The organism is Lysinibacillus sp. UBA6686, from assembly GCF_002455205.1.
GTDB classification, from domain to species: domain Bacteria; phylum Bacillota; class Bacilli; order Bacillales_A; family Planococcaceae; genus Lysinibacillus; species Lysinibacillus pakistanensis.
The window spans coordinates 57,672-114,551 of the sequence record NZ_DKJS01000046.1 but is presented as its reverse complement, the minus strand read 5'-3'; the positions used below and the strand labels follow the sequence as shown (position 1 = coordinate 114,551).

Below are 56,880 nucleotides of genomic sequence, written 5' to 3'. Positions count from 1 at the left end.
TCGTAAAAACAGGAGGAAAAAGATGGGGATTTTTGAATGTGCAATTATTGGTGGAGGATCAGCAGGATTAAATGCAGCATTATTGTTAGGTAGAGCGAATCGATCAGTCGCATTGTTCGATATAAAGAATGACCACCTTTCATTCGAGCATCAAGAGAGTATTTCAAGAAATGGGAATGCGGCCATTGAATTCATGCAAGCAGCAAAAGAGAAATTAAAACAATATCCAACTATTCATTCCATCGTCAGTCAACATGTTAGGGCTATTAAACAATCTGACAATAAGCTTTTTAAAATTTATACAGAAGATGGCCAGAGCTTTCTTGCTGAGAAACTCCTTTTGACAGATGGTACTGAAATACAGACAGATATCCCGAATATTAATCAATATTACAATAAAAGTATTTTCACTTCACCATATGGCTATGGCTGGGAATTAAAGGATAAAAAAATGATTTATATAAATGAAACAGGTGCTGTTGCACAAACTGCTAAAATAATTTTTAATTTTTCAAATGATTTAGTCGTAGCAACAAATGGGTATGAAATAAAAGAAAATGAAAAAAGGGAATTAGAAAATAAAGGAATAAATGTGATTGCTAATAAGATTAAAGAAATGAAGGGGCATAATGGGGTACTGAATAGTGTCGTCTTTCAAAATGGGTTAGAAATTGAGCGGGAAGCAGGTTTTATTACTCCATCCTCTTATGCAACAAATATCATTGGTGAAGGATTTTCTTGTGATTTAGATGAACAAGGGTTAATCGTTGTTGATCATTTCGGAAGAACATCAGAAAAAAATGTGTATGCAGCCGGTGACGCTGCACAGCCTGCACCAACAGAAATCGTGCTTTCCGAAGCAACGGGAATTCAAGTGGCAATAACAATTAATTCAGATATTTCAATTGAAAAGTTTTAAATCTTATAGCCTTACTTAGGATGTGTTCGATGTGATAAAGATACCAATGGTGCAAACAATCATAAATATCTTCTTTCCCCATGAGCAAAATCCTTTATTCTTACCGTCATTTGATTGAGGCAAGTTTGAAATGACGATTGCTTCACGGCATAAAGGTTACCTCGAAGCGAAATAAAATCATTACCAGTAATATTAAAATGTATACAAAATGTCTGCTTTTCATTAAGGCAGACATTTTGTATGGAAATTCTTAGGAAAATGATATTAGCATTTAAGAACGCAATCTCAAGAAGCTCGAATTTGTCATGAACAAGAAGAAATACAAATTACTCTTTTTTAGCTACTGTGAAGAATCATTCTAATATAAATTTAAAAATTTTAACAACTGCATACTGCGTATTTTATAAGGATTCTTTGGTTTGCGTGTATTAAAGAATCTTTTTTTGCCATTAAGCCGTGGTAATCCCTTTCGGTCATAGTTGACAGAATAGAAGTGGTAAGATTAAAATTTTAAATAATTAAATAATTTATGAACATAAAATATTTAATTATTTAAAATGTTGGAGGGTATTTATGTTAGTAGAAAGAATGAAGAATATTTTTCAAACATTAGATCAGATAAACTATGCCTTACTGAATCATTATGAAGAAGTACTTGAATATAAGTTAACGCCAAAGCAAGCGTTGATTATGGAGCATATTCATGTTCATGGAATTTTAACAGTGAATGAATTGGCCGAAAAGATGAATATGTCAGCTAGTGCAATTAGTCAATTATTGTCTAAATTAGAGAACGGGCATTTTATTGAGCGAACAATTAATTCTGAATCCAGACGTAAAATTGATGTAACACTTGGCTCTAAAGGCGTAGAGCTTTATAACCTATTTGAAGAAGTGGATAAACAGGTCGTGTCAAAATACTATTCTAAGTTAGATGATGAAGTAATCGATCAATTTGAGTATGTAGTGAACAAGATTTATGAGGTGATAGTAGAAGAACAAAACAAAGTTAGGGGGGAGTAGCTTTTATGAATTGGGTGTACATGATTATTGTATTTATTATCTGCATACCTGGTATTTATTTTATGTATCAATCAGAAAAAATTTATCTTAAAGAAGATGATATAACGGATCGGCAACGATTAATAATCCATGTTCTTACAGCCATTATTTTTTCAATGATGGGTGCTTTTATTGTGCCTAAGATTGAGGTAGTACAGCAAATCGAAGCTATGAAGATTATTAAATATGGTTTCGGTTTAGGAATTATTTGTTCTATTGGTCACTTACTATTCTACTATATGTACTTTGTACCAAATTTAACAAGAGAAGAATATGGTAAAATTGAAACTTATTATGCCAATGCAGGTATATTAAGTCGTGTATTTTATGGGGGAATTATAGAGGAAGTCATATTTCGATGGAGTTTACTTAGCTTGTTTTTTTGGTTATGTCAATTAATGAATTTAAACAATGTAACTAGCGAATGGTTAGCTATTGCTATTTCAAGTATTTTATTTGCACTCATCCATTTACCATCTATAAAACTTGTTGCTAGCAGGCCCAAAAAATCCATGTATGTGTATGCTATTATCGGGAATATTTGGGTTGGTATTTTCGCAGGAGTAGCTTTTGTTTATGGAAGTTTATTAGCAGCTATAATAGTCCATATGCTTTTCCATTTACTATGGTGGCCCATTCAAACTCGTGAAAATGCTAAACTACCATGATCTAACTTAAAGATCATTATCACTAAAATATCCGTTTCACAAGTAAGAAATATTGACGAAACTTTCTATGAGAGAAAAAGTATAGGAAATTGATTACAAGGACTGGGAAGCAAGGTTCATCAACTAAAGTAGAGATCCCATTAAAGAAGGCTTTAATCATCATTAGACCTGATAAATAACTCAAAGGGTCACACGGAGGCTAGGGACCCTTTGTAAATATTAGAAAGGAAAGGTTAATTTCTTGAATTTTATTCATTCTAAGACGCTAACTGCTATTATTAATAAGCTTTTACAAAACTAGTACCAATAATAATTAGAAGAATGAAAAGAACAACAATTAGTGCAAATCCTGCACCAGAACCATAACCATTGCCATATCCTTGAGACATAATAACTTCCCCCCTTCCTATATTTCTATAATATGAACAGTTGATAAAATGAACTGCGATAATTATCTACTAAATAAATATATAAATTAATAGCTTCATCAAGAGGTCTAATGAAAAAAGGTCACTCTTGTAAAAGTGACCTTGTCATGAGGTGGAGTAAAGCTAGATACCCTTTTACTCACTATTTAATTCTAAAGCAACGGAGACTTTTTAGATAAAATACATGAAAGGCTTTTTAAATTAATACATGAAAGATGCCCCGACAATAATCAGAAGAATAAATAAAACAACAATTAGGACGAATGATGAGCCGTTATAACCGCTGCTGCCGCCATAATAGCAATTGTTATTTATGCCTCCTACATTACCATAGTATCCCATAAAGTATCCCTCCTTTTAAATCTATAATATGTTGGGTTGTAGAAATTACAGAGGTATTCATCCAATAAAAAAGGATTGTTTTTTTTGCTGAATGGTCTGTTTTCAAGGGAATATTGTGGTGGTTTTTTATTATGGGACTGTAATGCATTTAAAAAAGACAATGGGCGAGAGAGAACCTCAGACCCATTGTATGTAAGGATAGATGTAAGAGTGAATTACAGTAATTGTAAAGGGGATACTAAGAAAATGCACGCACTAACTTTTTGAATGTTACCAGTCAAAGAAGTAACTAAACTATGAAAACAAATGCTCCTATCAGGTCAGTTTTCGGTCATTTAGTTTACTTTTTCATTTTCTGGCTCTAAATGAATAAGGATATTGGCATTCTGAAAGATATTTTTAATCCTATCTTCTATACGATCGCAGAGATCATGTACTGTTTCAATGCTATTTTGCGATTCTACTACTAAATGAAAATCGATATATTCCTCAGCACCCGATCGTCTTGTTCTAAAATCATGGTACTCAATATATTCATCCTTAAATGTTTCAATGATTTGTATAATTTTCCCTTCTTCTTCATTTGACAATCTTGCATCCAATAGCGGAGGAAATGCTTCTTTCATCATTTTAAAAGCCTCTATCATAATAAAACAAGCTAATACAATACCAATAATCGGGTCTAAAATATACCAACCAGTTAAATGAACAATTAATAAACTCAAGGCCACGCCTAATGAAGTATAGACATCTGTAAGTAAATGAAGTGCATTCGATTTCATTGCTACCGAATTAGTATTTTTAGCAGTTCTATACACAATTCTTGATACAAAAATATTAATTATAGCGCCCAACACCATGACAATTATACCTAAAAGTGGAAGCTTTATTGGAGTAGGTTCAATAATTTTATGAATACATTCATAAATAATCCAAATTCCTGCAACAAAAATTAAAAGTGTTTCAATTGTTCCAGAAATATTTTCAACCTTACCATGTCCGTATGGGTGGTCTTTATCAGCTGGTTTATTGGATATTCTGACAGAGAAAAAAGCAATTAATGAAGCAAGCAAATCTAGAAAAGAATGGATTGCCTCTGATAAAATTGCTACCGATCCTGTGAATAAACCTACAATAATTTTTAAAATAACAATAGCAGAATTACTAATAACTGATAAAAAAGCGATTTTTGAAGAATTCACATTGAAATACCTCCTAATGAATATGAATTTATGATAACAGTCATACTCCGTGTGGGTCTATAGCAACGTTTTTTCCCAATATCTATTAATTAACGCAAATGAAAAAATGTTGGACTAGACAAAGTTTTTTTGAATAACAATAGTACCCATAAACCATGGTCTCAAAATAGTAAGAACAGTGCTGAGGTTTAAAGCTTTAAATTGATAAAATATCAACAAAATTAAAATGGTTGAAATGGATCCCTTTAAATGCATCAGAAGCCTTATGTACCATATTAGAAATTTAATTGTGAGAAGATAGTTTAAGACCAACTCGATATAAAAATTCAACTATTCAAACTGCCACCAAACATAAGAGTATAAGACAAAATAATGCACCGAACGGGAGGAATGGATAAAACTTCTAAAACTAAAGAACTCTTAAAAATTTCTTTCAAAATAACTAGTTTCAACCACCACAGATAATATTTGTTGCTATATGTTAAAATGGAGGTGATTTGATTGTTACAGTTTATTTTCCTAAATGGAGGAATAGGTTGAATGAAAAGAAACATTGGAATTTTGCTAATAATTGTCTCGATTATGTGGGTACTTCACACATTTTCAAAAAATTTTATGGTTGATCCTACTTTTGAAAAATTTATTTCTAAAAAGGATTCACTTCTTGCTGATGAATCACTATGGATATTCATGATACGACTTCATATTTTGCTAGCTATTATTTCGTTGCTTACTGGTCCATTAGGGGTTATGAAAAAAATTCGAATTAAATCTATGACATTCCACCGTTGGAATGGTCGATTCTATGTATTATCCATTATCTTGAATTTCATTCCTGGTCTCTATGTTTCATTTTTTGCCACTGGTGGATGGCTCAGTACAATAGGATTCCTTATTTTAAATAGTTTATGGCTTGCAACGACATGCCTTGGCTATTGGTATATTAAGAAACAAAAAGTAACTTTACATAGTCAATGGATGATTCGAAGTTTCTTCCTTACCTTTTCGAACATGTTGATTTATATCATTGTCGCCATTACATATAACTTAATTAATATGCCCTATGAAATTTCCTATATCATAGCAGTCTGGTTATGCTGGATGATTAATCTTCTAGTAGCGGAGATAATTATTAGGAAGAAAATATGCTTATAAGCATTAGTAAATGTAGCTAAATTAAACGGAGTAGATTTATGCACCTAAGCTATTTCTGTGACAGTGAAATCTGTTCATGGAGATGGCTTTTTTAACTTTGTTTGAAAAAATTCAGTTTCCTTTCATTTTTGACGCCTACAATGAAGACAAAGGGAGGAATTGATAATGAAGAAACTAAGTTTAGTAATCGTACTAATTGCCGCAAGCTTTACTACAAATGGTATCGTCGTACATGCAGATGATCACAAACATGAAGATAAAAAATATGAGAAGTATAAAGACTATGACGATGACGATGATGACGATTATGAGTACGAATACGAGTACGATGATGATGAGAATGAAGGTGAAACTTATTATTTTCAAGATGCAGTAAGTGAAAAAGGGACCTGGAATATTTGGACTCGAACTGTTACCGCAGATAAAGAAATATTACCTTTCACAAACTCTCAAAATGTTACTTTCAAGTTAGACGGAACAAATAAGGTATTGAACGTTTTTGTTATACCTAAAGATGGAGAATTTTTTGTACCTGGAAAAGCAATAGCACAGGTTTTAGGAGCAAAAGCAACCTTTTATCAAGCAAGTAAAATATTAGATATCCAAGATCAAACTAATGAGTTAATTTTTCGTGCTGGAACAAATGTAGCCTATGATAACAACGTTAAAACACCTATTCCTGCACAAGCATTTTATGTAAATGAAGAATTGTATGTACCGATTAGTACAATCACGAATGGTTTAGGCTATATAGCTGAATGGCAAGAAAGCACTCAAACATTTATTGGTCATTCAATTACAAAATAGGAGGGTAGAATTATGAAAGATCCAAAAAAGGCAAAATGGGTTTTAGGTGCATCAGGGATACTTTTATCTGCAGCATTACTAACTCAAATAAACAGCCCAACACAGGCTGAAACTTCACGCTCAAACAATATACAAAATTTAGATCAGGAAAATATGACAGAAAGAGAACAAGAGCTCGTGCAACTTGATTGGACAAATTTTGAAATTACAAGTCAAGCAGCTGTCAAAAGTGAACGAAAAACGAAAAGAACTTAATGGAGTTGGTTGTGTGGAGACACTAGCTTTGCAAATAATGAATACGGAATTTTATATTGCTATGCCAAAAGGTATGCACGACACGTGGAAAGACAAAGCAGAGAAATGGCTGCAATACGTAGCAAAAGAATGGTCACGGTTTCGACCAAACAATGAATTATCGCAATTAAATGATTTAAAAATTGGAGAAACGTTGTGCATAAACTCTATGTTATATGATTGTCTTGTACAAGCAGATAACTATTTCGAGCTTACGCAAGGTTTATTTTCTCCATACCTTAAAATGCAAATGGAACAGCATGGCTATCATGTATCCTTCCCATTTATAGCAACTCCAAGTACTACCTATCAAAACAAATCGCTGGTTGCGAGAAAACCATTCCAATTTCTAGGGAACCAGCAAGTTATGAAAGTAGCAGAACAGGAAATTGATTTGGGTGGATTTGCTAAAGGATATGCCATAGAAAAATTGGCTAATTGGTTGAAGGAAGAAATATCGGCTGATTTTGGTCTAATTGATGGGGGCGGGGATATGCAAATGTGGTCTGCAGGAGAAAAAACTTGGACAATCGGTGTTGCAGATGCCTTGGATATTGATAAGGAAATTAGTTCGATTAAAATGAAAACAGGTGCTATTGCTACATCAAATCGAGTTTACCGAAGCTGGGTGCAGGGGACAACAAAGAAACATCATTTGTTGAATGGACAAACGGGTGAAGTTGTAGAGACAAATGTATTACAAGCTTCTGTTGTAACAACCTCATTATGTGATGCAGAGGTTGGTGCAAAACTTTGCTTTCTATTGGAAGAAGCTGAGTTGCAACAATGGTTTGAGAAAAATTGTATGAAAAGTGCACGCTTTATTGTAAAAGAGGGGCACACAGCTACTTGGAGGATGACAGGAGTGAACTAAATGCTTACAAGTACATGGGATTGGATTCGTTTATTAGGGTTTTTAGCGTATTTTTATTTTACTGTTTCTATTATCTTTGGCTTGTTGAGAAAATCACCGTTTGTAAAATCACATAAAAATTTAATTTATCATATACATCAAAATGCAGGGTGGTTAGGGTTAATCACGGTAATAGGGCATATGTTTGTGCTAATAATAGATCACTATGAGCCATATCGTTTAGGGGAGATTTTATTTCCTTTTACCGCTAACTATCAACCTTTCTCATCGGCTCTTGGGACAATAGCATTCTATTTATTTTTAATCGTAATTCTGACATCAGATGTATGGATTCGAACGATGAATCGCTCTATATGGAAAAAAATTCACTTTCTTGTGTTACCAGCATGGGCTTTATCACTTGCCCATGGGGTGCTTATTGGGACTGATTCAGAAAACCCTGTAATTCTTTTGTTTTATTTAATCTCTGCTGGGCTTACACTGTCGATTTTGATAGCAAGAACAGTAGGTCAATTGACGAAAAAGGTAGACGTTTCAACGTCACATCATAAATAAAAAAGCATCAGCTTATCTTCTAGAAAAAGAGATAAGCTGATGTAAATATGTCACAAAGGGAATTCGATATGGAATGTAGTGCCTTTACCAAATTGACTTGTTGCATATATTTTTCCATTATGCTGCTCAACGATTGCCTTTGCTATGGCTAGTCCTAAACCAGTGCCATTTCGTTGACGAGCAGCATCACTTCGATAAAATCGTTCAAACACNNAAAGGTAGTTCCTGTTCCGACATACCTATACCACTATCCGCAACTGTAATTTTTACAATGTCTTGATTTTTTAAGAGCGTAAGTGTTATTTTTCCGCTATTTGTATATCTAATGGCGTTGTCTAATAAGATATAAAGCAACTCTTGTATTTTTGAAGCATCGCCAAGGAGCTGTATGTTTTCTTGAATGTCAGTTGAAAATTGTATATCAGCCGGCATAATCCTTTGAAATTTTACACTCACTTTTTCAAGTAAGCTAGATAATGGTATGAATTCTTTGGTAGAAGAAACCTGCTGTTGGTCGTGCCTTGCTAAGAAGAGTAGTTTATCGATTAGCTCTTTCATTATTTCTGTCTCATCTTTTAAATCCGCAATTAATTCCTTCCCTAGAGGGCTTAAATGCTCAGCTTCTTCTGCCTCTAAAATTTCAAGTGAACTATAAAAAATACTGAGTGGTGTTCGTAATTCATGAGATGCATCAGATACAAACTTTTTTTGCTTATTGAAGGACCATTGAATCGGTATCATTGCTTTACCAGCTAAATAATAGCTCAGTAGCCCAATTAAGACCGTGGAAATACAAGTTAATACTATTAGTAAATATCTTACATTTTGGAAAAAGTGCTGCTGTGACGTCACAGATTTACCAACGATAATATAGCCAACTACCTCATCGTTGCTGAAAATTGGCTTTTTTTCAAGTAAAAAATGCTCCTCCTGCCACTCAAAATGTTTCACAAGGTTAGCGCTTGGACTGCTATTCTTGAAGACCTTTTCAATCTGCTGCTTTAAGCCCTTATAGGATTCATCACCATGGACAAACAGACCATCCTTTGTGTAAATATAGTAAAAAAAATTACGATTTGGATCATAGCTTAACATTTTTTTGTTTGCATGAACATGCTCAAAAAAATCATGTTCCTGCTTTACATAAAAGTCCTCTAATTCTTTCATTTGTTGATTTTCCATAAGTTTAACGAGTGAAAAATAAAGAACAATAACAAAAAGTGAAAATAATAGAAAATAAAGCGTTGCATTTATATAAGCTAATTTTTTTCTCGTTGTCTGAAACATTAATTATCCCTCAATTTATAGCCAATACCTCTTACATTCTGAATATGTGATTTGGATTGACCATCATCAATTTTTTTTCGAACAAGTTTGACTAATGCGTCCAAGGAATTATTCGAAACATCATAATCATAGCCCCAAATATAAATACAAATTTGTTCTCTTGTTAGTATACGCCCCTTATTCATAAATAAATATTCTAAAAGTAAGAATTCATTTTTAGTTAGGTCAATCACTTTATTATTGTACAAAAACACACGGGAATCTACATGTAGTTGTAAATGGTCAATTTGGATGACCTGTTCAATGACTTTATCTTTTCTTCGGAGCAATGCTCGAACTCTTGCTAATAGTTCCTCCATTTTAAATGGTTTTACGATGTAATCATCTGCACCGCTATCAAGACCTTTAATGATATCATCGGTATCATCCTTTGCAGTCAGCATTAAAATACTGCCATTAAACCCAGTGTTTCGCAACTGTTGACAAACTTCAATTCCACTTAGTTTTGGCATCATCCAGTCTAAAATAACAAGATCAAATATCTCAGTATGAGTATGGTCTAGTGCGTCCTGCCCATTCTCTGCTTCTGTAACATGATGAAATTCCTTTTTTAATATATATACAATATTTCTTCTAAGCCTTGCATCATCTTCTGCTACTAATATTTTCAAGGTTGTTTCCTCCCACTTGTGCTTTTTAGCTAAAACTATACGTTTGAAAAATGACATGAAACTGAAAAATTCGCTAATTTGTATTCCATACTTCGATGAGAGTTGAAGCTTTTCCTATCTATAATGTTCTTAAATATAAAAAAGGAGGAACATCAATGAATATTTATAAATTTATTGCATTATTAGTCCTAACTACATTTTTAATGGGATCTTCCTTTGCCATTGTTAAGTTAGGCTTGCCTTATTCATCGCCATTACTATTAGCTGCACTCCGATTTCTACTAGCAGGGGCAATAATGGCTGTTATTGTAATAGCTTTCAGGAGGCCTCATCCAACCTCAAAAGGTAGTTGGTTAAAGATTTTACTAATCGGGGCGTGTCAAACAGCAGGTGTTATGGGCTGTATTTTTTTAAGTTTGCGCACGATTACAGCAAGTGAATCCTCCATCCTAACGTTTACAAACCCTTTACTCGTTGTGATATTTGCCACTCTTTTTACAAATGTACGTTACCGGACATATCAATGGTGTGGTGTTGTGCTAGGATTAATTGGCGTAATGATTACAATGGGGGCACAGGTTACCATTCAAATCGGTCTTATTTTTGGTATTTTATCTGCAGTTTTTTGGGCAGTGGCAACATTGCTAGCTAAAAAATGGGGTGTTTTATTTGATACCTGGGTTTTATCAGCCTATCAAATGCTTTTTGGTGGTTTCATTCTATTACTAGCCAGTTTCTTGCTTGAGCAACCATTTTTAATTGTGAATCAGACTTCTATCTTTATTTTGTTATGGTTAAGTATTTTCTCATCGATTGTTCAATTTGCTGGCTGGTATTATCTTCTACAAAATAGTGATCCTGGCAAAACGAGTGCTTTTTTATTTTTAGCCCCTTTTTTTGGAGTATTAACAGGCTGGGCACTGTTAGATGATCCCCTTAAGCCTTCATTAGTAGTAGGAGGTGTCTTTATTATTGCTGGAATCTATTTAGTAAATCGTAATTTTTCTGCAAAAGATAAGAAAAATCTCCGCGAAGAGATGGTAGACGATAAAAGTCTAGTCTAGGTTATATCCATGTTAAAAACTTCTTTAAAGCCGGCTCGACCTTTTTCAGTGACTTTAATAGCTCGGATGGATGGGATACGCGTAATCCATTCCAGGTTGAATAAATGTGTCAGCAGTCCGTGACCGAGCGCTCCACCAAGATGATATCGCCGTTCGCTCCAATCTAAGCAGGCATGAGAAAATGAACGACGCATTTTTTTTAATTCATCTAAATTCAGACCGAAATCCGCAAAAAATTGTACACCTTCAGCTGTAATGACAAACTGTTTTTGGTCTAGCTCTAAATAACTAGCTTTAAGCAATGATTCTGTTAATTGCACACCTAATTTACCAGCTAAATGGTCGTAACAGGTTCTAGCATCCTGTAGAACTTTCATTTGACTGGATTGCTTTAATGTACGCACTTCAGGTGGCGGAGACATTGCTAGGAAGGATTCCAGTAATTGTGCAATGTCTTCACCTGCTAGCCGAAAATATCGATGACGACCTTGCTTTTCTACATTGACAAGCTTGCCATCCACTAACTTAGCGAGATGAAAGCTAGCTGTTTGAGGTTTAATGGCGGCCATATATGCTAATTCACTAGCTGTATGGAAGCGGCCATCCATCATACTAGCAAGCATTGTGGCTCTTGAGGTTTCACCTAGAAGGGAAGCAATTTCAGCAATGTTTGGATTAATACCCATTTGTCACAATCCTTTCTTAATCGATGTTTTATTTTCGTAACAGTATTTATCGTTTACAATAATACATATAGAGAGGGGAGTAAATACATGGAGACGTATTATGCGGTAATTTTTACATCACAAAGAACGGAAAAGGATGAAGCGGGCTATGCTAAGATGGCAGAGGCCATGGATAGCCTAGCACAAAAGCAACCAGGCTTTATTCGTGTAGAAGGTGTTAGAGATGCCGAAGGGAAGGGAATGACGGTATCCTATTGGGAAACGTTAGAGGCTATTCAAGCGTGGAAGGAAAATGCCAAGCACTTAGTTGCACAGCAATTTGGGAAAGAGAATTGGTATACACACTATCAAGTGGAAATTTGTCAGGTCATGAAAGAATATTCTTTCACCAAATAATGAACCTTTTATAAAGGGAGTTGCTATATGACTACGTTTATTTTAGAAGAATGGCACGAACAACGGAAAAATTTCAATGCATCTGATCCAGCTAGTATAAATCAAATGCATGAATTTAAAGAACAGGTGAAACTTGAAGAGCAAACAGAGGGAAATGTAAGAATACTCGTTGAAATCTACTGTTTACTTAGAATGTACCCTGAGGCATATAAGCTTTTTACCACAGTAATGGATTTAGAGAATAAGAAAGATCGAAAGAAATATGGATCCCTAAAATATTATATGGATAATCCAAATTATAGTAAGCCTTTGTATCCTTGTAAAATAAGAGAGGGTGAAACAAAAACGGCAATACCAAAGTTTAAATATCTACCATCCCCACTACAATCTAAAATTTTTAAAGCACAGAAAATTGTTACATGTGATTGCTGTAAGAAGGAAGTAGATGTTTATTATACTGGAGGTATTTATGCCATTGAAAGGGCTGAGTATCTTTGTCCAACATGTATACATAGTGGTGCAGCCGCTAGAAAATACGATGGTTCTTTCCAGGAGGATCTCATAAATGATGAGAATGTTGTAAATCCAAATTATACTGACGAAGTCATGTATAGAACACCAGGATATGTTAGCTGGCAAGGCAATAATTGGGTGGCTCATTGCTCGGATTATTGTGCCTTTATTGGCTATGTCGGTTGGCGTGAATTATTGGAGCGAGGCATTACAGAGCAATTTGAAAATTTTACTGCTTTTTCTACAATAGAGTTATCCGAATCATTAGTGAATAATGGTCATCATCAAGGGTATTTATTTCAATGCTTAGAATGTGGTCATTATGTTCTGTATTCTGATTTTAGTTAAATGGATGCAGTGGAAAATCTGTTGAACAAAGGAGGAAAATATTTGACCGATTTTTTTCAACGATACAATAATTCGATTTAACAGAAGACTCCCGCCTCTACAGATGGTGAGATGAATGCAGTTTTGGTTTTTTCAGTGGATGTCCAAACAATTACTGAATGAAGATAAAAGGCGTCTACTAAGTTAATCACTTAGTGGACGTTTTCAATCTAATTGCTATTCATATCACAAAATGATATATTGTTTTGTGATATATCATTTTGTGATATATTGGAGGTGTAGATATTGAAATCTTTAGAGCATTTAACAGACTCGGTTTTTTATATTATGGCAGCATTAACCGAGCCTCGTCATGGCTACGCTGTTATGAGCTTAATAGAGGAAAAGACAAAGGGAACATTTATCGTTGGACCAGCATCCCTATATACCATTATCAAAAAACTAATAGCTGAGAAATTAATTCAAATTCATGATGACACAGATTCTCGTCGCAAGGTCTATATCTTAACTCGTAAAGGCCGTGACATATTACTTCAAGATATAGAAAGAAGAAAGGGTATGATTTATATGGCAGAGCAGGGATTACAAAGGGGGCATATTTAGTGTTAAAGAGGAGCTATATGGCATCAAATGGTTTAGCTTTTTTTGAGGAGCTCGATATGAAGAAATTAAGTAAAAAGGCTGCAAAGGGTTGGCATTTAAAAAGATTTCGATTTGCTGGCTATGAGCTCGAGAAGGGTGAAGCAGAAGACGTTATTTATAATATTGATTACCGTACATTACCTGTAGATGAAAAAGATGAATATTTTGAGCTATTTGCATTTGGTGGGTGGACACATGTTTGTTCAAGCGCAGATATGCATATTTTTAAGGCGACACCAGGAACTACCCCTATCTATAGTGATGCTGAGTCTGCAATCGATAAATTAGCCCGTCTAGCAAAGCCTGTTAATATCGTGGCATCTATTATGCTAGTAATCTCAATGATTCTGTGGATATGGATGTCAGTGTCGTCAGGAACACTTCAACACATTGCACAGCAAGGATTTGCCTGTTCTCTTATTATCACAGTTCCAGCGTTGATGACTTCTGGTGGGGTTTACTATCATATGTGGAAGAGTATGCGAGTGAACAGCTGAATGATTAGTTGTTCTTTTATCTTTATTCAGCAAATGTTTTTGTGTCGAAAGTATAGCGGCAGCTACAATTTTGCTAAGGCGAAATTGATATTTTGTTGAAAACTATTGAGACTAAGAAATTAAGATGTCATAGTTACTATAATAAGCGCTTCTTAACTCATATCCTATGATGTTAGTGTAATGGAGGAATGAAAAATGTCAATTGAACAATTAGGTGAATGGTTACAGTCCTCAAAAAAGACAGTTGTTTTAACAGGGGCTGGTATGTCAACAGAAAGTGGTATACCAGATTTTCGTTCAGTATCAGGATGGTGGCAAAATATTGATCCTCGTACAGTAGCCACTACTGAGGCATTGGCACAAAATTATACATTATTTCATGAATTTTATAAAATGCGCATTGAACATTTAGAAAATGTAGCACCACATGAGGGTCATAAAATACTTGCGGATTGGGAAAAGCGTGGCATTGTATCTTTAGTGATGACTCAAAATGTAGATGGGTTTCATCAATTGGCAGGAAGTCAGAAGGTGGAAGAATTACATGGTTCGATTCGCTCGATTCGCTGTCACCGCTGTCAGCAAGCCGCTTCAATGAACTGTTTTTTGAATAAGGAGAGCTGCAGACATTGTAATGGAAAATTACGGCCAAATGTTGTACTTTTTGGTGAAAGTTTACCTCAAGAGAGCTGGCACAGATCGATGGAGGCTATTCAATCAGCAGAGCTTGTACTTGTCATTGGTACCAGCCTTGAAGTGTATCCTGTGAATCAGCTCCCCACGATGACAAAAGGGAAAACTGTCTATATCAATTTAGATATCACACAGCATACAGTACCGTTTGATTTAATTATCGAAGGGAAAACAAAGGAAGTGTTGCAACAAGTGCAAATTTAAAAGAGGGCGCCTAGAAATCGACAGGCGCCTAAAACATTTGTGGTAAAAACTCCTTCATAAATCGTTGATTTTTACGTAACCATATTTTCAAAACCATTCGATGTGTAAGCAGTCTTTGTCTTTTATGAGGTCTTGCTTTTGCTTCTATTAAGCTTCGCAGTAGAATACTTGTTTCTGTTGCAAATAATTGTGGATCAACAAGAACATCAAGCTTATAATCGATTAGCTGTGCTGCCTGAACTTTGGCGAGTAACTTCGAAAAGAGGCTATTCATTTCCTGAAAATTTTCTTCTAACTCTAAGTCGATTAAGGTATATAATGTTTGTTCAATTTCAGTTTCAAGTATTTGTAAATCGTATGTTGAAGGTATCAAAAAATCACCCCTTTCTTATACCATATAAAATCCAAGTGTCGCACAAAGTATTCCAAGCAAAATGGATGAACTCATATAAATAATCGCATGGCTCCATTTCTTCTGTTCAACGAGTTGTAGTGATTCAAAGCCAAATGTTGAAAAGGTTGTATAGGCCCCTAAGAAACCAATTCCAATAAAATGCCATAGCCAATCGCTTAGATGTAACGCAAACAAAACTCCAAGTGCGAAAGAACCTGTTATATTGATGAAAAATGTTGCCCATGGATATGTATGAACTATCCATTTCCCTAAATAAAATCTAGTCAATGCACCTAAAAATCCGCCGATACCAATAAGAATCATTCGATACGCCCCTTTGCCAGCTTATGTCCTAGCCATGCACAAATTAATCCACCAACAACACTTATGAGACAATAAAGTAGGGCTTGTATCCATTGATGATCTTGTAGAAGTAATAGAGTCTCTAAGGAAAATGTCGAAAAGGTTGTAAAGGCACCAAAAAAACCTGTCCCAATGCCTAATACGATGGGGAAACGCTTTGGAAAAGCAGTAAAAAGCCATGCTAAAAAGAAGCAACCTATTATGTTAATACAAAGTGTTGTAACTGGAAAACCACCTGTATTGGGAAAAAGTAGGCTAAGATTATAACGACTGACGGCCCCTAAAAATCCCCCAATTCCCACTGCTAAAAATGATTTCAAAGTTAGTCGCTCCTTAATTTTATCTTGTACAAGCAGTCACCAGGTTGTCTCAAGGGACTCCGCGATTTAAAATTCACATTCTATAAAGATTTTATCATGAGATATCATTTATGGAAATTTTAGATGCCCTACTTCCATTAAAAAATACTAATATAACAATATAATTATAGTGGAAATAGTTTTGATATTACTGGAGAATGAATTATCTGATTTTTCTAAATACGAAGGATCGAAATAGAATTATATTTATCATTATTTAATAGAATATAAAAAATGATGGGAGGTTTTCTATGAAAAAAACAATAATATTATTTGCATTACTGTTAGCGACGATGGTTGTTTTGATTGCATGCAACAATTCAGAGGAAAAGGAAGCAGCCATAGAGAAGGCTGTAGGATCACTTGTTATTACTGGGGATACGGTGACTGAGCAAGGCGGATGTGTACTAGCCAGCCGATTTTCGCCGGGAGATAAAATTATTTTCCGGAACAATGTATTAGATGGATTAACAAATGAGCAAGTAAAGGATGCAAAGGTGCAAGTACACCTATCTACAGGAGAAACACTTGATATGAAATATGGTAAGCATGGTGACGATAATTTTTGGGTAGTAGCCTATCCTGTAACAAAAGATACTCCAACTGGTACACTTGATTATTCAGTTACAGCAGAATATAAAGAGCAAAAAGGAGAATTTAAGCCTTTTAATGTTGCTCCCTCTTTATTAACGATTGTGTCTGAAGACGTTGCACAGGTACCAAAAGAAGAGCCAGTTTCCGCTGAGGCAGATGCATCTGCTGTCGAAATAAATCAAAACGTTGCTATAATTGCTAAAAATTTTGAGTTCAATGGTCCAAATGGAGAAAAAGCTTTCTATGTAAAAGCAGGAGAGGAAGTAATACTTTCACTAAAATCTGAGGAAGGTATGCATGGTATTACTGTTGAGGGATTAAATGTTAATTTAGAGAAGGATGGCACTGTGAAATTTATACCTGAAAAAGCTGGAGAATTTAATATGATGTGTAGTGTTTTTTGTGGTGCAGGTCACAGTGATATGACAGCAAAACTAGTCGTTGTTCAATAAGGGGGTTTTTATGAAGCACATATTAAAAATGCCTTTGCTCTTCATGCTTGTATTATTAACTAGTTTAACCTTAATAGCTTGTTCAAATAAAGGGGAGCAAGCCCATAATGAACAGCAAAATTCATTACCTATAGTAGATGCCAAAAAACAAGAAACAGCTCAGAAAAAATTACTAAACAATATTTCCTTATCAAAAGTCCGAGGGTTTGTCCGAGATGAAATTACATTTAATGTCGATCAGTTAAAGGCAGATCAACCAGTTGAATTAGTATGGAATACTGTCGAGGGAGAATATCTTATTGAGGATTTGTATACAGTTGTTGGTCCAAAGTTTACGGAAAAAGAAATAATTTTACAGCAAGGTACCGCGGATTCAGCAGGAAAATGGTCTGGCAAGTTTAATGTACCTGAAGGTTTTGGCGGGGATTTTACATTATGGGTCAAACAGGAAGGGGAAAAAGTCGGCCAAATTGGTTATACCGTTGATCCATCGTTTGTCATGGAGCCGAAATCCGGTCCTGTAGGTACAGAAATTAAGATTAAAATGGAAGGCCTTGGTTGGAGCACATATATGCGCAATTGGCAATTAACCTATGATAATAAATATACAGGGCTCATTACAGGAATTTCAACAAATGGCACAGCAGAGGCGAAAATTCGTGCTGCTGGCTCTGTAGGTGATCATGCCATTCGTCTTCGTACAGGATACTTAGGAATGCAATATATAAATTATTTACAGTCACCATATCCAGACAAACCAGCACCAGATTTCATATTTACAATTACTGATGGGGTTGCACCATCTATTGCTAATCATATTGAAGAAGCACCAGTGGCTGCATCAGGCGGTGTTGACATGCCAAAATTGCAGCAGGATGAGGGTGTTAAGGTGAAGCTAACTAAAAATGAAGGGATAGTAGGCGAACCTGTAACACTGACATCCTCTGGTTTACCTAAGGACACCGAAATAAAGCTTATTTGGAATACAATGAAAGGAAGCAGAGTAAGCGGTAAAGGCTTTGGGGAGGAAACAGCATTACTAGAAAAAGTTAAAACGGATGAAAACGGGCAATTAAAATATGATTTTACAGTCCCTGATGATTTAGGAGGCATACCCCATCGCCTCGATTTAGTGGCAGAAGATCAAGTTTATGGGCAAGCCTATTTACGAGTTTTACCTTCTATCGTTGAATTCTCTCCAAAATCAGGTCCTGTTGGTACAAAAATTTCCATTACTATAAAGGGCGGTGGCTGGACTGAGTTTGATAATGCCTATTATTTAACGTATGACAATGCATATACAGGTTATTTATGTGCCTTTAATAGCCAAGGAAATTTAACTTTTGATGTCATTGCAACAGGCGATATTGGATATCATTTAATTGATTTATATCCTGGTATTTATAAGCAGCAGGAAAAGGAGACCGATATGACCTTGATTCCACAATTAACCTATTCCACAGATCATCCTGGTTCTGCAATGCCCGCTATTCGATTAGCTTTTGAAATCACAAAATAGTAATTCATTGCTTTAAAGCGCTAATTATTTCTTGGAAAACGTAAAAAATAACAGGAAGATAGTTGACAAATATTTCTATAGTGTGATAATCTTCAAGAACACTATAACAAATCAAGTAAAGGAGGGCATGACAATGTATAATTTAACAGTATCATTTCAAAACACATTTGCATACATTGTCCATGCCTAACTTTTTTCTATTGCAGTAAAAGGCATGGTTTACACTTTGCCTTTTATAAGAGACACATGCTCTTTTTGGGAGATGTGTCTTTTTTGTTGTGTAAAAAGTTGTAGTGATAACACAAAAAGGAGTGTAGATAGTATGCGAAGTACAGATCAAAACGTGATTTTCAACAAGGAATTTCTGGATAGTGGGTAGCTATGCTTTAACAGCACGAGGGAAAGAAGGTTATAATGTATGTTTGATGTTTTAAGTAAGCTAGGCTGGTTTTTTAAGCAATACTGGAAGCAATATACTGTGGCAATCGTGTTCTTAATAATAGCCAGTGCTTTAGAGGTAGTACCTCCGTATTTACTGGGGTCCATTATTGACATATTGACTGCTGGGGAAATGTCACCAGCTATTTTATCAAAGTATATTTTGATTTTTGTGGGAATCATTATAGGTGGTTATGCCCTGAATTTTGTGTGGCAATTCCGACTATTTGAAGGGGCTATTAATCTAGAAAAAATATTACGTCGGAATCTTATGCAGCATTTTTTACGTATGANNGTATGACACCAACGTTCTATGAAAAAAATCGCACTGGGGATTTAATGGCACGTGCAACGAATGATTTAAACGCCGTATCATTAACTGCTGGGTTTGGGATTATGACCCTGATTGATTCAACGATTTATATGGGATGTATTATTTTTGCCATGGGCTATATGATTTCTTGGAAGCTCACATTTTTTGCCATGCTCCCTGTTCCTATCATGGCAATTCTAATTCAATATCTAGGGAAAATTGTGCATGAGCGTTATATGAAGGCGCAAGATACATTTGGAGAGCTGAATGATAGCGTGCTAGAGTCGGTTGCAGGTGTACGAGTTGTACGTGCATATGTGCAAGAAAAAAAGGATGAGGCAAATTTTGCTGAGATGAGTGAAATTGTCTATGAAAAAAATATGCATACAGCAAAAATTAACGCTTTATTTGGACCGATTACAAAAGTCGGTACTGGCATTAGTTATGTTGTAGCACTTGGCTACGGAGCCCATTTGGTTGCCACTGAGGCGATGACAGTAGGGCAACTTGTGACATTCAATGTTTACTTGGGGTTAGCGGTTTGGCCAATATTTGCCATCGGTGAGCTTATAAATGTGATGCAGCAAGGAAATGCTTCTCTTGATCGTGTACAGGAAACGCTTAACTACGAGGCTGATGTTCAAAATATTGCGAATCCACAAATGATTGCGACACCTAATGGAATTGGCTTTGATGATTTAACATTCCAATATCCTTTGAGTCAGGTGAAAAACCTTCAACGAATCTCATTGTCGCTGAAAAAAGGGCAGACACTTGGCATTGTTGGGAAAACTGGAGCTGGTAAAACAACGTTCCTGCGACAATTATTACGTGAGTATCCAATTGGTGAGGGACAGCTATCAATAGATGGAGTAGATATTACTGCACAAACGAAAGAGCAATTACTCGATTGGATTGGTTATGTACCGCAGGATCATGTGCTGTTCTCACGCACAATTCGGGAAAATATTTTATTTGGAAAAGAAGATGCAACACAGGCTGAATTGCAGCAGGCGATTCACGCTGCATACTTTGAAAAGGATTTAGAAAATTTACCTATGGGTCTTGAAACACTTGTGGGTGAGAAGGGCGTTTCCCTTTCAGGTGGTCAAAAGCAACGTGTGTCCATTGCACGTGCCTTGATTAAGGATCCTGAAATTTTGATGTTGGATGATTCATTATCTGCTGTAGATGCTAAAACAGAGGCAAAAATTATTGAAAATATTCAACGGGAACGTCAAGATAAAACGACAATTATTACCACACATCGATTATCAGGCATACAGCATGCAGATATAATCATCGTGCTAGATGAAGGTCAAATAATTGAACAGGGCACACATGAGCAGCTTCTTGCACTACAAGGATGGTATAAAGAGCAATTCGACCGTCAGCAGCTAGAAGGAGGTGCCTCATGAGTACGAGTCAACGTTTAACACGCTACGCCATGTATTTTAAAAAACCAATTTTCCTTGGCTTATTTTTCTTAACAATTGCCGTATTTACCGAGCTTGTTGGGCCATTTATTGCCAAGCATATCATTGATAATTATATGACAATCGGTCACATTGAAATAAAACCAATTACATGGCTGTTACTAGTTTATTTAATTTTAGCAATTGCTACTGCGGTATTACGCTATTTTATGTATATTTATTTGCAAGTTGGTGCTAACCGCGTAGTACAAAAATTGCGTAAGGATGTATTTGAGCATATTCAAACACTCCCAATACAATATTTCGATAATTTACCAGCAGGAAAAATTGTAGCCCGTGTTACGAATGATACGGAGGCAGTTCGAAATTTATATGTACAGGTACTATCCAATTTTGCAACGAGTTTCATTTCAATTATTGGTGTTTACATTGCACTTTTCATTTTAAACTGGAAAATGGCTATGTTAGCCTTACTCATGATTCCAGTAGTTTATTTATGGATGATTTTATATCGTAAATTTGCTTCTAAGTATAATGATGTCATTCGTACCAAAATTGCAGATATCAACGCTATGATCAATGAATCCATTCAAGGAATGACGATTATTCAGGCATTTCGTCGAGAGCAGCAAATGACAAAGGAATTTGATGATATGAATAATGAGCATTATGCGTATGAACGCAAGCTGCTTGTTCTTGATTCGGCGACTTCCTTTAACCTTGTTAATACATTAAGATTGATCATGTTTACAGTCTTTATTTTCTACTTTGGTACACAATCCTTTACGGCAACGCAAGTGATATCCGCAGGAACCCTGTATGCCTTTGTGGATTACTTAACAAAATTATTCAATCCTATCACAAATATTGTCAATCAGTTTTCTCAGCTGGAACGTTCACTTGTTGCAGGAAAACGTGTATTCGAGGTGCTGGATATTAGTGGTGAGCCTGTCTCTGTAAAAAGCATACCAAGATATGAAGGTAATGTGGTTTTCGAAGATGTTTCCTTTGCCTATAAAAATGAGGAATATGTATTGAAAAACCTTTCCTTTGAAGCTCATCAAGGCGAAACAATTGCCTTAGTAGGTCATACTGGATCTGGGAAAAGCTCTATTATGAACTTATTATTCCGCTTCTATGATCCATCTAAAGGAAAAATTACTATCGATGGTATAGATATTACTTCGGTGCCACGACAAACAATGCGTGAGCATATGGGTATTGTTTTACAGGACCCTTATTTATTTACGGGAACGATTGCTGCGAACGTTAGCTTAAATAACCCTAAAATCTCACGTGAAAAAATAGAAGCTTCATTGAAGGCTGTTGGTGGGGAACGTGTTTTAGCAAATCTACCAAATGGCTATGATGAGCCGGTGATTGAAAAGGGGAGTACGTTGTCATCTGGACAGCGGCAGCTTATATCCTTTGCCCGAGCACTAGCCTTTGACCCTGCTATTTTAATATTAGATGAGGCTACTTCAAATATTGATACAGAAACAGAGGAAATTATTCAGCATGCGATGGATGTGCTGAAAAAAGGGCGTACAACATTTATCATTGCGCATAGACTTTCTACTATTAAAAATGCGGACCGTATCCTTGTACTAGATCGAGGTAAGATTGTAGAGCGAGGTACACATGATGAACTATTAGCACAGGGCGGTATTTACGAAAAAATGTATCAGATGCAGGCAAATTCATTACATCAATAATTAGGTTTGATAGATGGAAGCCCCACTTTTAAGTGGGGCTTTTTTTAAGATGTGCTTTTTAAATAATTGTGGGGCACAATCCAAAATCCGGACGCAATTACGCCAAGTTGAAATTGATTCTTGTCGAAGAAAAAAGGTGACATGGTATTCTTTGTTAAATAATAAAGGTGTTTCATTGTAAAAGGCTAATTTTTTCCGTAGAATAAAGTGATAAAAGTTGAAAATTACCAATTGGAGGAACTATGAAAAAGAAATTTATAATTTGTACAATGATCTTTCTGCTGTGCTGCTTTCCAATCACTTCTATGGACAATGTGGAAGTAAGTGAACAAACAATGACAACAAAAGTGAATAGTATTATCTCAAAAAACTGGAAGAATAATGAGTACAGTATTACCGTACGAGATATGGAGACAGGTAATATCCTTTACAACAAAAACGGTGATAAAATGATACGTCCTGCTTCAACACATAAGCTTTTAGTGAGTGCTGCTGCATTGGATTTGCTTGGATCAGATTATCGTTTTGAGACAAAGGTCTATGTAGATGGACCAATAGAAGAGGGTGTTCTTCATGGCAATATTTATTTACAGGGCGGAGGAGATCCAACGCTTTTACCAGTCCATTTAGAATCATTTGCTAACGGACTAAAAAAAATAGGGATTTCAAAAATCACAGGCTCCTTAATTGCCGATGATACATGGTTTGATAAAGATCGTTTAGCAAAAGGCATTGTTCCTCAGGATGAGGCACTATCCTATGCATCACGTATTTCAGCATTAACGATTTCACCAAATGATCAATATGATATTGCTACTGTGCAAGTAAAAGTGACTGGCTCAAAGATTGGGACTATGGCAAATGTTCAGCTTGCCCCATTTGCTAGTACAATTCCAATTGTAAATAAGACTAGAATCGTTAAAAAGGGTGAAAAAAATACCGTAGCCATTACACGAGAATATGGTACAGACCGTATTGTTGTTAAAGGAAATTTACCAGCTGGTACAGAGAAAAGTACATATGTGACTGTTTATGATCCAACTTTGTATACACTTGATGTATTTCGGGAAAAATTACTAGCAAAGGGAATCCAAACAATGCCTCTGGAGGTTGGCGAGGTACCCGACAATGCAATGAGAGTAGGAATTTCCTATTCAAAGCCATTAAAGGATATTAATTTTCGATTTTTAAAACTAAGTATTAATGGTATGGGGGAAATGCTCACAAAGCAACTTGGACGAGAACTACTTGGAGAAGGAAGCTGGTCAGCAGGCATTCAAGCAATTCGTACATATGGTAATGATAATGGGCTAAATATGGAGCAGTGGTATTTTGAAGATGGTTCAGGTCTAAATCATCAAAATCGTGTAAGCAGTATGCAAGAAAGTCTACTGTTGTATAAAATTCGAAGTAAGTTTTGGTATTACTCCTACTTAGATGCATTGCCTCAGGCAGGAAGAAAAGGCAAGCTTGTTGGGGCGACATTAGAAAATCGCTTGCAGGGATATAGTGTATCTGCTAAAACTGGGTATATTTCTGGTGCTCATGCCTTAAGTGGCTATGTCAAAGGAAAAAGTGGTAAGTGGTACATTTTTAGTATTTTAACACAGGTCAATAAAACGTCAGCTATCCCTACCATCGATGACATTGTCAAGCAGATTGCAAATGAATTATAAAGCTTTGCGATAAGGAGTTCTTTGTGTAATCATAAAGCCGATTCTGGACGCAATTAGGCCAAGGCAAAATCGATTGGACTGTGATCAATTGCCAAAAATTATCGATACAGTTATAGAAAAATACGGTAAACTAGATGTGCTAGTTAATAACGCCATGCGCAATACAAGTTACAATAGAAGATACGACACAGGCTGATCTTGATTTATCATTTGGGATAGGATTTTTTATTTAATGCAAAACAGTATGACCCTATTTAAAAGATACAAAAGGAAAAGTTATTAACTTTGTATCTGGTGCTGGCCTACAAGAATATGAAACACAGTCGGCTTATACGGCTGCGAAAGAGGCAATCAGAGGTCTGTCTTGCGTTGCAGCAAATGAACGGGGACATTTTGATATGAATGTAATTAGTATTAGTCCACTTGCATTCACCAGAGTTACAAGCATAGGCAAAAGCACAACCCAAGTATTATGGAGCTGTTAGAAGTAAAATCCCGCTAGGTTGCTTCGGTGATGTTGAATAAGATATTGGTCGTGTGCTGTTTTTTTAGCTTCCGATAATGCGCAATAGATCACTGGTCAAACCATTATGGAGCGGGGGGAGTAATGCTTCACTAATTGCTCGGGGCTTTGAGGAGGATTTTTTTGAAACAAACAAATATTTTTAAACTCATCCATATGATTGAGCAAATGAACAATGCTAATATTATTCGTTTTACAAAATCATTTCCCTATCCATTAGGGATTTCACCAATTCTAGTTTTAAATGAGCTTCAGACAAAAGGACCTCAGAAACAAGCAGAATTAGCAGAAACGATTGGCTATACAAAAGGAGCAATGACGAATATTGCTGAAAAATTAGTCAAGCTCGGTTTGGCAGAACGACTATATGATCCATCAGATCGTCGTACAATTCGCTTACAAATTACAACAGAAGGTGAAAAAGCGTTATTAAAAGCCCAATCCATTGGACAAGAAGTTTTTATACAGCTTTTTGAAGTATTGAATGAGGAAGAGATTGCACAATATTTACTGATTCAAGAAAAATTAGTGCAAGGAATACAAGACAAAAATATATAGATAGAGGAGTCGCTTCATTATGAGGTGGCTTTCTTTATTGTAAAATATATACATAATTTAGCTCGCAGGATTGAAAATTATGTAGATACATTTTATAATTAAATTGCGGTTCTAATATAGAGACATTCGAGGTGAAAAATGGCATTAAAAACATTAGATAATTCATTAGAAGTGTTAAAATATTTTAGCAAAGAGAATCCAACATGGGGAGTGCGTGAATTAGCAAAAGAAATGAATATAAGCCATTCTATCATTTACAGGATTTTAGCTACCTTTGAAAATCATGGCTTTTTAAACCAGAACCCTGAGACCAAAAAATATGAATTAGGACTACGTTTTTTAGAATACGGGCAGATGGTAAAAGAAAAATTGAATCTTTCTGATTTTGTTTTACCAATCATGAAAAAACTTTCTGAGGAAATAAAAGAATCCGTTTTTTTAACATGGCTTGACGGAGCAGATGGTGTTACGGTTGAAATTGCAGAAAGCTCGCAAACAATTAAGTTCTCTGTTTCAATGGGGACTCGTACACCGTTATACATAGGTGCTTCTTGTAAGACCATTATGGCTTACCTTCCAGAAGAGAAGCAGATGGACATTATGAATAGTGGCATGAAAAAGTTAACAACTGAGACAATTACAGACCCTGAGGAACTGTTAATTGATTTAGAAAAGATTCGAACACAGGGCTGGTGCTTTACTACAGGAGAGTATGCTCATTCAGTATTTGGTCTCGGCGTACCACTATTTAATAATAAAGGTGAGATTATTGCTTCATTAACCATTGCTGGCCCTAATTACCGTAAACCAGTAGAGGAAAAGCTACCTGATATGGTCAAAGTGCTCCAATATGCAGCAATGAGTATCCAACGATATTTCGATCAATTTAGCTTTAAATTATATCATGAGTAAACCACAAAAGGCTCAGATGTTTTCTCTATGCTGAGCCCTTGTTTTTGTTATTTATCGTAATTCTTTTATCCATGAAATGGTATCATCAATTTCCTTGAACGTATTAAAATAATGTGGCGAGAAACGAGCCATCTTATTGATGTTGTTACGTTCCATAATTGTATTTGCCATAAAGGTGCCTGCCTCAATAATAACGCCATGCTGTGCTAAATAATTGGTCACATCATCTGGTGAAATACCTTCAATATTAAAAGGGGTAATTGATAAACGGTTTGCTACTTGCTGGGGCCCATATATGATCATACCTTCTATAGATTGAAGCTGCTCTAGCAAATAAGTAGTTAGTCGCCTTACTTGCTGATGAATGGCATGAATCCCAATATCATTAGCATAATCGATAGCTGCACCCAGTCCTAAAATACTAGGGATAACGGGGCATCCAGGTTCAAAGCGTTTGGCTGTTGCTACAAAAGAATAGTCATCGTTGCGATAGTCCCAATTGGTGCTTCCCCAACCAATCATAATCGGTGTTAGTGCTTGGATAAGCTCTTCACGAACATAAAGAATACCTGAGCCTTCTGGACCTCGCAGCCACTTTCGTCCACTGGTAAGTAAAAAATCACAGTCAAGATCTTTGACATCGATAGGAATCAAGCCCACTGTTTGGTTAGCATTGATTAATGTTAAAATATTCTTTTCCTTGGCTAGCTGACATATTTCCTTTGCCGGCTGAAGAGCACCTGAAGCATTAGACATATGTGCAAATGCAATCATTTTTGTTTTAGGTGTTATGAATTTTTTTAGTTTTTCTAGATCCACCATATAGTTTAAGTTTGTTTTAAAAACCTTGAAATGAACTCCTTGTTGCTTAAGTGCAAGCCAAGGCACATAGTTACTTAGCATCTCTGTATCCAAAACAATGACTTCATCGCCTTTTTCCCATTGCAGACCACCTGAAACAAAATTAATAGCCATCGAACCGTTTGGGACAAAGGCAATTTCTTCTTTTTTTGCGCCAATAAATACTGCTGATTTTTCACGAACGATTTCAATATTTTCATAAGTTTCCTGACGAAATGAGGGCAAATAGGGACCAATGCTAGCTTGTTTCTGTATATAGCTTGTCATGGCATCTACTACTGGTTGCGGCATTGCAGAAGCTGCAGCTGTATTAAGATAGATATATTTGTCCAGCAGTGGCATATCCTTTTGAATCTTTTTTATATCAATTGTCATGTCTATCCCAGCCTTATAAATTAATTAATTCTTTGGTAAACGTCATTAAATTTTCATAGCCATCTTCTGTGACAATTAAGTTATCCTCGATACGGACACCGCCCACATCCTTTACGTATATCCCCGGTTCAATGGTAAAAGCCATGCCAGTTTTTAAAACGACATTATTATGCTGCATTAAATAAGGTTCCTCATGAGCACTTAGTCCGACTCCATGACCTAGTCGATGTGTAAAAAACTTTCCATAGCCAGCATTTTGAATAATAGCTCTTGCAGTATTATCAATTTCATGAGCGGTTTTTCCGGGTTTAATCGTCTCTATGGCAGCTTCATTGGCTTGCTTAACGATACTATAGATTTTTTCTAACGTTGGTGAAATTTCTCCTACTGCCACTGTTCTTGTTATATCTGCCACATAGCCTTTATAAATCGAGCCAAAATCTAAAACAATTAATTCACCAGCTTCAATTGTTTTCGTAGAGGCTCTACCATGTGGAAGTGCACCTCTATAGCCAGAGGCAACAATTGTCCCAAATGGTGTTCCTTCAGATCCGCGACGTCTCATTTCATACTCTAATTGCGCAGCCACCTCCATTTCTGAAATCCCAGCTTTAATCATTGGTAATGTTGCTTTGAGACTTTCCTCTACAATGTTCACAGCTTGTCTCATTAATTGAATTTCGTTGCTATCTTTATTTATACGAAGTTCTCGAATCACTTCGCCTATATCATATAAATGCTCATATGTAAGTCCTTCAATTGTTCTTTGCTCTTTCACGTGCATGGAATCGAACTCTACCCCTACAATACCCAATAAGCCTATTTGTTGCTTTAATTGCGTAAGTGCATGAAAAGGTCCTTCTTCATCTGAATAAGAGAAAGTAGCATTACTGTTTTGGGCATCCATTTTATTTAACTCTACTTGCGGCATTAAAAAATATAGTTTTTCGTCTTTCGTGATAATTGCTAAAGCTATACGTTCACTTTGTTTTAAATGTAGGCCTGTAAAATAGTACATATTGGGTCCTGGAACCAATACAGCCATGTCGATAGAGCTTTTCTTCATAAGGGAGACTAATTTTTCTCTTCTTTTTGTATACATTGAAAATACCTCCTAAATGTTAGTAAAATCACCCAATGTTGTTTCTTTTATAGAGACAATGTTTCTATTAAATTTAAAAATAGTATATATCAACAATAATGAATTTTCAATTAATCAGAAAATTATTTCTCAACTAGGTACTATTTCTTAGATGGTGATATGGTTTACATAGCTTTTTAAATCAGGCAGTAGGTATTTAACTCTTTAAAAGATTGGGTAGATAACTACCAATTAAGGGGTAGATTGGCGTATAATTAGCAAATACTAGTGTACGTCTTTTTTTCGTCCAATATGCATATAAATAGACTATATTAACTTTTTTCCAACTTAAGACGTCAAAAAGAGGGGTAAATTTTTTTAGCAAGAAAGGACTTATGTATGGAAAAAAATATGAAGCGCTCTAAAGAGAAAAAGAGCAAGAAGAAAATATGGCTTTGGATATTAGGCAGCCTAGCAGCAATTTTTTTAATTTTTTTAGGTACTGCTTATTACGCCATTCAGAAAACGATGAATAAAATAAATACACCCTTAATTGAAGCAACAGGCAATGATGGGATAGAGCAAAAAACAGTAACAAAAAAGGAACCATTCTCTGTATTACTGCTTGGAGTGGATGAGCGTAAAGATGATAGTGGACGTTCAGATACAATGATTGTTGTAACGGTTAATCCTGAAAAACAAACAATGAAAATGCTTAGTATACCACGAGATACACGGACGGAGATTATAGGTCATGATTCTGTTGACAAAATTAATCATGCCTATGCATTTGGGGGAGTTCCCATGGCAGTCGATACGGTAGAGCATTTTTTAGATATTCCAATTGATTATTATGTGTTTATTAATATGGAGGGCTTCCTTCAAATCATTGATACGATTGGTGGCGTTACCATCGAAAATGACATGGATTTAACCTATAATTCCTATCATTTTCCAAAGGGAGATGTCACTTTAACAGGTGATGAGGCACTCATTTTTTCTCGCATTCGATATGAAGATCCTCGTGGTGATTTTGGTCGACAAATTCGTCAACGGCAAATTATTGAGGCAGTTATGAAAAAGGCTTCTTCTACATCATCTATACTAAAGGCTACAGATATGCTGGAAGTTGTCGGTGATAATGTCCGTATGAATTTCACCATGAAAGATTTAATTCAATTACAAAGTATTTATAAAAAAATGGATCGCAATATTGATCAGCTGTCATTTGAAGAGGGAGATGGCACAAAAATTAATCATATATGGTATTATATCCCAAATGATGCGGAGCTTCAAAAAATTCAAGCAGAGTTAAAAGGGCATTTAAAATAAACAGGAAGGAGGTTGATAGGTTATTTTTTGAGTAATGTAGCTGTAAAAATTTATGATCGTGAAGGGGAGGAAGATGAATGAATGGGAGGACCCAGGTGCTTAGGTATACAGCTCTTAATAATTGCATGCAAAGCTATGTACCTAAACGTAAGGCTCAAAAACATCCAATCAGATCTTCTATACAGCAGTTACAACTATTGTGCTTAAAAATCTTTATGTAAACATAAAAAATCATTCAGGTAGGGTGCATGCCTAGTTGAATGATTTTTTTCTTTTTTATCTTCGTTCAGCAGAAGACTCCATCTCTACAGGTAGTGGTATGAATGCGGTTTTGGTTCCTTTTCGGTGGGTGTCCAAACACCTACTGAAATAGCGGAACTCAGTCTAAGAACGCCAAGTCCTGTGGCAATTTATCTGTAGCGAAAGCAAAGCGGCAGCTACACGGTTTTATCTGTGCGAAAGCGAAGCGGCAGCTACAATTACGCAAGGCGAAATGATTTGAAATATCAGAAAATTTAGTGTATACTTTTATTTAGAAATGGTTAAGGGAGTGATTGTGATGATCATAGGCACAATTTTATTAGCAGTTGCATTACCTGTTGGTATTTTTTTAGCAGTAGACTTATTCAATGAACAACACCACTCTGCTACGCAAAGTAACCATTGATAATTAAAACAACTATGAATGAATCTAGGCAAAGTAAAAAAGGCTTTGTCTATTTTTTGTGGCTATGAAACAATTTATGTGAATCATTCGTCAATACACTTTAGAAAATGTTATACTATAAGAAAACAGTATCGGGGAATGAGTATGCAAGAGGAAAAAACAAATTTAAAAAAAGAAATACTATCCTATCTTAAAATTATTGTGATTACAGCTATTGTTGTATTAGGCTGTAAGCAATTTTTATTCGCACCGATTAAAGTGCAGGGTGCTTCGATGTACCCCACTTATCATGATAAGGATATCATTATTGTTAGTAAAACGAGTAAAATTGAACGCTTTGATCAAATTGTTTTTCAATCACCAACAGAGGACGAGTTATATATCAAACGGGTAATTGGTTTGCCTGGTGACACAGTTGAAATGAAGGATGATGTTCTCTATGTTAATGGTGAGGCCTATAAAGAGGATTATGTAAATCGTCAAACGGATGATCCGAATCAATTACGCATTACAGAAAATTTCTCCTTAGAGCAACTGGTCAATGAAAAAAAGGTGCCTGAGGGAATGTATTTTGTTCTTGGTGACAATCGCCTAAAAAGTTACGATAGCCGTCATTATGGTTTAATTTCTAAAGATGCCATTTATGGTGAAGCTAAGGTCACACTCTATCCGTTTAATCAATTCCATATTGGTTCAAAAAAATAAAGAATCCTAAATAATAAATATGGAAAACTGAAAAGGCAGAAATATTGTTTTCAATCAATATTTCTGCCTTTTGCAATTTATTTTTTTGTCTTTTTAGTTATTTGATAGAGCCGTACATTCTTTATAAGTGGGATAATAGACACAAACCGTTGAATTTTCTACAGTTTCTTTGAGGGGAATTGGCTGTTTTCCTAGTTTAGAGGAAATGTTTGCTGGTTCATCGATTGCAAGCTCTTCTATTACTAGTTCAACGCCATAAAATAACACTAAGAAATAGCATACTAAACCTACTATACGCAAACAATCACCTCGCAATATTCTTTCTAGTATTATGTATGGTCAAATTTGAAAAAATATAAGTTAAATCTAAAATCTTTCTTCTGTAAATGCCATTTTTTATTGTAAGTTGCTAGCTACATGTATAGATAAAATTCTATTTATAACCATTTTTGTATAGTGAATGTAAAGTGGGATTCTAAAAAACTGTTGTCATGTAAAATTCAATATGCTAATATAGCTAGGGTAAATATTTGATCTGTATAACCTCAATAATATGGATTGAGGGTCTCTACCAGGAACCATAAAATCCTGACTACAAAAATTGTGCTTCATTTTTGTAGTCAGGATTTTTTTGTTTTGTTCACCTAGAATCCTACAAAAATGTTATCTAATGGAAGGGTGATTACGATGAATTGGAGAGTTTACATTCTTGCTGCTACTACCTTTGCAGTAGGATTAGTGGAGTTAATTGTTGGTGGTATATTACCAAAAATGGCAGAGGATTTAAATGTGTCCTTAGCAACGGCAGGTCAATTAATTACCATTTTTGCGCTTGTCTATGCAATTTCAGCGCCTGTCCTTTTATCATTAACAGCAAAAGTGGAAAGGAAGCGTTTATATCTTATTTCTTTATTAATCTTCACTATTGGGAATATCATGACATTTTTTAGTACAACATTCCTGACAGTGATGGTTGCTAGAATTTTCACAGCGATGAGCACAGCGTTAGTGATTGTCTTATCCTTAACGATTACAACAAAGATTGTCGAACCAAGACATCGTGCGAAAGCATTGGGGCTTGTTTTTGTTGGTGTTAGTTCCGCACTTGTTATTGGTGTACCAATGGGAATTTTTGTGACAGAGGCATTTGGCTGGCGAGCTGTGTTCTTAGGAATTGCTCTTCTTTCAATGCTATCCATGATTCTTATTGCGTTGCTGCTTGAAAAAATGCCAGTGGTCGAAGTAGTCCCATTAAAGGCTCAAATTAAATCATTGGCTAATTTAAAAATCTTTAGTGCTCAACTAACTACACTTTTTATGCTGGCAGGTCATTATATGCTCTATGCATACCTCACACCGTTTTTAGTAGAAGCTTTTCATATGAATGCCTCATGGATTAGTATTTGTTATCTAATCTTCGGAATCGCATCTGTCAGTGGGAATGCACTTGGTGGCTGGTTGAGTGATAAAATTGGTACTGGGAAAGCGATTATCATGGTTGTCTCAGCATTTGCGGTTGTATTATTTAGTATTCCTTATACAATTATTGCCTTACCACTGTTTCTAATTGTCACGGTTCTATGGGGGGCACTTAGCTGGGCACTTACTCCTCCGCTACAAAACTATTTAATACAAATTGATCCGAAAACATCTGATATTCAACAAAGCTTAAATACAGCCGCCTTACAGATTGGAATATCTTTAGGTTCTGCTGTTGGAGGAGCAATGTTTGCTGTAACAGGGTCTGTTATGCATTTATCTAGCTTTGGTGCAATTTTAGTTTTATGTGCATTAGGCTGCGCTATTTTCTCTTTAAAAAGAGCACCAGTTTCTCAAGAGCATGAGCTAGACATAACATCTGCTCAGCATCATTCATAGAAATTTTTAAATAGCTTGTTTTGGGGAAAATGACCAAAAAAGTCATTTGAAAAGAAGGACAATCATAGCTAGAGATAGAATGTAAGTGTAAGGGAGGTTGGTAAATATATGCAGATAGATTTAACAGAATTTAAAAATGTCAAAGTAGTTGCAACCATTGATCAGACGTTTTATCGAAATGTGGGTGCTATTGTTTTGTATGAAGAGGATTCACATACTTTATCTGTCCGCAAACTAAAAAGAATAATCGCCAATCAATATATACCAACAGACGAACTCGAAAACTTTATGTTTGATTCTCAAGCTGATGCCATAAAGTTTACCCATAAACTCACTAGAATGAGTGCACTTGATTATTTACTAGTGGCGAATAAAGAGAAGCAGTTAAAATAATGTCCTTAGGAGAATTAATGCATGTGATTGAGGCATTTGGAGTAGCCATATTCCAAATGCCTTTTTTGTATGGATACGATATTCTTGGCGAATATTCGTTGACTACTGCTCAAATTGTTATGGCGTATCGTTCAGCTATCAAACAAATAATTAATTTCTCTATTGATTATTATCATACTGGAATAGGACAAGGAATAGATTGTTGTAGTTAAAGTATTTTAGGGGCTCAAGGAGATAGAGATCCGGCTAATGTAATACTATTTTTCGATATTCGTTGAAAGAAAACTACTGATAAGAATCTAAACCTTATTAGTTTTAAGGAGAAACGCCATAAAACAAAGATTTTACCTATTAAAAGGGATAGAGCCACTAATAAACTTTTCTCCTGAGTAGCTAGTCAGTGTGAGGGAATTTAGCATAATAAGCTTTAAGAAGGTACGGCTCGTCTAATCATTTCAAATGGAGGGGGAATCGAATGTCAGAGTATCATCAACAGTCATCAGCTGAAGTTATGAAAACATTGAATGTAACAGATCAAGGATTGAGTGATTATGACGTTCAAAAGAGACAGGAAGTTTACGGCTATAATGTATTGGAGGAAGGGAAAAAGACAAGTACTATAGCCGTTTTTCTTGGTCAGTTTAAAGATTTATTAGTGATTATTTTAATCATTGCTGCATTCGTTTCTTTTTTATTAGGGGAAGTAGAAAGTACAATTGTTATCATGATTGTTGTTATTTTAAATTCAATTCTGGGCACTGTACAACATGTCAAGGCTGAACAATCTTTGGATAACTTAAAAGCATTAACCTCTCCAATTGCCAAAGTTATGCGCAATAATCAGCTAATAGAGATTTCTTCGGAAGATATAGTTGTTGGTGATCTTCTGTATTTGGAGGCTGGTGATTATATCAATGCAGATGGACGATTATTAGAAAGCCATAATTTGCATATCAATGAAAGCTCTTTAACAGGTGAATCCATTGCTGTGGCCAAACATATTGATCCAATCAGGAATAGCAATGTCACAGTGGCTGATAAAAAAAATATGGTGTACTCTGGAAGCTTTGTGACAAATGGGCGTGGCATTGTCATGGTTACAGCGATTGGCATGCAAACTGAAATCGGTAAAATTGCCAATCTATTAGATACGGCGAAAGAAAAGAAGACGCCTCTACAAATAAGTTTAGATCAATTTGGAGAAAAATTAGCTTTAGGTATTACATTAATTTGTTTAGCCATCTTTATAATTGACCTGTTTCGTGGACGAGCACTAGTAGAATCGTTTATGTTTGCTGTATCGCTTGCAGTTGCAGCAATTCCAGAGGCTTTAAGTTCAATTGTTACTATCGTATTGGCTTTTGGTACGCAAAAAATGGCTAAGGAAAATGCTATTATACGAAAGCTCTATGCCGTTGAAAGCTTGGGAAGTGTATCCGTTATTTGTTCGGATAAAACAGGCACATTAACTGAAAATAAAATGGTGGTTCAAGAGATCTATGTGGACCAAAAAGTGATTCCACATGATTGGTTACACACAACGAATACAGTTGAGAAAGATTTAATTATCAAGGGAGTACTATGTAATGATGCGGTGGAAAGAAATCGAAAGGAAATAGGTGACCCTACTGAAATTGCTCTTGTGAAATTGGGGAAGCAATATGGCTTTGATGAAGCCATTATTAGGGAACGTTATCCAAGAATAGCGGAAATTCCTTTTGATTCAGATAGAAAGCTGATGAGTACTGTAAATAGGATGGATCAGCAATCGATTATGATAACCAAAGGAGCAGTAGATGTTCTTTTACCTAAAGTCATAAAAATTCAAACCTCTGCAGGAATTCTTGATATGAAACCGCACCATCGTCAAAAAATTGAAGCAGCGAATCGTGATTTCTCTATGAATGGGCTAAGGGTACTAGCCATTGCCTATAAGGAGGTAAGGGATAGTCAAGCTATCAATGTCAGAGCTGAACGAGATTTAATCTTTGTGGGGCTTGTTGCTATGATGGACCCACCAAGAAAAGAATCTAAAGATGCTGTTGAAAATTGTATAAAGGCTGGTATAAAACCAGTAATGATTACTGGGGATCATAAAATAACAGCGACTGCTATCGCCACGCAAATTGGCATTTTAAAAGATCCTTCAGAGGCGATTGAGGGGCATGAAATTGCAAATTTAACAGATCAACAACTACAGGAAAAGGTGAAAGATTTTTCAGTTTATGCACGTGTTACACCAGAGCAAAAAATTCGCATTGTAAAAGCATGGCAAGATTCAGGGAAGGTCGTTGCCATGACTGGAGATGGCGTTAATGATGGTCCTGCCCTAAAGCAAGCCGATATTGGTGTGGCGATGGGCATTGCAGGCACAGAAGTAGCTAAAGATGCCTCCTCAATGATTTTAACCGATGATAATTTTTCAACGATTGTCAAGGCTATTGCAAATGGCAGAAGTATTTATACGAATATTAAAAACGCTATTTTGTTCTTATTATCGGGAAATGCGGGTGCCATTTTTGTTGTGTTATATGCCACTATTTTAGGCTTACCAGTGCCCTTTGCACCTGTGCATCTCTTGTTTATTAACTTGTTGACGGATAGCTTACCCGCTATTGCAATTGGTCTAGAGCCAAATAACAAAAAAACAATGAAGGACAAGCCTCGGGATATCCATCAACCGTTATTAAATAAAGTATTTACCACGCAGGTGGTGCTTGAAGGGATATTAATTGCCATCTCGACCATTATTGCCTTTGAAATTGGATTATCAACGGGCGATACTTTAACTGCGAGCACGATGGCATTTACCACATTATGTTTATCACGCTTAGTTCATGGTTTTAACTCTAGATCAAAAGAATCCATTTTTACCATTGGTGTATTTTCTAATAAATATACTTGGGTGGCATTTTTAATTGGCTTTTTAAGCTTACACGCCGTATTATTTATGCCAATGCTTACAGGCGTTTTTGAGGTTGCTACATTAAGTTTGGCACAATTAGGTTTTATTTATAGTCTGTCTGTTCTACCATTCCTTGTTAATCAGTGGTACAAGCTATTTTTTGTGAGAACTAGATAATAGGTGATAAAGAAAATGATCAAGGAATTCAAAAGGAGGGTGATTTTTGTTCGAGGCCAATCACTTTGCTGCTACCGCTTCGCTTTCGTGCAAAAACATCTGTTGCTCCAAGCGGTTCATCGGACGCCCTCAGAAAAGCACTCAGTCAGAGCAGGGATCGATTTGGTCATGCCTTGACTTGTGGACATAATAGTTTTTAACAACATGACAAGCTCTCGTTTTTTTGAAACGAGAGCTTGTTTTATCTATTTGCCGCTGGAGCTAGTAACCAACCTTTGTTCTTACTTAACTGTATGAGCTTAGCACCTAATATAGCATATCTCATATGAAGCTCCCTATATTTTGACACGTCCTTCTTTTTTACAGCTTTTTCAAAGGATTGGCTAACTGAAATAACTGAGGAAGCAATATTCATCGATAGAATGGCACTGATTTCAGTATCATTGATGGCCGTTTTCCCTCGTATATCTCCCATTTTTAATTTTTTATATTCAATAGATGCAGAAGGAGCGAGCACACCGTTGTCCTTTAATAAAGCTTGTAATTGCTTATTTTCCTCTTTTAAACATTGAATAAATTCTACGATAATCACCTTCAGATTTTTATCGACAACATGTTTAAAAAATGCATGATTAGACGCTATATAGCTATTATTAACGCCAAGCTGTGTCCAAATCTGAAAAATTTCCTTAAAACGTAATGACTCTAAATTATTATTTACTAATTCCATAATTACACTTCCTAATCCTCATCGCATTTGTTTAAAATTAGGATGTGTTTTAAATTATAATTTTAATCACTTATTTACATTTATAGGTTATTTTTCTTTTTGTTTTTATAGCTATTAATAGTTGTTTTCAATGCGGCAAAGTTTCCAATTGCTGCATACCCATAAAAAAAGCCCATAAATACGCCTGCAAGAAGACTATGTCGATGGCTTATAAAGATAGAAATAATCAAGCCGATAGCAAGGGCAATTGCTGGAACATATTTAGGCTGAACATGCATAAATACCTTAATTAGCTGTGTTATAAGTAAAACGGCTGGAACTGCTATCACAGCATCCCAAAAATTTGTATGGATCAGTGGAAATAATTCCATTCTCTACACCTCATTTAGTAAAAACAAAGCGGCTTTTATATAATAGGATTTCCTTTTTATTTATTTTTATGCGATAGAATGTGTAAAGTTGGTATCCTTGAGTGCCCCTACTTTATAGCTTAGTAATAGGAGCCATATGGATACATATATGGGCTACGGTGCGGGCATGAATACGGATTTGTATACTGTGGATATTGATACTTGTGTTTATGCTGATGAGAATCTTTTGGTTTATCAGAAGCTGATTTTACACGATTACAATCTTTGGCTGGTCCAATATATGTTGATGGTACAACCGGTGCTATAGCTTTTTTCCACCGATTTTCATCTAAGCAATAAGTGTGAGCCATAATATTAGAAGGTGTAAATCTTAATATATCTGAGCCTAAAATAACCTCAGGGGTTGGGGCATCAAAAATAGCTAGTAAATGCGTGTCATCCTCAGTAGCTACCTCATAATGCCACCAGCCCTGTGGTACATTTGCCACTTGACCTGGTTCTATAGGATAGTTTTGAAGCTTCTTGGTAAAAGGATTCAGTAGAGATACGATAGCTGCACCAGCAATACAATATACAAGCTCTCCTGCATTTTGATGATAATGTGGTTCAATCACATTGTCTTTACTTAGAAAAATATCAAGCAAGGACACATTTTCCAATGTATTTAATTGTTCTACTCCAAGAACATTTATATAATTTCGATTATCTTTTTTAAATAGCGTACTTTTATTGACATCAAAAGTGAACTGTGTGGACGGTGACGTATAATCAATTGTTGAGCTAATAATGACATCCCTTCTAAATCAAAATGAAATACTCATCATAAGCATATGTACAAAGTTATTTTAGGCTTAAACAAAAGCCTATGTTTAGTTTCCACGTTAAAAGATTAAATTAGCTAAAATTACCACTTCTAATTAAGAACATACGTGCGTATAATAAAAAACACAAACGTTCGTTCTGTATTGGAGAACAGCTCTGTTGTTTTTGAGGAGGAAAGTAAAGGTGAAAGAACAATTAATAAAGGTAATGTAGCGTCAACAAATAGTATATATCCCAATCTAATCTTATTGGCATATAGTGGTAAAATATTTAAATTACGAGAGGTAATGGGAGGGAGTTACGATGAGAGAACAACTGATTAAAGCTATGCAGCGCAAACAATTAGTGAGCATGATGTATGTGGCAAAAGATGGTTCCATAACAAAAAGGCGTGTAAAAGTCATTAAAATTGTTGGTGATTCATTTCAAGCATTTTGTTTTACAAGACATGCAAAACGTACTTTTTTGATCAGCAATGTTCTAGCCGTTATTCCTTTTGTTGGTAAGGGGTGTGAAGTTGTATGAATTATGAGAGTATGCCCAACAGACCTATTATGTGTATCGATATGAAATGCTTTTACGCCAGCATCGTAGCGATGTTACATGGGCTAGATGTTTTAAAGACTCCAGTTGCAGTAGTAGCCAATTTTGACCAACCAGGTAGCGTAGTGCTTGCTGCATCCCCCTTAATGAAAGAAAAATTTAGTATCAAAACTGGTAGTCGTCGTTATGAAATACCTAAACATCCTGACATTAGATTGTTTGAGCCTAAAATGAGTTTCTTTATTCAAATGTCGATGACGATTACAAAATTGATCTCTAATTACGTTCCAGTTGATGCTATACATGTGTATAGTGTAGACGAAAGTTTTGTTGATTTAACCGGCACTGAAAAGCTTTGGGGTTCACCTGAAGAAACGGCTAAGGAAATACAAAGGGCAATTTTTGACCAATTTAATATACCTAGTGCAGTAGGTATGGGACCAAATATGTTAATAGCCAAACTAGCTTTAGACCTTGAAGCAAAGAAAACAGGCTTTGCCAAATGGACTTATGAGGATATTCCAAAGAAATTATGGCCTGTACGACCTCTATCCGAAATGTGGGGCATAGGAAAACGAATGGAAGCCAATCTAAATGCTATGGGGATACAAACAGTCGGTGGTTTGGCTAATACAGATCTAAAAGAATTAGAAAAGCGCTTTGGTGTAATGGGCAATCAACTCTATCACCATGCATGGGGAATAGATCTATCCAAATTAGGGGAGCCGTTAATAACAAACGGAGCTTTAAGTTTTGGGAAGGGTCAAATGCTGATGAGGGATTATCACACACGAAAAGAAATCTCGGTAGTGCTCCTTGAAATGTGTGAGGACGTAATGAAGCGAACGCGGGACGCAGGTTATGTTGGCCGTACAATTAGTATGGGTCTTTCTTATAGTCGAAATGCTATGACCAAAGGATTCCATCGATCTAAAACGATTGCCGTACCAACAAGCGAAACACTTGTGATGTATAAAACTTGTATTGAATTACTGGATAAACATTTTGCAGGTGAACCAGCTCGGCAGTTATCTGTCCGAATATCCAACCTGGAAAGAGAGCATAGTATCCAATTAGATTTATTCGATGATCGTAAGCCACAGCGTCAAATAATTGGCCCTACAATGGATGCAATACGCAACAGGTTTGGAGCTACCTCCATATTAAGAGCCGTTTCTTTCACAAAAGCTGGTACAGCTATTAATCGAGATCGCTTAGTTGGTGGTCATTTGGCATAGGAGTGATTTATGAATGATACAAGACAGAGGTAATATTAAATGGGCATCGATGATGTTACCGGAGCATTTAGAGCTTCTTAGAGAATATAAACAACAAGAACGTACAGAACAGCCGAGAGAATTGACTGAGTGGGAACTGGAAGAACTACAAAAAACAATTGATCAAGCTTTTAATCAGCAATTGGACATAAAATTAGACGTGTGGAAGGACTACAAAATCACACAATGGACTGGAATAATTAAATCGATGAATACTAATGAACTCATACTTGAAACACTACTTAAAACAAAAAGTATTCCAATCCAAAGTATTCAATCAGCTCAACTGGACGCTGATTACTATGATTAAAGCCGACGAAAGACAATTACTTCATAAGTATCTTTTGTTAGAACTAGCAATTAAATCATTGCAGGTTGACTATCATAAATTAGAACAGTTTAAAATGAAAACTGTATTTCTCCCAATGATGGATTCATTGCTAAAGAATCTAAGACAAGAATATTTTAACCTCAAAAGAGAACTTGCACAAAAACGTATACGAGTAGTAGGTTGGCAGCCAGTAGATGAATACTTTAGTGACGTGCAAGTTGCCACTGCAGGTAATGATGTAGTACTTCGTTATGCAAATCAGGCTCTTAAATCACAGGTGGAAAAGTTGTTGATTAATCATATAAGTGTAGCTTTAGAATAAAGACTGATTAAAAAATTTTCCTTCAATCTATATTTATCAACAAATACAAAAACACTCCATTTTGAAAAAGATTGATCAAAATGGAGTTAATCGTTCCAACTAAGTATGAGATGTTTAGAAAGAAATTTGATCAATTAAATGAGCCTAATTCAACTAAGCACCCCAATTAGTTTAAGATGAACTTATTAAACAATCCCGCTCTATTTTTGAAGGACACAAAATTATTAAAAGTAACGACTGCATACATACGTTTTTAATGAGTAAACTAATAAAGTACAAATGATTCGTTTAGTTTCATTCTTCGGTAAATGTTGGGTTATTTGGATATATAAGGGAGTTATTATTAAGAAAAGAAGGGGAGGAACGAGATGTTCGATCAAGTTGCGTATTTTATTTTTAGAGCCCTATTAATTCTAACGGTTTTGGTTGTTGTGGTTGGAATTCCTCTTGGGGATACACTGATTAGAAAAAAATAAGACTGCATCTAAATGGATGCAGTCTAGGTTTTTGATTTTAGATCTTATTACGCTTATATAATTTTGAGGAAAAATCTTTTCACAAATTGATATTTCTTTTCATTGCTTCAGATATCCCTCTAGTTTGTTCATCCTTAATTCTTCCTCTTCATTCTATCCAGAACTTCCAGAACAGCAATTAATATAGAAGGTATTAAGAATAAGATAAGAACAGTAGATAATAATCACCTTGTTTCTTAGTTTAAGGTACAATTCTTCCCAAGGTAAAAATCATCAAGACATTAAGTATTAAAAAATCACCTCTGAGCAAGCATCAAAAACGATTTAACAAGCGATTACGAGCAATTTTGCAACCCCTTCGCAATCGGTATGGGATCCAATATGCTAATGCCTAAATTAGCATTAGATTTAGAGGCTAAAAAATCTAGTTTTGTGACAAAAGCGGGTACGGCAATCATACGAAATTGCTTAGTAGGTGGACATTTAGCAAAAGGAATGAACGAGATGATGCGGGATAGAAGAACAATGAATGGACGGCGATGATGTTTCCAGAGCATCTGAAAGAATGGAAGCAATGAGTTGCACACGTAAATTTGCTGAATGGGAGCTGGAAGAATTACAGCAAAACATAGAGCGCGTTTTGGTACAAAATAAAAATATTATGTTAACTAAAGCTAACTATTTGCAGTGAAGTGGGGCATTCCAGTCATTGATGAGGAGCATCAAGAGCTATTATTAGAAACAATTACAAACACAATGCCTATTCCTTTACGTCAAATTTATGCCGCACGTATAGAAGATAATTATAATGATTAACGGCGAAGTTTACTGCAGCAATATCTATGCTGGATTTAGCAGTAAAATCATAGGGCAGAGTACTTTAAAATGAGGCTTGTTTTGTGCCTTTAATGGATGCCTTGATAAAGAATTTACGAAAGGATTATTTCCAATTAAAGCGTTAGCTAGCCCATCAGCAAATACGAGTAGTGGGCTGGCATTGCATCGATGAATAGTTTAGTGATGTGCCAATTGCGTACTGCGCTATACCAATCAAGCATTAAAACGTAAGTGGAAGAACGATCGCTGCAGTGATTACAAAATCACTCATTTAAGTTTACATAATGAGTGATTTTGTAAAATTAGTGTTGGATAATGAATTCAGACGAATCACTATGCCAAGAACTCCATAATCCATTCATATAAATTCGAAAACGACTAAATATGTAATTTCATCACTATTTGCTCACCAATAGGTCCCATTTTTCTTTCCCCATGATCAACAAAGCCCACTTTTAAATACAAGTTTTGAGCAGGAATATTTTTATGGTTCACCACTAAAACGACTTCATCACATTCCTTAAATTCCCTTTTAATAAAGTTAGACAGTGCCAGCATGCCCTTTTTGGCGTATCCCTTTCCTTGTTGCTTATGGTCAATGGAAAATGCTGTAAGTAACATAGCGTTTGGATTGCTAGAGTACTCTTTCACTCTCTCTGTTGAATGAAGAACAAAAAATCCAACTGGTATATTGTCACTTAAAATAATAATTGGGTACTGTCCAACCATTTCTATAGAAATATCCTTTGGAAGGGCCGTAAATTGAGATTGCTCATCTGGAAGATCAAAGTCATGTAAAACATCTACATAATCTTTTGAGAAATGTACTAATTCAAGTGTGTTTATAGCTTGCATAAAAATGACCTCCTTTTTTCGTATTCTAATACAGGAACAAATGTTCGTCAACAGGGGGGATCTAAAGGAAGTGTACCTTAATAAAAAAATCACTCAAAACAATAAGGGGAAGGGGGTCACTTGGACAAAAGTAACCCATACCATTTCCCATCTATTTAAGGATTTTTATAAATCATCTAATTTTACAAGTTCGCCATTCGTAGCATTGACTGAAAATCCACAATCTAATTTTCCGCACAAAATATATTGTGCTAATCGTTTATCGTAGACATAAATAGGTGTAAGCTCAAGATGATTTTTCAATTTATCAAAAGCTTGATTTTCGGTCACTGTCCTTTTTTTGACGGTAGTATAAGCTTCAAATGTGTTTAACATAAATTGATTATCCATACTATTGATTGCTTGTAAATTTTCCGCATCAATAATAACAAGTAGCTTTCGTTTGAAAATAAAATGGGAATGCTCATTATATTTTAATGTTGCATAAATATAGTTATCCTGACGATAAAGTGTTTTTAATATCCACTTCCCTGTATCATTCGGATATTCTTGACGTAAAAAATCGGAAACGGTGCTTATACACTGTTCTTTTTCAGAATTTGTAATTGGTAGTAAATTCGGATGACACTCCTTAGATATAACTTGTTCTATCGTGATATTATTGGCAAATGTAAGGGAAGTTTTTTCGAATGATTGATTGGTCGGTGAATCCCAATAAATAATTTTATCGATTGCCAGTTGTATCTTATCATTTACAAAAAATTCATAGGGGATTGTCCTTGTTAAATCATTTGTTATGTAAATTTCCTCTAAGCCATAGAAGGGAAGAACTTGCTTCTGCTTCTCTAAAGGGAACTCGATAAGCTTTATTTGTTTTTTTGACAAATCAGCAACTTTTTCTAAGGATAGTGCAGGAACGTCTTGTTTAAATTTATTTTTGGGAGGAAATTGACCTATAGCTGAAAAAAAGGTCAGCTGACCATCCTGATTATATTTAATCTCAATAGAGCCAGATGGTGACACAGGAATACCCATAAAACATTCTTTAAAAAATAATCTTCCATTTCCTTCTTCCACTAATTGGAACTGCTCATTATAGGTAAGCCCAGTTTCCTCCTCAATCCATTGAATAATATCCTTTGTGGAAGTGCTGACAATTATGTTTTTTTCAGCAAAAGATTTGTTATCAACGAACAAGATACTTTTAAGCTGACCGGTATGCACATTTATATCGATAATTGCAGTTCCTGGTGGATTTAAATCATCCTCCTCAACCTTTTTAGCATGAGAAGGAAGCCACTCTGTAGTAAGTATATAGGTTGTATCTTCGAATATATCTAAGCTTCTACGGAATGACGAGGTATGTAAATAATAATTAGTTAATCCGAATTTTTCTTTTGTTGCAGTGATTAATGCCTGTATTTTTTGTTCCATATAATAACGCTCCTCGTAATAATCTTTTCAATCGTTATACGATAGTGCTATTGGAAAAGTTTCGAAATATAAAGAACAAAAATGCGTAATCATCAAAAAAAGCTGTAGCGTACGGTAGCGCTACAGCTTCAAGTGACCTATTTAGGTTAGTCAGTAAAGGCATTATAACATATAGTTCGAAAAACAAACAATAACAAAGCTAGGAGACTTCTGTATCTGCCGCTATGCTTTCAATACAAAAACATTTGTTGTTGTTTTGTTGCTGTCGCTACGCTTTCGCACAGATAAAACCATGTTGCTGTCGCTACGCTTTCGCACAGAAAAGAATTGCTGAATGAAGATAATTAACAAAAGGTAGTAAAATTATCTAATAATACTCTTGCCAAAATAGGAATGCTCGTTCTAATATAATGACAAACGAATGTTCTTATTCAAAGGAGAGATGAACGGGACTATGGCAATGTTACAATTAAAAAAAGTACATTTAGAGCGAGATGAATTTGAGCTTGAGGAAATAGCGTATGCATTAAGTGAGGCAAAGGAAGAAGGTAAAATTAAAGTTTTTATAGTCCATCAACAGCAAGAACCTTTAACAGGTATGGTGATGAAAATGGATGCAAACACCAAGTTAATTCATATTCAAAATGAAGCTGGGGACGTTTATAAGGTACACTTTTTGGATATTTTAGAGGTTTTGAGTGCTGAATAGAAATATATTTTCAAAGACAATTGAAAACAGTCATTGACTGTCCATTTCTATGTAGAGCAAAAGTTACCTTAGACATGATAATGTAGAGAAAGTGTACCGATAAAAGGGTCACTTGACCAGAGTGACCCAAGCCAACAAACCAGGAAGTGCAAAGCTAATTTGCTTTACACTACTATTAATATGTTTAATAGCTTTTTGTATCTAGTGAATTGCCTGAAAATTGAATAAAATAAAAATAGTAGAGACTACAAAAATGAATCAAATAAATATAAAGCCGGGTACATGTAAATAAGTACCCGGCCCTTTAAGCTATTCTTTAATTGTTTCATCAAACTTTTTTCGACCTGGATTTACTTTATTGACATAAATAGTGAGCTTACTAATAGAATCTTCTGTTAAAGGTATTTTCCCATTGCTCTCATATTTTTTCCACGCTTTAACGTTTTTACGATATAGTTTTTCAGATAAACGGAAAATGTCTATATCCTGTTTTAAGCCCTCTCGATAGGTTGTTAATATATCTTTTTTACTTGCTGTTTAATTTTTTTTCGAATTTCATTTCCAGAAACTTTTGTTTTAAAGCCATTTACAGTAGCATTAAATTTCACATTCACTTCAAAAGTGACTTGATTATTTTGAACAATTGGCTTTACATCAAGACTTATTTTTTCTAAATCTACTGTTAGGTAATCTCCTTCCTCGTCTAATTGAAAGGTAACGTCTCCTCGATTTTTTTGATCATGTATCCATTGAAGCCCTCTCGCGGCCTTCCCGTTAATAAAGCCTTTAAATCCATCTTTTGAAAGTACACCAACACCAGTAAAGGCAGTTTCCATTGTCTGTCCATTTGTAGTGCTCCAATTTCTGTTGATTGAAACAAAAGGAATACTTATTTCATGGCCAGGTTCATTTAAATTGATCACTAATGTCCGTAAATCAACAGGCTCTATCATTGTTTCTAATTCATTTGTATACAATGGATTACTTAGTTTGGAAGCCGTAAGAGATTTGTTGAATATTGGTGTAATTAGGAGAACTTCCTCAATAGGTTCTTTGGTAACGTAGGTCAATATTTGATATCTTGTTTCCCTATGCCGCAAAAAGCTGTCAATAATAGAGATGGCATTTTCGCTTTTCATAGCATCCTCAGAGAAAAGAATATAAGACATATGTCCCCAGAATACTTTTTGGTCAATGGAACGATATAAGTTAAAAAAGGCCTCTTCCATCGTTTCCCCTTTAGCACGACCAATTTCCGCTTGTATCCCTTTAGGAGCAGGATTCTCTGACTTGGCAACATTGGCGAAGTTAATTAATTGCATATAAATTTCATATTGATCATCTTTAAAATCAACACCAATGCCGAGAACATAGTACATTCTTTGAGGCTCGGAAACATCCCAGCAGCCAGAAAGCAGTAATGTAGCAACTAAACTTGATAGTAAAATAATTTTCTTCATGTATTCATCCCATTTTTTGAGGTACTCATACTTTTATGATACGTTTTTAGTTTAGACAAAAAATGTGAGGGTTATAAGCCTAGAAAAGTATTGTACGGATGGAGGGAAAATTACGATTCAAATCTTTTTCGGGTAATTGATTTCCTAAAGGGAGAAAAAAAGAATCTATTTTGAATAAAGACAATCAAAATAGATTCAAACATTTTGGTTTTGTTTTTTGAACTACATTTGTGGGGCTTCCATACCAAACTTTGCCCATTCCTCTTTTGCTGGACCATAAATACCTGGAACAGTTAATCCTGCCTGTCGCATAAGAACAGTTAATTGTCCTCTATGGTGACTTTGATGTTGAAGTAAGAACAACAATAGTGATCCATTTGGCATTTGTTGACCGATGAATTCAATACATTCTTCCATTGTTTGGTCAGACCATTGTGATTTTAATGCCTGCACAAGTGCATTGCTCGCCTGTTGGTAGCTGTCCGCGATAAATTGAGCCGAGGAGGGAACAGGAAAATCTTTAGCTGGCGCCTCAAATATTAAATTTGTATTGGAAGTTATAACCCGAATAGCCGTAACAATATGCCAAGCAATTCGACCTAATGTCCAATTTTGTGAAGTAATTTCCTGCTGAAGTGATTCATCCGTTAGATTATTGAGTAATTTTTGCGTGGCACCGGCTTCAAACTCCCAAGATTGCAAAAAATGATCTACTGTTTGGAACATAAAAATCCTCCCTTAAGTTAAACGTTATCTTTAATTATACTCTCTCTTGAGTGGAATGGAATTGTATTTTTTGTAAATTTTATTTATTATTCCTCTTTAATCACAAAAAAAACACCACTAAAAATTAACATTGTACCAAGCCAAAATGAAAATCCAATTATTTCATCTAACAGTAGCCAACCTAAAAAGGTTCCGACAATTGGCTGGAAGAAAAAGAATAATCCTCCACTAGAAGCATTCATTAATTGAAGCCCTTTGTTCCACAATAAAAAACCACCAGCAGTAGAAACAATACCTAAATAAATTAATCCGCCTGAAATTGTTGGCTGCAAAATACTAGATATATCTAAATATTTTAATCTAGGAACAACAACAGGCGTTAGTGAACACACAGCCACCAAAGATGTATAAGTAGTAGTAACAATCTGTGAATATTGCTGTGGAATTTTCTTCACTAAAACGGACATGAGTGCCCAAGTCAACGCGGCAACTAATAAGTAATATCCACCTAATTGCTGGCTAACATCGATTTGTCCATTTCCAACAATAATGCCAACGCCAATTGTTGCTAGTACAATGGAAAGACATTTTTGGAAGGTTATTTTTTCTTTCAAAATAAAGCGTGCAAACAGGACCATAAAAGCAGGTGTAGTGGATGTAATAATAGCACCCATTTGAGCAGTAGAAAGCATTGTACCCATTTCCTGTGTGACAATCGAGATCGTATTACCAATCAAACCAACAAGGAAAATCATTAACCAATCTCTTTTAGCAATAGCCCATGATTGCTTCATACAGATACCAATAGTAGCAAGTGTAATGACAGCAATCACATAACGAATCCACACAAGTTCCAAAGGTGGAATAACCTCTACAACTACTTTTACGACAACATACATTGCCCCCCAAATACTTGCTGCAAACGATAAAAAAAGGGCACCTATTATTTTATTATTCATGTTTTTTCCTCCGTTTTTCATAGAAATCTATGTCCTTAACGGAGAAAAACTCTTCTACCGTTAAGGAAGAAGAATTGTTGGTACATCCTGTTCAAATAACGGAGAAAACATCATGTAAATCAACTCCAATCTATTTATATTTTGGTTAATTATAAATTAAATGAACGAGTTTGAACAGAATTAGCAAATGACAATTAGATGCGAGTACTTGGATTTTTTACGTATTTTATTAAATATTTTAAGCATCCTATATTATAGATAGGAGTGAAAAAATGAAAGATGTAGGCTACTTACAAATAGCTATTGAAACCATGATAACCTTTTTTGTTCTTCTAGCCTTGACTCGTTTCTTAGGTAAAAAACAATTAAGTCAGCTGACTTTTTTTAATTATGTTACAGGGATAACAATAGGCTCCATTGCTGCAAACATGATTGTTCTAAGTACAAAAGATTATTTGAAAGATTTACTCAGTCTTGTAATTTGGTGTTTACTCACTATACTTATTGGTTATATCAGTCTTAAGTCAGGAAAAATTAGAGTAATTCTAGATGGTCAACCTACAATTGTAATAAAACACGGAAAGATAGACAGAAAGGCCTTAAAAAGAACAGGCATTAATATTGATGACTTAACAATGATGACTAGACAATATCAAATTTTTTCTATCGCCGAAATAGATTATGCTATTTTAGAACCTAATGGGACACTTAGCATTCTCAGAAAACCAGAGTTTCAAGGAGTACAAAAAAGAGATTTTAAAATTTATCCTACAGCTCCAGCTTTTATACCTATAGAAATCATAACAGATGGAAAATTATTATTGAGAAATTTATTAGAGGTTGGCAAAAGTATAGATTGGTTAAATAATGAATTAAAAAAGGCTAATATAAAAGAAATTGAAGAGGTATTTTTTGCTGAAATACAATCAGATGGAAGTTTATTTATACAGAAATTTTAGATCAGGATTCACTAGTTAATTAAATTCTGGTCATTTTAATATCGATAATGTTTTGTAGGCTATAAACTACATAAATCTATTTGTTAATCCCCAAATATTGCATGTGTAACAAGTATAAATCACTCTAAAAGGGAAAAAGTATAAATTGGAGGTGATTATTTTGACTGACAAAAAGCAAAAACAAAGAGCATTAAATCAAGAAGAATTTACAGAGGATTTGAGTCCTGATGATTTAGATGTACGTGAGGAGAATAATCTTACAAAAGAACAAAGTAAGAATTCAAATCAAGAGCAATATTCCAAACAAAAAGAATAGAATAATGATTGCTATACATTTTTAAGTAGTTCATGATGAAGTGACTATCAAGTTGCTTCGTCATTTTTGATTTTTGGATTGAAAATTAATAATTTTCAAAAAAGTATTGACTAAAGGGGGAGTTGCGAGTAGGATAAAATATATGTATTCTTATTGATTTAATAAGAATTAAAAAAGGAGAGATGTAAAATGGCGGTCACAACATTTAAGGCAAGTACATATTTAAAAGATAAAGTATTAGTAGAGGCCAATGTAAGGGGACATAAAATTATAATAGATGAACCAAAAGAATTAGGTGGAGATGACCAAGGTGCAAATCCTGTAGAACTTGTTCTTTCTGCATTAGGTGCGTGTCAATCCATAGTCGCAAGAATTTACGCAAATAAATTGAAGATAGATCTAAGAAATTTTTGGGTTGAATTAGAGGGAGATCTTGATATAGATGGATTTTTAGGAAAATCTGATGTAAGACCTGGCTTTTTAACGATTCGCTACACTTTTCATATAGAAACGAGTGCACCAGAAGAAAAGGTGGAAGAATTTAAAAAAATTATTGAAGCACATTGCCCAGTGGGTGATACGATTGCAAATACTGTTAATCTTGTTTCTTCAGGCATTGTTATTGAAAATACGATCGCTTAACTTTTTATGCTGAAAGATGATGGCTTCTTTGATATAACTTAGACTATTTTTCTATAGCTCTTGTCTCATTTAGGGACGAGGGCTTTTTTATAAGATCTTGAAAAGCGAAGAAGATGTTGGTATCAGTGGAATCAAGGAATCGGATAGAGAAAGTCACTCATTAAAAAATAATGAGTGATTTTTTATTGTACTCGGCAAAAAATATTGTAAAAACCGATTCTATCCTACATAAGCACATAACAAAATTCATATAAATAAAAATAAAATCTAAAAAATTTAGTAGTTATAGCTAGCCTATTCGCTTGACGAGTAAATCATGCTAAAAATTAAGAAATTCTTCAGATTCTACTAAGGAAAAATTTAAGATTACCTTTTTATACTTATAATATAAGGAAATTAACGAAACCATTTGAAGATTTAAAACGTATTGGTAGTAGTAAAGAATATTGAAGTAGGTGAGGAAATGTCATACACCATTTACATAGTACTAACAAAAACAGGTACATTATTATCGAAGGCTATCGGGATGTACACTGGAAAAGAAATGAATCATGCATCCATAGCGTTTGATGAAGAACTTTTTGAAATGTATAGCTTTGGGCGAAGGCAACTAAATAATCCGTTAAGTGGTGGTTTTTTGCGGGAAAATGCAGAAAGAGGACTATTTGAGACAGCAGATTGTGTCGTCTATCGTTGCAGAGTCTCGCATTATCAATACTTAGAAATGATGAAGATCGTCCGTTATATGTATTGGAATCGAGATCGCTATAAATATAATTTTATTGGCCTCTTTGGCGTGATGATGCAAAAAGAGGTTCGCAGAGAGCGTGCTTATTTTTGCTCGCAGTTTGTAGCAATGCTATTAAAGGTGGGAGGTTTAAAGATATATCAAAACCCTGCTTTAATGACGCCACATTGTATCGCTCAATTACCGTATTTAGAAGAAGTTTATGCTGGAAAGCTTGCAGACTATTTACATAATGTGCGAACGCCAGCTATGTTGTATGGCTAAAGAGAAATAATTGCCTAGCTATTTCTCATGATTCAGCGGGCATACAACTGCTCATTGAACCGTGGGAATACCACGGCAAATGGTTTAGATTATAAAGGAGCTTTTGGAATGAGCTAAAAAAATTGGGATGCCATTAACTGGATCGTAATTGATTACTATAAATCATTAACTAAATTATCCACTCAGGCAATGTTGATTTGCCTGAGGTTTTTTTAGTAATATTTACCTCACCTAGAATGAAAATAAACCTAGATACTGGAAAGCTGAAAATGAGTCCTATTCCTGTTATAGAGCTATCATAATATTGGTATTATAAAATACTAGATTAGTATGTTCTTATATTGAAACAACACCGAGGAGGATGGGTAGATGAGTGAAGAGGTTACAGCAGTAGGTTGGAATGCGATTGATCAAGCATTATTACAGGTGTACGGTGAGCAGGAGCCAAGCCATTATGGAACAATGATTCCATATTCACTAGGTGGAAAAGATCCTTTGGATGGGATTAGTGCCTATAAAAGTGAAACACCAATTCCACATTGGCATTTTGTTACATATGGTTTTTCGGAATTATATGAAAAAGAATTTGAAAATAAGGAGTACAGCGGTTATGGATTTGAATTGACATTTCGATTGGCGCGTAACGAGAACGAGGAGGAGCCACCTGCTTGGGCCCTAAATTTACTACAAAATATGGGCAGATATGTTTTTAATAGTGGCAATGTTTTTAGAGCAGGAGATTATTTAGATGCAAATGGTCCTATTTGTCTTGATGCCGATACGCAATTAACCGCGCTGGCCTTCACACATGATCTAGAGCTTGCTGAAATTGATACGCCAAATGGTAAGATGGAGTTTATCCAAATGGTGGGTATTACAGAGGATGAGTTAGAAGCGATGCAGACGTGGAATACACTTGGTATGCTAGAGGCGGGCATCCAACAAATACCAAACTATATCACTGATTTAACACGAGCTTCTTTGTTACAAAATCCACAAATTGCAGAGGCCGCTGAACAGGGAATGGAAAAAGAGGGCTCCAATACTGGCTTTCTTTTTGTAAGTCAACTGGCATGGCAAGTGGAGAAAAAGGGTTGGTTTAACAAACAATCTCATGTCATTCAGTTAGGGGCAAAGCAAGCAGATGTCATAAGTAAATTACTACGTGGACGAATTTTAAAAGACAGAAATCTTAGCTTAGTTGGTCAAAATATAACGATTATATTTAAAGCAGCTGATCAAGTAGGCTATCATGAGGACGAACAGGAAATTACGATTACATTGAACAGGGCAGCGGTGGATGAGCTAAGTAGAAAGCTAGTGCCGCAAGAGAGTCAATTTGAATTAACGTCTTTAGCTGGTGTCAGCTTTCAAATTTTGAAAACGCATATTAAAAATCAAGAAGGAGAGGTTGTGAAAACAATCGGATAAGATTGATCTCTTGCTAAAACTATCGTTTTTAGCGAGAGATTTTTCTCTAGGTTTGGAAAAAAGTTTGTGTGATTTGTAGCAGCATGTAGAGCATTTGAATAGCTAGTTCACACTGGAATAGGCGGTGTTCGCTTTGGAGAGGGAGGGACAGCCATTCGCTAGAAAAGATGAAGTTTTGTTTTAGCTCCTACTTGTAAAAAAGGAGCAATATTCTGATGGACTGAAGCCGTGTCTACGGTTTCATTAAACATCATAAATAAGGGAGGAGCAATAAAGTGGGAGCATGGGGCTACAAAGCTTTGGAAAGTGATGAGGGATTAGATGTAGCTGGTTTTTTACAGGACTATATTGAAAATCAAATAAATTCAAATCATTTATTGTTAACTGACATTATCAAGGCGATGAAAAATGATGGCTTTTTTGGAGAAACCTTTAACGACATAGATTTTTTTTATGATGTTAGTGTCATGGCATTAGCAGAAATCTATATCACCTACCTCGATACAGGGTATTTTCTGAGTGATGAAAGTAAATGTGGAAACGTGCAATCTTTAACTTTGACAGCTGATGAGGATGCTTTGATATTTATCATAAGATATTTGACTGATATTAGAGATGAGGTGCCAGATAAGCATGGTAGTAGAGAGATTGTAGAATTATGGCGAGAGTCTAAAAGTTGGCATGCGTGGCAATCAAACCTAAACAATCTTATTCTTAGAATTGAACAAGAAATTAGCCATTTGCATTAAAAAAATAGATTAAATAAAAAATTAATGCACATCTTTTATAAGAAAGTGCGTGCGTTACCTAAAAAGAGAATTAACTGATGAGGATAAGATAAATATTCAATATAAAAATAATATTAAGGAGATAAAATTAAAAGATTTATATGATTTCAAGATTGATTAGAGAAATATCATTTTTTTCTATGTGATAATTGTAAGATTATGTTCGTTACGAGGAGTTTTACAAGGCACTACAAGAAGAACGCTATCCTCATAAAGATATAGGAGCAGCAAATGAGAGAGTATGTACTGGTAAAAATTAAAAAATAATGGATTCGTGCCAAAGGACCACGAATCCATATAACAGAAATCATATAAAAAAGCTAAGTAAGGAAAATAAGATGGAGATGCCGAGAATAGGACCGACGATTTTCATATGTCTTTTTCGCCCCATCACAACAATGGCAACATATTCGCGAATCATCGCGTTTGGCCAATAATAAAAGGCCGTTTTCGCACCAATGCCCTGACTGTTTAAGCCAGCAAGTCTTGCATAGATACCTGCACGAAATAAATGGAAATTATTTGTCGCGAAGATACTATTATAGGCCTCACCTTGTTTACTATCATCCATAATCTGTTTTGAAAATAACATATTTTGATATGTATTAACAGATTGGTTCTCTTGCAATGTATGCTCGATGGGAATACCTTTTTCAATTGCGAATTTTTGCATTGCCTCGGCTTCTGGGAGGCCCTCATCAGGACCTTGTCCACCAGAAAAGATAATTGTTGGTGGTGAAGTAACTGCGGCCTGCTTATGATAGAAATCAATTGCCTTCTGAATTCTGCTAGCTAAAAGTGGTGGAACCTTGTCATTAATTAAGCCACTACCTAGTACAATAATATAATCTTGATTTAACCTTGGTCGATTGAATTGGTATAGAAAATAGGCTGATAAAAAATTAGACAAGTGAATAAAAAAATAAAATGTTATAAGAGAGATCCCTCCAAAAATCGGTTGGAGGTGGCTTGAAAATAAGCTTGCTGGATAGATAATTGGTAATAATATAAATAATAAAATGCCCAGCGCCACAAGTAATGTTAAAGAATTAGCCAAACGTCTTCCCTCTCGTTTCATTAACACTCTTGCATTTAAAAATAAACCAAACATTAAAGCAATAATTGCAAAGGGAATAAGGACAATTAGGGCGATAAGTGGAATGATGACAATCATCCTTAATAAATATTGATCAGATGCTAAGGATGCAAAAACGCAGAATAACAGAAAAGAACAGATAAAAATATTAAATAGCAGACCGTTGATGATTTTTCTTGGGTCTTTCAAATAAGAAATGAGAAAAATGATGAAAAGGATAAGCGGAATAATTCCAAAATACATAAAAACATGCACCTCAATGATGTAATGGGTTAATGGTATCTTTATATTATAAGTATTTATTGGATGAAATCAACTACTGACAAAATGAAAAGGAGTATCCTGGATATACTCCTTCCATGTTGTTAGTTTCTATTTTTTGTGAGAATTAACATAATTGATATACTCATTGCGAGTAAGTCCACCAGTTTGACGATTAAATTCATCATAGGTGATGTTTGCTGGAAAGCCAAATTCAGCTAATACTTGCTGACGTTCTTTTTGATATTGTGGGTGATCCAGTGATCCAAATTCATCATCCTCTTCTGACTTCAGCCAATCATTAGAAACTCCTACACAAACACCGTGATTAGTAAAACGACTACCAGTTTTAAGCGAGGTTATGGACTCTGGCTTACTAATGGTTCCAGTGCCCCATGAAAGGCGGTATAGAGGCTCCTTGCCATGATCAAGAGTCAAACCATACCCAATGGGGAATACAATATCAGATTCAGTTAATTCTTTGTGTCCAACCTTTTCATAGCATCCTCGCATAAAATGATCATCCATCACAATTCGTGTTTGTGCGTCTAAAGGAGCGGATATGATTTCATCAAGATGAGTGGAACGCTCTGTTGTTGTAAGCAAATAAGGTCGGATAAATAATGGCATTGTCATGACATCATGCCAAATACTATCCTGGGCAAATAGATTATCCTTTTGCATTTGACGCAAATCCCCCACCACAAGGACATAGCCATCTACGAACAAATCTATCTCTACACGAAAAATATCTCCTGGAACAGCTTTATAACGTAAACTTTTCATACCTGTTAATTTTTTAAGCTTGTCTGAATAATCCGTTGGTAGCTGCAAAGGAAAACGGTCTAGCCATTCTTTGACGTCAGCCTTAGTTGTTAGGTGTTCAAAGCCAGTTAGTGGAAGCTGGTAATAGGTTTTGGCATTTCGAACCATGATATTACAACATATATGGTTTTGATTGCCTAGATTAGCAGAGAAGACAACACCTGTTGCTTTTACTGCGGAAATATTTGTGTAATTTAATTTCTTTTCTTTTCCTCGAGCCGTTTGAGGGACTATAACCTCACGATTACGTGTTAAAATATTTACATCTGCTTCTTGAAAGTTATACTCATTGATGAATATTCTTTTTTTTATGAGATCACCTTCAAGGCAAATAAAATAATCCTCTCGAATTTGAAGCGTGTCCCAATGATCTTCAATGATATGTAGTCCAAAATAAGGGCGCAATGAATTCGTTAACCAACTTGTAAATGCTGACAATTGGATTTCCTCCTACTTTGAGTGATGATGTCAAGTATACTGAAATCCCATTGTTACGAAAATAGCAGAATTGAAAAATGGCTAAAATAGTCCTATTAGTATAGGAAGGCTAATTGCTTTAGAAGCAGATAAAATCCAAGGATTGATTCTCTGGCACCTGACGTAGGAAACACTATCGCATGTTAATTTTGTTATAATTTAACGATAGAGGTGAGATGAAAAATGCAAATTATGACGATTGAAGGTGTACCTTATGAGTGGATCAACCAATTACAGGAAATACATGCGCATGTCTTTGATGGTGCTAATTTGCTAGTAGAAAAGTTA

At 35.3% G+C, this 56,880-nt stretch carries 66 protein-coding genes, 1 pseudogene and 1 riboswitch (1 of these 68 cut by a window edge); of the genes and pseudogenes, 44 read left to right on the top strand and 23 right to left on the bottom strand.

The window, feature by feature from the left end; genetic code table 11:
* The first annotated feature begins 22 nt into the window (after positions 1–22).
* The 3 genes from B2R82_RS12705 to B2R82_RS12695 all read left to right on the top strand — a co-directional run bounded on the left by B2R82_RS12705 (position 23) and on the right by B2R82_RS12695 (position 2,649).
* Positions 23–919 carry an NAD(P)/FAD-dependent oxidoreductase gene (locus B2R82_RS12705; RefSeq protein WP_286925211.1) on the top strand — a complete coding sequence of 299 codons (897 nt, stop codon included), beginning with the start codon at positions 23–25 and terminating at the stop codon, positions 917–919.
* A gap of 573 nt (positions 920–1,492) precedes the next feature.
* The gene (locus B2R82_RS12700; protein WP_286925210.1) at positions 1,493–1,942 is read left to right on the top strand and encodes a MarR family winged helix-turn-helix transcriptional regulator; all 450 of its coding nucleotides are present in this window, start codon (positions 1,493–1,495) and stop codon (positions 1,940–1,942) included.
* Between the two features lie 5 nt (positions 1,943–1,947).
* Complete coding sequence (locus B2R82_RS12695; RefSeq protein WP_286925209.1) at positions 1,948–2,649, top strand: CPBP family intramembrane glutamic endopeptidase; 702 nt, start codon at positions 1,948–1,950, stop codon at positions 2,647–2,649.
* Positions 2,650–2,927: 278 nt separating this feature from the next.
* Here the strand turns inward: B2R82_RS12695 and B2R82_RS12690 are convergent, their stop codons facing one another.
* The 3 genes from B2R82_RS12690 to B2R82_RS12680 form a co-directional block, all read right to left on the bottom strand.
* Entirely contained in the window at positions 2,928–3,038 is a 111-nt protein-coding gene (locus B2R82_RS12690) for a YjcZ family sporulation protein (protein ID WP_286925208.1), read from the bottom strand.
* Between the two features lie 240 nt (positions 3,039–3,278).
* On the bottom strand, positions 3,279–3,392 hold the full coding sequence (locus B2R82_RS12685) for a YjcZ family sporulation protein (protein ID WP_376781198.1): 114 nt from the start codon (positions 3,390–3,392) through the stop codon (positions 3,279–3,281).
* A 362-nt stretch (positions 3,393–3,754) separates the two neighbouring features.
* Positions 3,755–4,621, bottom strand: coding sequence for a cation diffusion facilitator family transporter (locus B2R82_RS12680; protein ID WP_286925206.1), 867 nt, complete (start codon positions 4,619–4,621; stop codon positions 3,755–3,757).
* 540 nt (positions 4,622–5,161) lie between these two features.
* On the opposite strand from B2R82_RS12680, the gene B2R82_RS12675 reads away from it, so the two are divergent.
* The 5 genes from B2R82_RS12675 (at position 5,162) to B2R82_RS12655 (ending at position 8,306) form a co-directional block, all read left to right on the top strand.
* On the top strand, positions 5,162–5,776 hold the full coding sequence (locus B2R82_RS12675; RefSeq protein ID WP_286925205.1) for a DUF2306 domain-containing protein: 615 nt from the start codon (positions 5,162–5,164) through the stop codon (positions 5,774–5,776).
* Positions 5,777–5,941: 165 nt separating this feature from the next.
* Positions 5,942–6,583 carry a copper amine oxidase N-terminal domain-containing protein gene (locus tag B2R82_RS12670; protein WP_286925204.1) on the top strand — a complete coding sequence of 214 codons (642 nt, stop codon included), beginning with the start codon at positions 5,942–5,944 and terminating at the stop codon, positions 6,581–6,583.
* Positions 6,584–6,595: 12 nt separating this feature from the next.
* Positions 6,596–6,838, top strand: coding sequence for a hypothetical protein (locus B2R82_RS12665; RefSeq protein WP_286925203.1), 243 nt, complete (start codon positions 6,596–6,598; stop codon positions 6,836–6,838).
* A gap of 37 nt (positions 6,839–6,875) precedes the next feature.
* Entirely contained in the window at positions 6,876–7,751 is an 876-nt protein-coding gene (locus B2R82_RS12660; RefSeq protein ID WP_286925202.1) for an FAD:protein FMN transferase, read from the top strand.
* Positions 7,752–8,306, top strand: a complete 555-nt coding sequence (locus tag B2R82_RS12655; RefSeq protein ID WP_286925201.1) for a ferric reductase-like transmembrane domain-containing protein — start codon at positions 7,752–7,754, stop codon at positions 8,304–8,306.
* Positions 8,307–8,356: 50 nt separating this feature from the next.
* Here the strand turns inward: B2R82_RS12655 and B2R82_RS12650 are convergent, their stop codons facing one another.
* From B2R82_RS12650 to B2R82_RS12640, 3 genes are all read right to left on the bottom strand, one after another.
* Complete coding sequence (locus B2R82_RS12650) at positions 8,357–8,518, bottom strand: sensor histidine kinase (RefSeq protein ID WP_286925200.1); 162 nt, start codon at positions 8,516–8,518, stop codon at positions 8,357–8,359.
* Positions 8,511–9,047, bottom strand: a complete 537-nt coding sequence (locus B2R82_RS24165; RefSeq protein WP_422655557.1) for a sensor histidine kinase — start codon at positions 9,045–9,047, stop codon at positions 8,511–8,513. Before B2R82_RS24165 ends, B2R82_RS12650 begins: the two co-directional genes overlap by 8 nt.
* Positions 9,048–9,592: 545 nt before the next feature.
* Positions 9,593–10,264: a response regulator transcription factor gene (locus tag B2R82_RS12640; RefSeq protein WP_286925197.1), complete on the bottom strand. Its 672-nt coding sequence runs from the start codon at positions 10,262–10,264 to the stop codon at positions 9,593–9,595.
* Between the two features lie 155 nt (positions 10,265–10,419).
* On the opposite strand from B2R82_RS12640, the gene B2R82_RS12635 reads away from it, so the two are divergent.
* Positions 10,420–11,328 (top strand): DMT family transporter, encoded by a 909-nt coding sequence (locus tag B2R82_RS12635; protein ID WP_286925196.1) that lies wholly within the window; start codon positions 10,420–10,422, stop codon positions 11,326–11,328.
* Here B2R82_RS12635 and B2R82_RS12630 read toward each other — a convergent pair.
* The gene (locus B2R82_RS12630; RefSeq protein WP_286925195.1) at positions 11,325–12,014 is read right to left on the bottom strand and encodes an ArsR/SmtB family transcription factor; all 690 of its coding nucleotides are present in this window, start codon (positions 12,012–12,014) and stop codon (positions 11,325–11,327) included. The two genes, B2R82_RS12635 and B2R82_RS12630, sit on opposite strands and share 4 nt — an antisense overlap.
* Before the next feature lie 87 nt (positions 12,015–12,101).
* Between B2R82_RS12630 and B2R82_RS12625 the strand changes: the two genes are divergently transcribed.
* The 5 genes from B2R82_RS12625 (at position 12,102) to B2R82_RS12605 (ending at position 15,307) form a co-directional block, all read left to right on the top strand.
* Entirely contained in the window at positions 12,102–12,410 is a 309-nt protein-coding gene (locus tag B2R82_RS12625; RefSeq protein WP_286925194.1) for an antibiotic biosynthesis monooxygenase family protein, read from the top strand.
* Between the two features lie 27 nt (positions 12,411–12,437).
* Complete coding sequence (locus B2R82_RS12620; protein ID WP_286925193.1) at positions 12,438–13,271, top strand: CbrC family protein; 834 nt, start codon at positions 12,438–12,440, stop codon at positions 13,269–13,271.
* 285 nt (positions 13,272–13,556) lie between these two features.
* A complete protein-coding gene (locus B2R82_RS12615; RefSeq protein ID WP_286925191.1) occupies positions 13,557–13,874 on the top strand; it encodes a PadR family transcriptional regulator in 318 nt (105 codons plus the stop codon).
* Positions 13,874–14,410, top strand: a complete 537-nt coding sequence (locus B2R82_RS12610; RefSeq protein WP_286925190.1) for a DUF2812 domain-containing protein — start codon at positions 13,874–13,876, stop codon at positions 14,408–14,410. The genes B2R82_RS12615 and B2R82_RS12610 overlap by 1 nt, the downstream gene beginning before the upstream one ends.
* A gap of 195 nt (positions 14,411–14,605) precedes the next feature.
* On the top strand, positions 14,606–15,307 hold the full coding sequence (locus tag B2R82_RS12605; protein WP_286925189.1) for an SIR2 family NAD-dependent protein deacylase: 702 nt from the start codon (positions 14,606–14,608) through the stop codon (positions 15,305–15,307).
* Between the two features lie 28 nt (positions 15,308–15,335).
* Here B2R82_RS12605 and B2R82_RS12600 read toward each other — a convergent pair whose 3' ends face one another.
* Genes B2R82_RS12600 through crcB form a run of 3 tightly spaced genes read right to left on the bottom strand, consistent with a single transcriptional unit; the run spans position 15,336 to position 16,384 of the window.
* A complete protein-coding gene (locus B2R82_RS12600) occupies positions 15,336–15,680 on the bottom strand; it encodes a hypothetical protein (protein ID WP_283868301.1) in 345 nt (114 codons plus the stop codon).
* Between the two features lie 15 nt (positions 15,681–15,695).
* Positions 15,696–16,025, bottom strand: coding sequence for a fluoride efflux transporter FluC (locus B2R82_RS12595; RefSeq protein WP_054772118.1), 330 nt, complete (start codon positions 16,023–16,025; stop codon positions 15,696–15,698).
* Positions 16,022–16,384, bottom strand: coding sequence for a fluoride efflux transporter CrcB (gene crcB / locus B2R82_RS12590; RefSeq protein WP_286925187.1), 363 nt, complete (start codon positions 16,382–16,384; stop codon positions 16,022–16,024). Before crcB ends, B2R82_RS12595 begins: the two co-directional genes overlap by 4 nt.
* 290 nt (positions 16,385–16,674) lie before the next feature.
* On the opposite strand from crcB, the gene B2R82_RS12585 reads away from it, so the two are divergent.
* The 8 genes and pseudogenes from B2R82_RS12585 to B2R82_RS12550 all read left to right on the top strand — a co-directional run bounded on the left by B2R82_RS12585 (position 16,675) and on the right by B2R82_RS12550 (position 26,559).
* Positions 16,675–17,469, top strand: a complete 795-nt coding sequence (locus B2R82_RS12585) for a hypothetical protein (RefSeq protein ID WP_286925186.1) — start codon at positions 16,675–16,677, stop codon at positions 17,467–17,469.
* Positions 17,470–17,479: 10 nt separating this feature from the next.
* The gene (locus B2R82_RS12580; protein ID WP_286925185.1) at positions 17,480–18,988 is read left to right on the top strand and encodes a hypothetical protein; all 1,509 of its coding nucleotides are present in this window, start codon (positions 17,480–17,482) and stop codon (positions 18,986–18,988) included.
* A gap of 418 nt (positions 18,989–19,406) precedes the next feature.
* Positions 19,407–21,157 (top strand): annotated as a pseudogene (locus B2R82_RS12575) (ABC transporter ATP-binding protein).
* Entirely contained in the window at positions 21,154–22,890 is a 1,737-nt protein-coding gene (locus B2R82_RS12570; protein ID WP_286925184.1) for an ABC transporter ATP-binding protein, read from the top strand. Before B2R82_RS12575 ends, B2R82_RS12570 begins: the two are co-directional and overlap by 4 nt.
* Positions 22,891–23,132: 242 nt before the next feature.
* Complete coding sequence (dacB, locus tag B2R82_RS12565; protein ID WP_286925183.1) at positions 23,133–24,566, top strand: D-alanyl-D-alanine carboxypeptidase/D-alanyl-D-alanine endopeptidase; 1,434 nt, start codon at positions 23,133–23,135, stop codon at positions 24,564–24,566.
* Positions 24,567–24,844: 278 nt separating this feature from the next.
* On the top strand, positions 24,845–25,051 hold the full coding sequence (locus B2R82_RS12560; protein WP_286925239.1) for an SDR family NAD(P)-dependent oxidoreductase: 207 nt from the start codon (positions 24,845–24,847) through the stop codon (positions 25,049–25,051).
* 161 nt (positions 25,052–25,212) lie between these two features.
* Positions 25,213–25,647 carry a MarR family winged helix-turn-helix transcriptional regulator gene (locus B2R82_RS12555; RefSeq protein ID WP_286925182.1) on the top strand — a complete coding sequence of 145 codons (435 nt, stop codon included), beginning with the start codon at positions 25,213–25,215 and terminating at the stop codon, positions 25,645–25,647.
* A 138-nt stretch (positions 25,648–25,785) separates the two neighbouring features.
* A complete protein-coding gene (locus B2R82_RS12550) occupies positions 25,786–26,559 on the top strand; it encodes an IclR family transcriptional regulator (protein ID WP_286925181.1) in 774 nt (257 codons plus the stop codon).
* Positions 26,560–26,610: 51 nt separating this feature from the next.
* On the opposite strand, the gene B2R82_RS12545 is transcribed toward B2R82_RS12550, so the two are convergent.
* Both B2R82_RS12545 and B2R82_RS12540 read right to left on the bottom strand, forming a co-directional pair.
* Entirely contained in the window at positions 26,611–27,795 is a 1,185-nt protein-coding gene (locus B2R82_RS12545) for an aminotransferase class V-fold PLP-dependent enzyme (RefSeq protein WP_286925180.1), read from the bottom strand.
* Between the two features lie 13 nt (positions 27,796–27,808).
* Positions 27,809–28,897, bottom strand: coding sequence for a M24 family metallopeptidase (locus B2R82_RS12540; RefSeq protein WP_286925179.1), 1,089 nt, complete (start codon positions 28,895–28,897; stop codon positions 27,809–27,811).
* 378 nt (positions 28,898–29,275) lie between these two features.
* On the opposite strand from B2R82_RS12540, the gene B2R82_RS12535 reads away from it, so the two are divergent.
* From B2R82_RS12535 to lepB, 3 genes are all read left to right on the top strand, one after another.
* Positions 29,276–30,208, top strand: a complete 933-nt coding sequence (locus B2R82_RS12535; protein ID WP_286925178.1) for an LCP family protein — start codon at positions 29,276–29,278, stop codon at positions 30,206–30,208.
* Between the two features lie 559 nt (positions 30,209–30,767).
* A complete protein-coding gene (locus B2R82_RS12530; protein ID WP_283868289.1) occupies positions 30,768–30,875 on the top strand; it encodes a transcriptional regulator in 108 nt (35 codons plus the stop codon).
* 144 nt (positions 30,876–31,019) lie between these two features.
* The gene (gene lepB, locus B2R82_RS12525; RefSeq protein WP_286925238.1) at positions 31,020–31,580 is read left to right on the top strand and encodes a signal peptidase I; all 561 of its coding nucleotides are present in this window, start codon (positions 31,020–31,022) and stop codon (positions 31,578–31,580) included.
* Positions 31,581–31,673: 93 nt separating this feature from the next.
* On the opposite strand, the gene B2R82_RS12520 is transcribed toward lepB, so the two are convergent.
* On the bottom strand, positions 31,674–31,880 hold the full coding sequence (locus B2R82_RS12520) for a hypothetical protein (RefSeq protein ID WP_286925177.1): 207 nt from the start codon (positions 31,878–31,880) through the stop codon (positions 31,674–31,676).
* A 215-nt stretch (positions 31,881–32,095) separates the two neighbouring features.
* Positions 32,096–32,195, top strand: a riboswitch (purine riboswitch).
* Between the two features lie 72 nt (positions 32,196–32,267).
* Here B2R82_RS12520 and B2R82_RS12515 point away from each other — a divergent pair.
* The 4 genes from B2R82_RS12515 (at position 32,268) to B2R82_RS12500 (ending at position 36,933) form a co-directional block, all read left to right on the top strand.
* The gene (locus tag B2R82_RS12515) at positions 32,268–33,458 is read left to right on the top strand and encodes an MFS transporter (protein ID WP_286925176.1); all 1,191 of its coding nucleotides are present in this window, start codon (positions 32,268–32,270) and stop codon (positions 33,456–33,458) included.
* Between the two features lie 108 nt (positions 33,459–33,566).
* Positions 33,567–33,851: a hypothetical protein gene (locus B2R82_RS12510; protein WP_286925175.1), complete on the top strand. Its 285-nt coding sequence runs from the start codon at positions 33,567–33,569 to the stop codon at positions 33,849–33,851.
* Positions 33,852–33,868: 17 nt separating this feature from the next.
* A complete protein-coding gene (locus B2R82_RS12505) occupies positions 33,869–34,063 on the top strand; it encodes a hypothetical protein (protein ID WP_286925174.1) in 195 nt (64 codons plus the stop codon).
* A gap of 263 nt (positions 34,064–34,326) precedes the next feature.
* Complete coding sequence (locus B2R82_RS12500; RefSeq protein ID WP_286925173.1) at positions 34,327–36,933, top strand: cation-translocating P-type ATPase; 2,607 nt, start codon at positions 34,327–34,329, stop codon at positions 36,931–36,933.
* 241 nt (positions 36,934–37,174) lie between these two features.
* On the opposite strand, the gene B2R82_RS12495 is transcribed toward B2R82_RS12500, so the two are convergent.
* The 3 genes from B2R82_RS12495 to B2R82_RS12485 all read right to left on the bottom strand — a co-directional run bounded on the left by B2R82_RS12495 (position 37,175) and on the right by B2R82_RS12485 (position 38,819).
* Positions 37,175–37,663: a DUF3231 family protein gene (locus B2R82_RS12495; RefSeq protein WP_286925172.1), complete on the bottom strand. Its 489-nt coding sequence runs from the start codon at positions 37,661–37,663 to the stop codon at positions 37,175–37,177.
* 80 nt (positions 37,664–37,743) lie between these two features.
* Positions 37,744–38,034 carry a hypothetical protein gene (locus tag B2R82_RS12490; protein WP_286925171.1) on the bottom strand — a complete coding sequence of 97 codons (291 nt, stop codon included), beginning with the start codon at positions 38,032–38,034 and terminating at the stop codon, positions 37,744–37,746.
* Positions 38,035–38,153: 119 nt separating this feature from the next.
* Positions 38,154–38,819: a cupin domain-containing protein gene (locus tag B2R82_RS12485; protein WP_286925237.1), complete on the bottom strand. Its 666-nt coding sequence runs from the start codon at positions 38,817–38,819 to the stop codon at positions 38,154–38,156.
* A 340-nt stretch (positions 38,820–39,159) separates the two neighbouring features.
* Here B2R82_RS12485 and B2R82_RS12480 point away from each other — a divergent pair, with 340 nt between their 5' ends.
* The 7 genes from B2R82_RS12480 to B2R82_RS12450 all read left to right on the top strand — a co-directional run bounded on the left by B2R82_RS12480 (position 39,160) and on the right by B2R82_RS12450 (position 42,621).
* Positions 39,160–39,381 carry a transcriptional regulator gene (locus B2R82_RS12480; RefSeq protein ID WP_286925169.1) on the top strand — a complete coding sequence of 74 codons (222 nt, stop codon included), beginning with the start codon at positions 39,160–39,162 and terminating at the stop codon, positions 39,379–39,381.
* Entirely contained in the window at positions 39,378–40,637 is a 1,260-nt protein-coding gene (locus B2R82_RS12475) for a DNA polymerase thumb domain-containing protein (RefSeq protein ID WP_286925168.1), read from the top strand. Before B2R82_RS12480 ends, B2R82_RS12475 begins: the two co-directional genes overlap by 4 nt.
* 13 nt (positions 40,638–40,650) lie before the next feature.
* Positions 40,651–40,986 (top strand): YolD-like family protein, encoded by a 336-nt coding sequence (locus B2R82_RS12470; RefSeq protein ID WP_286925167.1) that lies wholly within the window; start codon positions 40,651–40,653, stop codon positions 40,984–40,986.
* Positions 40,979–41,329, top strand: coding sequence for an aconitate hydratase (locus B2R82_RS12465; RefSeq protein WP_286925166.1), 351 nt, complete (start codon positions 40,979–40,981; stop codon positions 41,327–41,329). Before B2R82_RS12470 ends, B2R82_RS12465 begins: the two co-directional genes overlap by 8 nt.
* An 863-nt stretch (positions 41,330–42,192) precedes the next feature.
* On the top strand, positions 42,193–42,348 hold the full coding sequence (locus B2R82_RS12460; protein WP_286925165.1) for a hypothetical protein: 156 nt from the start codon (positions 42,193–42,195) through the stop codon (positions 42,346–42,348).
* Positions 42,335–42,496: a hypothetical protein gene (locus B2R82_RS12455; protein WP_286925164.1), complete on the top strand. Its 162-nt coding sequence runs from the start codon at positions 42,335–42,337 to the stop codon at positions 42,494–42,496. The genes B2R82_RS12460 and B2R82_RS12455 overlap by 14 nt, the downstream gene beginning before the upstream one ends.
* A complete protein-coding gene (locus tag B2R82_RS12450) occupies positions 42,493–42,621 on the top strand; it encodes a hypothetical protein (RefSeq protein ID WP_286925163.1) in 129 nt (42 codons plus the stop codon). Before B2R82_RS12455 ends, B2R82_RS12450 begins: the two co-directional genes overlap by 4 nt.
* Positions 42,622–43,020: 399 nt before the next feature.
* Here B2R82_RS12450 and B2R82_RS12445 read toward each other — a convergent pair whose 3' ends face one another.
* Complete coding sequence (locus tag B2R82_RS12445) at positions 43,021–43,497, bottom strand: GNAT family N-acetyltransferase (protein ID WP_286925162.1); 477 nt, start codon at positions 43,495–43,497, stop codon at positions 43,021–43,023.
* A gap of 165 nt (positions 43,498–43,662) precedes the next feature.
* Complete coding sequence (locus B2R82_RS12440; RefSeq protein ID WP_286925161.1) at positions 43,663–44,931, bottom strand: hypothetical protein; 1,269 nt, start codon at positions 44,929–44,931, stop codon at positions 43,663–43,665.
* 442 nt (positions 44,932–45,373) lie between these two features.
* Between B2R82_RS12440 and B2R82_RS12435 the strand changes: the two genes are divergently transcribed.
* Positions 45,374–45,640, top strand: coding sequence for a YolD-like family protein (locus B2R82_RS12435; protein WP_286925160.1), 267 nt, complete (start codon positions 45,374–45,376; stop codon positions 45,638–45,640).
* A gap of 512 nt (positions 45,641–46,152) precedes the next feature.
* Here B2R82_RS12435 and B2R82_RS12430 read toward each other — a convergent pair.
* The 3 genes from B2R82_RS12430 to B2R82_RS12420 all read right to left on the bottom strand — a co-directional run bounded on the left by B2R82_RS12430 (position 46,153) and on the right by B2R82_RS12420 (position 48,785).
* Complete coding sequence (locus tag B2R82_RS12430; RefSeq protein WP_313373006.1) at positions 46,153–47,100, bottom strand: Ger(x)C family spore germination protein; 948 nt, start codon at positions 47,098–47,100, stop codon at positions 46,153–46,155.
* 222 nt (positions 47,101–47,322) lie between these two features.
* Positions 47,323–47,826: a DinB family protein gene (locus tag B2R82_RS12425; RefSeq protein ID WP_283868276.1), complete on the bottom strand. Its 504-nt coding sequence runs from the start codon at positions 47,824–47,826 to the stop codon at positions 47,323–47,325.
* A gap of 86 nt (positions 47,827–47,912) precedes the next feature.
* Positions 47,913–48,785, bottom strand: a complete 873-nt coding sequence (locus tag B2R82_RS12420) for a DMT family transporter (protein WP_286925159.1) — start codon at positions 48,783–48,785, stop codon at positions 47,913–47,915.
* 272 nt (positions 48,786–49,057) lie between these two features.
* Here B2R82_RS12420 and B2R82_RS12415 point away from each other — a divergent pair, with 272 nt between their 5' ends.
* The 6 genes from B2R82_RS12415 to B2R82_RS12390 all read left to right on the top strand — a co-directional run bounded on the left by B2R82_RS12415 (position 49,058) and on the right by B2R82_RS12390 (position 53,894).
* Positions 49,058–49,744, top strand: a complete 687-nt coding sequence (locus tag B2R82_RS12415) for a DUF421 domain-containing protein (RefSeq protein ID WP_286925158.1) — start codon at positions 49,058–49,060, stop codon at positions 49,742–49,744.
* 160 nt (positions 49,745–49,904) lie between these two features.
* The gene (locus B2R82_RS12410; protein WP_286925242.1) at positions 49,905–50,060 is read left to right on the top strand and encodes a hypothetical protein; all 156 of its coding nucleotides are present in this window, start codon (positions 49,905–49,907) and stop codon (positions 50,058–50,060) included.
* A 189-nt stretch (positions 50,061–50,249) separates the two neighbouring features.
* Positions 50,250–50,702 carry an OsmC family protein gene (locus B2R82_RS12405; RefSeq protein ID WP_286925157.1) on the top strand — a complete coding sequence of 151 codons (453 nt, stop codon included), beginning with the start codon at positions 50,250–50,252 and terminating at the stop codon, positions 50,700–50,702.
* Positions 50,703–51,129: 427 nt separating this feature from the next.
* Positions 51,130–51,714 carry a hypothetical protein gene (locus B2R82_RS12400; RefSeq protein ID WP_286925156.1) on the top strand — a complete coding sequence of 195 codons (585 nt, stop codon included), beginning with the start codon at positions 51,130–51,132 and terminating at the stop codon, positions 51,712–51,714.
* Between the two features lie 369 nt (positions 51,715–52,083).
* Complete coding sequence (locus B2R82_RS12395; RefSeq protein WP_286925155.1) at positions 52,084–53,145, top strand: suppressor of fused domain protein; 1,062 nt, start codon at positions 52,084–52,086, stop codon at positions 53,143–53,145.
* Between the two features lie 275 nt (positions 53,146–53,420).
* A complete protein-coding gene (locus tag B2R82_RS12390; RefSeq protein ID WP_286925154.1) occupies positions 53,421–53,894 on the top strand; it encodes a DUF4259 domain-containing protein in 474 nt (157 codons plus the stop codon).
* 346 nt (positions 53,895–54,240) lie between these two features.
* On the opposite strand, the gene B2R82_RS12385 is transcribed toward B2R82_RS12390, so the two are convergent.
* Positions 54,241–55,272, bottom strand: coding sequence for a YdcF family protein (locus tag B2R82_RS12385; protein WP_286925153.1), 1,032 nt, complete (start codon positions 55,270–55,272; stop codon positions 54,241–54,243).
* Positions 55,273–55,401: 129 nt separating this feature from the next.
* Complete coding sequence (locus B2R82_RS12380) at positions 55,402–56,553, bottom strand: immunity 26/phosphotriesterase HocA family protein (RefSeq protein WP_286925152.1); 1,152 nt, start codon at positions 56,551–56,553, stop codon at positions 55,402–55,404.
* A 222-nt stretch (positions 56,554–56,775) separates the two neighbouring features.
* On the opposite strand from B2R82_RS12380, the gene B2R82_RS12375 reads away from it, so the two are divergent.
* Positions 56,776–56,880, top strand: partial view of a GNAT family N-acetyltransferase gene (locus B2R82_RS12375; RefSeq protein ID WP_286925151.1) — the start only. It continues 330 nt past the right edge of the window; the window shows 105 of its 435 coding nt (coding positions 1–105); the start codon lies at positions 56,776–56,778; the stop codon falls past the right edge of the window.

Excerpts from the sequence above, each read along its gene's own strand:
- B2R82_RS12675 (WP_286925205.1), top strand. The coding sequence starts at position 5,162 with ATGAAAAGAAACATTGGAATTTTGCTAATAATTGTCTCGATTATGTGG.
- B2R82_RS12570 (WP_286925184.1), top strand. The coding sequence starts at position 21,154 with ATGAGTACGAGTCAACGTTTAACACGCTACGCCATGTATTTTAAAAAA.
- B2R82_RS12665 (WP_286925203.1), top strand. The coding sequence starts at position 6,596 with ATGAAAGATCCAAAAAAGGCAAAATGGGTTTTAGGTGCATCAGGGATA.
- B2R82_RS12440 (WP_286925161.1), bottom strand. The coding sequence starts at position 44,931 with ATGGAACAAAAAATACAGGCATTAATCACTGCAACAAAAGAAAAATTC.
- B2R82_RS12430 (WP_313373006.1), bottom strand. The coding sequence starts at position 47,100 with ATGAAGAAAATTATTTTACTATCAAGTTTAGTTGCTACATTACTGCTT.
- B2R82_RS12595 (WP_054772118.1), bottom strand. The coding sequence starts at position 16,025 with ATGATTCTTATTGGTATCGGCGGATTTTTAGGTGCATTGACTAGATTT.
- B2R82_RS12580 (WP_286925185.1), top strand. The coding sequence starts at position 17,480 with ATGAAGCACATATTAAAAATGCCTTTGCTCTTCATGCTTGTATTATTA.
- B2R82_RS12490 (WP_286925171.1), bottom strand. The coding sequence starts at position 38,034 with ATGGAATTATTTCCACTGATCCATACAAATTTTTGGGATGCTGTGATA.
- B2R82_RS12550 (WP_286925181.1), top strand. The coding sequence starts at position 25,786 with ATGGCATTAAAAACATTAGATAATTCATTAGAAGTGTTAAAATATTTT.
- B2R82_RS12460 (WP_286925165.1), top strand. The coding sequence starts at position 42,193 with ATGCCTAAATTAGCATTAGATTTAGAGGCTAAAAAATCTAGTTTTGTG.
- B2R82_RS12480 (WP_286925169.1), top strand. The coding sequence starts at position 39,160 with ATGAGAGAACAACTGATTAAAGCTATGCAGCGCAAACAATTAGTGAGC.
- B2R82_RS12495 (WP_286925172.1), bottom strand. The coding sequence starts at position 37,663 with ATGGAATTAGTAAATAATAATTTAGAGTCATTACGTTTTAAGGAAATT.
- B2R82_RS12630 (WP_286925195.1), bottom strand. The coding sequence starts at position 12,014 with ATGGGTATTAATCCAAACATTGCTGAAATTGCTTCCCTTCTAGGTGAA.
- B2R82_RS12420 (WP_286925159.1), bottom strand. The coding sequence starts at position 48,785 with ATGAATAATAAAATAATAGGTGCCCTTTTTTTATCGTTTGCAGCAAGT.
- B2R82_RS12455 (WP_286925164.1), top strand. The coding sequence starts at position 42,335 with ATGGACGGCGATGATGTTTCCAGAGCATCTGAAAGAATGGAAGCAATG.
- B2R82_RS12690 (WP_286925208.1), bottom strand. The coding sequence starts at position 3,038 with ATGTCTCAAGGATATGGCAATGGTTATGGTTCTGGTGCAGGATTTGCA.
- B2R82_RS12635 (WP_286925196.1), top strand. The coding sequence starts at position 10,420 with ATGAATATTTATAAATTTATTGCATTATTAGTCCTAACTACATTTTTA.
- B2R82_RS12395 (WP_286925155.1), top strand. The coding sequence starts at position 52,084 with ATGAGTGAAGAGGTTACAGCAGTAGGTTGGAATGCGATTGATCAAGCA.
- dacB (WP_286925183.1), top strand. The coding sequence starts at position 23,133 with ATGAAAAAGAAATTTATAATTTGTACAATGATCTTTCTGCTGTGCTGC.
- B2R82_RS12465 (WP_286925166.1), top strand. The coding sequence starts at position 40,979 with ATGATTAAAGCCGACGAAAGACAATTACTTCATAAGTATCTTTTGTTA.
- B2R82_RS12585 (WP_286925186.1), top strand. The coding sequence starts at position 16,675 with ATGAAAAAAACAATAATATTATTTGCATTACTGTTAGCGACGATGGTT.
- B2R82_RS12535 (WP_286925178.1), top strand. The coding sequence starts at position 29,276 with ATGGAAAAAAATATGAAGCGCTCTAAAGAGAAAAAGAGCAAGAAGAAA.
- B2R82_RS12620 (WP_286925193.1), top strand. The coding sequence starts at position 12,438 with ATGACTACGTTTATTTTAGAAGAATGGCACGAACAACGGAAAAATTTC.
- B2R82_RS12435 (WP_286925160.1), top strand. The coding sequence starts at position 45,374 with ATGAACGGGACTATGGCAATGTTACAATTAAAAAAAGTACATTTAGAG.
- B2R82_RS12655 (WP_286925201.1), top strand. The coding sequence starts at position 7,752 with ATGCTTACAAGTACATGGGATTGGATTCGTTTATTAGGGTTTTTAGCG.
- B2R82_RS12545 (WP_286925180.1), bottom strand. The coding sequence starts at position 27,795 with ATGACAATTGATATAAAAAAGATTCAAAAGGATATGCCACTGCTGGAC.
- B2R82_RS12415 (WP_286925158.1), top strand. The coding sequence starts at position 49,058 with ATGAAAGATGTAGGCTACTTACAAATAGCTATTGAAACCATGATAACC.
- B2R82_RS12470 (WP_286925167.1), top strand. The coding sequence starts at position 40,651 with ATGATACAAGACAGAGGTAATATTAAATGGGCATCGATGATGTTACCG.
- B2R82_RS12540 (WP_286925179.1), bottom strand. The coding sequence starts at position 28,897 with ATGTATACAAAAAGAAGAGAAAAATTAGTCTCCCTTATGAAGAAAAGC.
- lepB (WP_286925238.1), top strand. The coding sequence starts at position 31,020 with ATGCAAGAGGAAAAAACAAATTTAAAAAAAGAAATACTATCCTATCTT.
- B2R82_RS12510 (WP_286925175.1), top strand. The coding sequence starts at position 33,567 with ATGCAGATAGATTTAACAGAATTTAAAAATGTCAAAGTAGTTGCAACC.
- B2R82_RS12660 (WP_286925202.1), top strand. The coding sequence starts at position 6,876 with ATGAATACGGAATTTTATATTGCTATGCCAAAAGGTATGCACGACACG.
- B2R82_RS12385 (WP_286925153.1), bottom strand. The coding sequence starts at position 55,272 with ATGTATTTTGGAATTATTCCGCTTATCCTTTTCATCATTTTTCTCATT.
- B2R82_RS12425 (WP_283868276.1), bottom strand. The coding sequence starts at position 47,826 with ATGTTCCAAACAGTAGATCATTTTTTGCAATCTTGGGAGTTTGAAGCC.
- B2R82_RS12695 (WP_286925209.1), top strand. The coding sequence starts at position 1,948 with ATGAATTGGGTGTACATGATTATTGTATTTATTATCTGCATACCTGGT.
- B2R82_RS12705 (WP_286925211.1), top strand. The coding sequence starts at position 23 with ATGGGGATTTTTGAATGTGCAATTATTGGTGGAGGATCAGCAGGATTA.
- B2R82_RS12530 (WP_283868289.1), top strand. The coding sequence starts at position 30,768 with ATGATCATAGGCACAATTTTATTAGCAGTTGCATTACCTGTTGGTATT.
- B2R82_RS12700 (WP_286925210.1), top strand. The coding sequence starts at position 1,493 with ATGTTAGTAGAAAGAATGAAGAATATTTTTCAAACATTAGATCAGATA.
- B2R82_RS12505 (WP_286925174.1), top strand. The coding sequence starts at position 33,869 with ATGCATGTGATTGAGGCATTTGGAGTAGCCATATTCCAAATGCCTTTT.
- B2R82_RS12515 (WP_286925176.1), top strand. The coding sequence starts at position 32,268 with ATGAATTGGAGAGTTTACATTCTTGCTGCTACTACCTTTGCAGTAGGA.
- B2R82_RS12670 (WP_286925204.1), top strand. The coding sequence starts at position 5,942 with ATGAAGAAACTAAGTTTAGTAATCGTACTAATTGCCGCAAGCTTTACT.
- B2R82_RS12605 (WP_286925189.1), top strand. The coding sequence starts at position 14,606 with ATGTCAATTGAACAATTAGGTGAATGGTTACAGTCCTCAAAAAAGACA.
- B2R82_RS12475 (WP_286925168.1), top strand. The coding sequence starts at position 39,378 with ATGAATTATGAGAGTATGCCCAACAGACCTATTATGTGTATCGATATG.
- B2R82_RS12500 (WP_286925173.1), top strand. The coding sequence starts at position 34,327 with ATGTCAGAGTATCATCAACAGTCATCAGCTGAAGTTATGAAAACATTG.
- B2R82_RS12445 (WP_286925162.1), bottom strand. The coding sequence starts at position 43,497 with ATGCAAGCTATAAACACACTTGAATTAGTACATTTCTCAAAAGATTAT.
- B2R82_RS12625 (WP_286925194.1), top strand. The coding sequence starts at position 12,102 with ATGGAGACGTATTATGCGGTAATTTTTACATCACAAAGAACGGAAAAG.
- B2R82_RS12405 (WP_286925157.1), top strand. The coding sequence starts at position 50,250 with ATGGCGGTCACAACATTTAAGGCAAGTACATATTTAAAAGATAAAGTA.